Origin of the sequence: Lentzea sp. (genome assembly GCF_035525475.1) — a bacterium.
Classification (GTDB): domain Bacteria; phylum Actinomycetota; class Actinomycetes; order Mycobacteriales; family Pseudonocardiaceae; genus Lentzea.
Map to the genome: position 1 here is coordinate 1 of NZ_DATLEC010000060.1, position 57671 is coordinate 57671.

The window sequence follows — 57671 nt, forward strand, 5'->3', positions numbered from 1 at the left end:
GTTGAGCGAGGACGTCCAGGCGTTCAAGGTCGGGATCAACGAGCCGCGCTCCCGCGGCGACCGGGACGAGGTGTTCGGTGGCCGCGGCGCTTCCTGGCGGGGCGCGTTCGTGGGTGGGTCACTGCTGGTCCACGCCGTGACCGAGGGGCCTCCCGGTGAACGGCCGTACGGCAACTTCCCCTCCTACTCGCTCTACCCGCCCACATGACGTACCGGGCGGACCTGCTCCGCATCATCCAGAACGTGGTGGAGCCCTCCGCCGCCGATGTCGACCAGCACGCCAGGTTCCCCCGCGCAGCCCTGAAGGCCCTGGCCGCGAAGGGACTGCTCGGAATGACGATCTCGCGCTCGGTGGGCGGCGGAGGACAGGACCTCCGTTCGGCCGGCCGGGTGGTCGAGCACGTCGCCCAGGTCTGCGGCGCGACGGCGTCCGTGCTCCGCTCGCACTTCTCCGCCGCCGCCGTGCTGGACCGCTCCGGCCCGCACTGGCTGCGCGCGGAGATCGCGGCCGGACGCCACCTGGCGACGCTGGCTGCCTTCGGTTCCGGTGGTGAGGTGTCGGCGCACGGCGACGTCGTGCAGGTGCGGGCGCGCAAGAGCTGGGTGATCGCGGCGGGGGAGGCGGACAGCTACGTCTGGTCGTGCGGCCCCGAGCTGTGGCTCGTTCCCGCTCAGGCACCCGGCCTGCTGGTACCGGCCGACCACGCCGGGATGGGCCTGCGCGGCACGGTCGCCACCTGCGTGGAGGCGGACCCGGTGCGGGTGCCGGCGTCGAACAGGCTGTGGTCGGAGGAGCTCGCGTTCCCGTGGTTCCTGGTGCTGGGCGCCGCCGTGTCGCTGGGCCTGATGGAAGGCGCGCTGGCGGCGGCGCTGGGCCATCTCGGCGGCGGCGATCCGCGCACACGGGCCGACCTCGCGCGGATGCGGTTGCGGACCGACTCCGTGCGGGTGCTGTACAACGACACGCTGTCCGCCGTGCTGTGGCATCCGGAACGGTCGGGCGACCGCGTCCGGCTGCTGGCGGTCACGGCGACCGAGGCGGCCGTCGCGGTGACGGACCTGGCGATGAAGGTGTGCGGGGACGCGGCTTTCCGCCGTGACCTGGGGATCGAGCGCCGGTTCCGCGACGCCCGTGCGGCGGCCGCGATCGAGCCGACGGTGGACGTCCTGCTGGACTCGGTGCAGGTCTAGGCCGGGCCTAGCCGGCCAGCGGCAGGAAGTAGACGAGCGCGTCGTCCACGCCGTCGAGCCCGATGACGTCGTGGGCGAGGTCGTCGTAGAACCCGCCGACCAACCCGGTGCGGATGTTCTGGTGCGCCGCCGTGACGGTGAGGTTCTGGGCGAGGTGCCCGGCTTCGGTGAACGCGAACCTCAGCGCTCGCAGGCCGTAGCTCTCCCGCAGCATGCCGATCCTGACGTAGAGCGCGAGGACGGCGGGGGTGCCGGCGAGCTCGGTCGTGCCCTTGCCGAACCACATCGAGGTGGCTTCGAGGTCCTCGACCGACGGCGCGTCGCCGAGGCGGACCAGGGTCCGGGCCGTCTCGTCCACCTCGTAGCGGCCCGGTGCGAGGCCTGCGACGTCGAGGGCGATGAGCCTGACGCGGGCGCAGTAACGGGCACCGGCGCTCGGGTACGGCCTTCTGCCTTCGGTGGGCGACATCGCGGTCCACAGCAAGGTGCCCAGCTGGTCCGCGGTGAGCGTGCCGTCCAGTTCGCGGCTGGTCCTGCGAGCGCGGAACGCCGAGGCCAGCATCTCGTCCACTGTGGACTGCAAGGGTGTCGCCGGTAGCCAGGGGACGAACTGCGGGGTGGGGGACGACGTGCGCGGGAGCTGTTCGGTGAAGCCCGGCAGGAACTTGCTCGCTTCCAGGTAACGGCGGTCGGGGGCGGTGGCACCGTCGTCGTGGAAGTCGGTCAGGCCGGTGGGGGACAGGGCGGCGGCCGCGGTGGTCCAGCAGATCATGCGCTCCTCGTTGGGGCTGATGCCCAGGCGGTTGAGGAGCATGTGCAGCTGCGAGGCCCAGACGTGCGGGAGCCAAACGCCCAGTTTCCGCCGTGCGGCGCGGATCTCGTCCACCCAGTGGGCGATGACGCCGGTCGGCTCGCGGTGCCACCTGTCGGCCAGGTCCTGTCCGCGCCGGGCGAGGAGCTGGTGTGCCGCGATGTGGGAGCCGATGGTGGGGGCCGGGGCCCACTCGGTGACGGTGCGCCAGCCCGTGCCGAGGGTGCGCAGCCAGGACGCGGCCTGGGGCAGGTCCAGGTCGAGTGCGGTGGCGGTGGCCGTGGTGAGCTGGATGGCGGCGCTGAGGCGGGCGCTGTCCGTGCGGGCTGCCCTGAGGACGGCGACGGCTACTTCCGTGCTGCGGCAGAAGAGCTCCTCGGCGACGGGGAGGGCGTCCGGGCCGCCGTACCGCGCGGTCTCCGGGACGTACTCGACTTCGCGGACGTCGCCGTGCGGGAGCCAGCCCGGTTCGTCGTCGGTGGTGGCGAAGTCCTGGGCCGCGATGAGGTTCGCCAGCTCGGTCCGCAGGCCCTTCGGGTCGCCCTTGACCCGGACGCGCAGGTGCGGACCGGATTCCCAGTAGCGCAGGAAGAACCACTCGTGGTCCGCCATGGCCGGGGCGAGCGCGTCGGCGACGAACGTGTCGACGTCGCCTCGTTTCCAGTTCACCCTGCAGTGCAGGCCGGTCCAGGTCACAGCTGCTCCAACGGGATCAGGGGAACGGGTGGGGGTGCGGGTTGCGCAGCTCGGCGAGTCTGGGGAGGCCGTGCGTGCGGCGGTGGAGGTGGCCGAACGTCATGGGCAGCGTTCCCGGCACGACGACCTTGGCCGAGTGCAGGCCGAACCTGCTCGCCGTCACCGGGTCGGTCTGGTCGACCGCGATCAGCTCCAGCCGGCGGGCGTAGCGGTCCAGCAGCTCTTCGAGGCTGGTGTGGTCGCGTTCATCCGGGAGTTCGGTGGTCTCGTCGCTGACGAGGAAGTCGTGGCGTGCGGCGGCTTCCGGGAGGGTGTTGACCGCGACGTGGTCGTCCATGGTCCTCACCTGTGCCGGGTCTTCGAGGAGTCTGCGGAGGCGTTCTTCGGTGTAGTCGTCCGGGCGTGCGCGGACCCGGTCCGCGAACGACTCGACGTCCACGGCGACCTCGACCGCGGCCGAACGCATGGCCTGCACCGGGTCCGGGCTGGCGCCGGCGGCGAAGAACGCCGTCGGCAGCGTGATGTCCCCTGTCCTGGCCAGGGTGAGGACTGCGGGGATGCCGAGGTCGTTGGTGGCGTTGAGGAACAGCAGCTCGTAGCCCTGTTCCTCGAGCCGGTCCGCGAGGTGGTGCAGCAGCGGGTCGTCCGGGATCCTGAGCCTTTCGAGCGGAGTTCGCGCGTACCAGGCCATGAGGAACGCGTCGCGCTCAGCCACCTCGAACAGGCCGTGCAGCACGGCCTCGGTGAGGCTGTTGCCCAGGCCGCAACCGTTGGAAGTCTCGTACACGAACCGTTGCTCCGGCGGTGTGTCCGCGCCGTAGTACGCCACCTGCTCCGGGACGAGGATCGGCCTGTTCTGGCTGTAGGACCAGGCTTGCGCCCAGCGCATGCGGAGGTCCGGGGTGTAGCGCTGGTCGAAGTCGCACAGGCCCACCCGCGCGGGGTCCAGCGCCTCGTCGCCGAGTTCCGAGAAGGACGCCTCCACGGTGCTCCGGGTGCGGGGTCGCAGGCCGTTGAGACGCTCGACCGCCTCGAAGATCGCCACCCGCTCGGCTTCCTCGAACGTGCTCGTGCGGCCGTAGCCGGCTGTGTGGTGGTCCAACTCGGCGGTGGCCGTGGCGAGCGGCAGGTGACCGGTGCGGAACAGCGCCGGGATGGGGCCGTAGCGGAAGTCCACCAGGGTCTTGAGGTTGTCCACCGCGGCCAGGTCGTTGGCGGACCGGAGTGCGCTCGGCTCGATCGTCGTGTCCGGTGGTGATGTCTCGGTGGGGCAGCAGGTGAGCTCGTGCGTGGACACCATGGCCAGGTCGGTGCGGAGGGCGATCACGGTGTGGTCCTGTGGCCGCAACAGGTCGACGAGCGGTGCGAAGGCCGGCGCGACCAGTCCGTCCACAGTGGCCTGTGGTGGTGCGCCGCTGACCACCAGCCGTGCTTCCTCCGACCGCTTCGCGCACGCTTCGCCGGATGGGCCGACCAGGACGAGACCGCCGTCTGTTCTGATCATCGCTCGTCCACCGCGTACGCGACCAGACCGGCCGCGGACAGTTCGGGGTCCAGAGCCAGTGGGGTGATCTTCACGCCCGGAAGTCGTTCCAACGCGCGCTGGAGCTTCTCCTCGTCGGGACCGGCGCCGTTGACGTGCGCCGTGCCGTCGCGGCCGGCCTGGGCGTGGCCGGTGGCGGCCAGGGCGGCGATCGCCACCGCGTCCGCGGCCGTTGCCTCGACGGCCCAGGCCAGGACCCGTTGCCCTTGACGGACTTCCGCCCGGTAGGCGTCGGGGGCGAGCTTGCGGACGTCCACGACGGCGGGCTGCTCGAACCGCCGGGTCAGCGCCTTCCACCACCTGCGGGCGGTGCGGGCGGTGGTCCACTCCGCGGCGTCGGCGGGCTCGCCCGGCAGGTGGCGTGCGGCCAGCCTCAGTGCGGCGCCGCGGGCGTGGCGGTCGTCGATGCCGACCACACCGTCGACCTTGAGGGCGTGGAGCGCCGCGTCGAGCCTGGCGGCGTCGGCCGTGGTGCCGACGCCGAGAGCGTCGCCGGAGGTGGCGAGGTTGACCGGGATCTGGGGGAGCAGGCCGAACCGCGGGGTCTCGACCGGGCCCAGTTCGGGGTCGGTGAGGGCCTCCAGGGCCTTCCGCGCGTCGCGCGGGGGAGGGCCGGTGAGCACCGGGTGGTAGGTGGACCGCAGGGGAGTGGCGCGGGCGACCAGGGCCATCGGGAAGGCGGAGGCGGGAGCGGGGTCGTCCAGGCCGATCAGCGCGCAGGTCAGGCGGTGTACCGAGGCTGCTCCGACCAGGGCGGCGATGACCTCGGTGGGTACGTCCACGATGCCCAGCCTGGCAGCGATACGGCTGGTGACTTCAGTGTCGAACGAAGTAAGTGCTCCAGTGACGGGCAGGACGTACCCGACCTCCGCTCCACATCCCGCTCGGACGACGAGATCGCCGGCCGAGACGACGACCTCGTGGGCGGACCCGTCGATGCGGTGGACCGCGAGCTGCACGGCTTTCGCCGACCGCACCACCGCCTCGGCCAGCGGTCCGCTCCCGGCCACCGCGACCGCCTCGGACCGCAGCCGTCGCCACGCCTCGACCGGGTCCGGGGCCACCGACTCCAGCCAGGCCGCGACGTCCGGCGCCGGGCCGCCGGAGCCCCACGGTTCTGACAGCGAGACCAGCATGTCGTGTTCCCGCAACTGGTCCAGGATCAGCTCCACCGCCGCCCGCACCGACGGTGCCGTGCCTTCGGGCACGCCCAGCGAGTCCGGGGACAGACCGGCGGACAGCTGCGGGGCGAGGCGTTGCCACACCTTCCACAGGCCGGTGCCGCCCGTGATCGTGCAGCTCGACGCCCAGCCGCGCAGGTGCAGGCCGTCCGCCGTCCGGGTGGCCCGGACGACCGGGCGCAACCGCACCAGCACGGGCCTCACCCGGCCTTCGGCAGGGCGGCGAACTGCTCCTGCCAGGTGGTGCCGCACACCTGCTGAGCGGCGCGGCTCACCAGGTGCGCGGCGGCATAGCGCTCCATCGGCGTCACGTCGCAGATGGCGAGCAGTTGGTAGAGGACGTTGGTGCCCAGGCGGTAGACGGTCATGTTCCGCCTGATGCCCGGATCGGCGAGGTCGGCGTTCCACAGGGCGGTGTGGTAGTCGCTGAACGTCGTGCGTTCGCCGTAGTTGTAGCGGCGGACGGTCTCGGGATCGCCGATCTCGCGGGCGCGGTCGCCGTGGCGCGGGTTGACCTCGTCGAGCCGTCCGGCGTCGTAGGCGGCCTCGGAGCTGAGCCGCAGGGCGATCGTCCAGGTCTGCCAGGCGGCTTCCAGGTGCGAGGTGGGGTGGCCGAGCGCGACTCCGGACACCAGCGCGCAGGCGGCTTCGGAATGTGTCTCCCACAGGGAGTCGAGCTTCGCGCGCACGGAACCGGTGGGGTCGCTGGCCAGCAGGAAGTCCTCGACGTGGGAGAGGAACGAGTGGTAGCCGTACTGCAGGCCGCCGGGGTAACGGCTGGCGTGGACGGCCATCGCGGTCAGCGCCAGCGTCGCGCGCGGCACTGCCAACGACTCGCGCAGCACGGGCACGCCGAGGCGGAGTCCCTCGAAGCGCAGGGCGATCTGCGAGGCGGGGAGCAACTCCCGCAGGCGGTCGACCGACGTCGGCTCGATCCGCACGGAGTTGTTGGGGTGCAGGGGAGTGAACGGCGGCAGCAGCAGTTCGGCGACGGCGGCGGAACGGGCGTGCGAGAGCTGAGCGTCCTCCGAAAGTTCCACTGTGGACGGGTGGGCCGCCACGTAGGACCGGAGCAGGGTGGCGAGCAGCAGGGCGGCGCTCTCGGCGGACGGGCCGAACAGCCGCACCCGCACGTGGGGGCCGTGCAGCCAATGGCGTTCGACGTGGCCCACGACGTCGGGGAACGACGACGTGACCGCGGCCAGGGCGGGCAGGACGCCGTCGCGGAGCAGCGGGGCCTTGATCGGGTCGTGGTAGTGGCAGACGACGTCGGTCATCCGGCCCTCCGGTAGGTCTCCGCGATCACCTCGAGAACCTGGCCCGACGGCACCGGCAGCGCCTCGGTGAGCCGCACGCGGCCGGGGTAGCGGGACAGCAGGCGCGGCAGGCAGTGCAGGTGCAGGGCGTTGGTGAGATCGAGGTACTGCGGTTTCGGGCCGTTCACGCGGGCCTCGAAGTCCTCGCGGGAGGCGATCGTGCCGCCCGTGCCCGCGAACAGCTGGGCGGGCAGGCCGTGCCGGGCGCGGAACGCGGTCACGTCGGCCACTCCGGACAGCTCCAGCGCGGCGAAGTCCCACGACCGGCGGGCCAGCAGCACGTCCCGGTAGCGCAGACGGCCGGAGACGCGCACACCGGAGGACTCGACGACCGGTTGCAACGGCGTGAGGTCGGCGGCACCGCAGGCCAGGTCGGCGTGCAGAGCGGCGGCACGGTCGGGCAACGAGATCGGCATCAGGTAGCCGAGGTACATCACGTCCACGACGGCGCCGGAGTCGCGGCGCCGCAACCGCAGCTCGTCCTGGTCCTGGTCGTGGAAGAGCTCGAACGCGTCCGGGGTGTGGTCGGCCCAGCGCGGGTCGTCGCCGATCTCCGCGCGGCCGAGCAACGGGTGCAGGTTCGGGTTGAAGCCCTGCACCGGCCGGTACTCGGCGAACCCGCGCGGGAACACACCGTCCAAAGTGGCCCGGACCGTCGCGTAGGCCTCGGGTGGCAGCAGGTCGAGGAACCGGCCGGGGAAGCGTCCGAAGCCGTCGTAGACGTGGTTCACGACGAGGCCGTCGGGGATGGGCTGCGTGAAGAACGAGTAGGAGACCGGGCGCGTCTTCATCCACGCCGGCATCAGGTCCGCGGCGGCGCCGACGGCCTCGTCGGTGATCACGCCGTCCCGCACGAGGTCGGCCACCTGCGCGCGGCTGGCGCCGAGGCCACCGGTCGGCGCGCCGGACATCGCCTCGTGCAGCAGGGGCGCGCAGGCGGCGAGGCGGGCGGATCCCCCGCGGCCGAACTCCTGGACGAACTGGTCGCGCGAGTGCCGCCGGATCGCCAGGTGCCGGTCGAACAGCATCAGCAACGGCGTCAGCGGCGCCAGGGAACGGACGCCGTCGTACCCGTGCCTGCGGCCGAGGCGGACGGGCTGGGGCAGCACGACGTCCTCGCTCACCGGCGTCACGCCGCTCAGGTCGGCGCCGACGAGCGTTCCCAGCGACTCCCACGCGGCGAACAGAGCGGCCAGCGCCTCGGGACGGGCGGCGGCGTCGAGCTCGGCGAACGCCGTCGTGGCGCGGTGGACGGAGAGCACGCGGTCGGCGATCTCGCTCCGGCCGGTGTCGCGCAGCCACATGGCCAGCCCGAGGCAGGCGTACGGGTCCTGCGGGTCGACCGGCAGCACCGGGACCAGCAGCTTGATGTCGAGCAGCAGGGCGACGTAGCCCTGGGCCCGGTCGGCCTCGCCGTCCGGGAGCCGCGTCGCGAGCGCGCTGGCGAGCTCGGCGGGGCTGATCCCCTTGGGGTTGGCGGAGGTGAGGCCGACGAGGAACCGCAGCGGAGGGCTCGACGCCAGTTCGACGCTCTCCTCGATGCCGACGTACGCGCGCAACGGCCCGGACGCCGGGACGTCCCGCCGGAACCGCATCCGCGCCGACTCCTCGTGCACGTCCGGCGCGAGGCGGTGCGGGTGGTCGAAGAGCAATGCGCGGTCGGTGACCAGGGCGGCGACCAGACGGGTCAGCAGCACCTGGTTCACCCGCGTGACGGCGACGGGCGTGCCCCAGTCCGGGGCGGGGGCGTCGGGGGACCAGGTGGCCCAGCCGACCGAGGCGTACCAGGACAGGGGACTGGTCTTCGAGGTCGCGCGCAGGGCGTAGCGCAGCACGGACGGCTCGGCCTTGCGGGCCCGGCGGTCGCCGGATCCTGCCCGGTCGAGGCCCTGCCACAGGTCGCGCCCGCTCAGGACCGCCGCCCGCCGCAACGGCTCCTCGGCGCACAGCGAGGCGAGCACCTCGCGTTCGGCGGCCAGGGCGGAGGGCAGACAGCGGTCGGCCTCGACGGTCAGCTCCGCGCGCTCGTCCACCAGCTCGAACCACCTGCCGAGCAGGGGAATCCGCGCCGCCAGCTCCGAGGCGGCGGCGCGCAGGGCGGGACGGGGCGTCCGTCCGTTGTGGACGTCGCGGCGCAACGGCAGCACCACGCGCCGGTGGAACTCGGCGGTGTGCGCGACGGCGCTGTCGTGCAGCAGGTCACCCACCGGGCCGGCCAGCGCGAGCAGCTCGCTCTCCTTGTCCGCCAACGCCTCCACCACCCGCCGGAACGGCGCCGCACCGGCGGCGCCGTCCGGGTGCGGCAGGGCCGCCAGACGCACGAGGGCGTACGGCGCGGTCTCTCCCTGCACGCGATCGGTCATGCGGCCGGGAGCTGGGGCTGGACGCAGCTGCTGCACGACGAGCTGCCGCAGGAACAGGACGAGGGCGCGCCGGAGGCACCGGACTCCGGCAGAGCGACGGAGTCCCGCATCGAGGTGACCGCGAGGTCTCCGAGCTCCAAATCGTCGAGGTCGAACGAAAGGTCCTTCATGCCGTGTCCTTCGCATTCAGTTGTGTCGAACCGGCCAGGGGACAGGCCGTCCCGGCACGGTCGCAGGGCGCGATACGGCACGGATCGCGCCCTGCTTGATCGCCTCAAAGGCGGGAGCGGACCTCGTCGGCCTTCGGCTCGCCCAGCTCCTCGAACAGCGTCACGGACTCCAGCCAGCACTTCTCGGCGCCGCGGCGGTCGCCGAGCCCGTGGAGCGCCAGCCCCAGGTTGTCCAGCGACTCCGCCTGCCCGTACAGGTCGCCGATCGCCCTGAACGTCTCCAGAGCACGCTCCACGTACGACACCGCCGTGGGGAAGTCGAGCAGCCCCCGGTACACCTCGCCGATGTTGTTGAGCAGGATCGCCTCGCTGTACGGGTCCCTGATCTCCCGCCGGATCTCCAGCGCCCGCAGGTAGCGCGACAACGCGACGTCGAACCGGCCCGCGTCGGCGTGCAGCACGGCGATGTTGTTCAGCGTCACCGCTTCCGTGTGCAGGTTGCCCAGTTCCCTGGCGATCCCGGCGGCACGTTCGAAGCACGTCAGCGCGTCCTCGGGGCGTCCCTGCGTCATGTGGACGATGCCGAGGTTGTTCCACGTCGGCTCCTCGCGCGCCCTGTCGCCGGTCGCGCGGAAGATCGCCAGCGCCTGCCGGTAGCAGTCGATGGCCTCGTCGTGCCGCCGGACCTCGCGCAACGCGATGCCCAGGGTGATCAGCGTCAGGCCTTCGGCGCCGTGGTCACCGGCCGCCCGCGCGGCGGTCAGCGCGACGCCGTGCGTGTCGATCCAGTCGACCCAGTGCTTGCGGAGGTTGAAGAAGTCCCACAGGCATTGAGCCAGCATCCAGGAGTGCTCCGGCAGGTCGTGCTCGGCCGCGTCGCGGATGGCGGCCACCAGGTTCGCGCGCTCGGTGTCGCACCACAGCAGGGCCGCGTCGCGGTCGGCGAACGTCCGCGGGTGCACGGCCGGGTCCGCGGTGGCGATCTCCAGTTTGCGCTGCGGGTTGAGCTGCTGGGTGCTCTGCCACGACGTGTGCAGGTACCAGTCCAGCACACGCCGGCGCGCGAGCGCTCGCGCCGGCGGCGGTTCGGAGGCCATGGCCTGCTCCACGGCGTAGGCGCGCAACAGGTCGTGCAGGCCGTAGCGGCCGGGAGTGTGCTGTTGCAGCAGGTGTTCGTCGAGCAGCGTCTCCAGCAGGTCTCCCGCCTCGTACGCGGTCAGCCCGGCGAGTGCGGCGGCGGAGTCGGCGGTGACGTCCTCGCCGGGGTGGAGTCCGAGGAGGCGAAACAGGCGCCTCTGGTTCTCCGGCAACGCCTGGTACGAGAGGTCGAACACGCCCCGAACACCGAGACCGCCCCCTCTTTCCAGCTGCGACACGAGGTCCAGCACTGTCCACTGAGGACGACGGGCGAGCCGTTTCGCGGCCAGCGCCACGGCGATCGGCAGGTGCCCGCACAGCTCGGCGACCCGCTGCGCCGCCGCGCGGTCGGCGTCCACGCGGTCGGCACCGGCGATCCGGGAGAGCAGCGCGACGGCCTCGCCGGGCGTGAAGACGTCCAGGAAGAGCGACCGCGCCCCGTCCAGTCGCAGGAGCGTGCGGCGGCTGGTGATCAGCACCATGCAGTGGGAGCCGCCGGGCAGCAGCGGCCGCACCTGGTCCTCGCCCGCGGCGTTGTCCAGCAGCACCAACGCGCGCTTGCCGGACAGCCTGTCCCGGTAGAGGGCGGCCCGCGCCTCCAGCGACTCGGGGATCTGCCCGCCCGGCACGCCCAGCAGGCGCAGGAAGCCCTCCAGCACGGCGGACGGGTCGGCGGGCAGCTCGTCCGGGTCGAACCCGTGCAGGTCGGCCCACAGCTGCACGTCCGGGTACCGCCGCACGAGCCGGTGCGCCGCCCGCACGGCCAGCTTCGTCTTGCCGACACCGGCCATGCCCTCGATCGCGGAGATCACGACCGTGGTCTGCGGGCCCGGTTCGCACAGCTTGCGCAGCTCGGCCTCACGCCCGGTGAACTCGGCGATGTCCATCGGCAGCTGGCGGTGCGCGTTCAAAGCGGCGGGCGAGGGCACCCGGCTTTCGAGGATCACCTGCTGCAACTGGCGCAACCGCGCACCGGGCTCGACGCCGACCTGCTCGACCACGTGCTTGCGGGCCGCCGCGTAGGCCTCCAGTGCCTCGCCGCGACGGCCCGAGCGGTCCAGCGCCAGCATCAGCTGCGCCCAGAGCTCCTCGCGCAACGGGTGCAGCGCCGACTCCCGCCGCAACCGGTCGATCACGTCGTCGAACCGGCCGAGCTCCAGCGCCGCCTTGGCGTACCGCTCGACGGCCGTGAGCCTGCGTTCCTGGATCCGGGTGAACTCCGCGCGCAGCAACGGCCCCGCGTTCAGCTCCGCGGTCGGGCTGCCGTGCCACCGGGCCAGCGCCTGGGCGAACGCCTCGGCCGCGGCCTCGGTGTCGTTGTCCGCCAGCGCCTCCTCGCCGGCGCGCACCAGCTCGTCGAACGCGTCCAGGTCCAGCTCACCGGGCTCGACGGTGAGCTGGTAGCCGTGACCGGGTCTCGTGACCAGCCGGTCGCCGACGACCTTGCGCAACCCGGCGACGTACGTGCGGAGGTTGGACTCGGGTGACACCGGCGGGACGTCCCACACGGCCTCGGTCAGCTGTGCGACGCTCACCGCCTCGTTCGCGTGCAGCAGCAGCATCGTCAGCACCGCGCGCTGTCTCGGTCCTCCCAGCTCCAGCAGTGCGCCTTCCCGCCGTACCGCAAGCGAGCCGAGCAGCAGGAACTCCACAGGTATGTCTCTCCTCGATGATCCGGAACCGTCGGTGATCCCATCCTCGCGCACATCCGCGAGGTCTGTGCGCGGCCTGGGCGAAATCTGTGCACGGCTCCTGGCACCTTTGCACTCAGAGCCGGTACCTGCGCCGCCAGGCCCGAGAACACCGGGGATTGGGGGTCGGCACAGTTGCCGGATCCGGTTCCCCCAAGAACCCGGCCGACGTGTGAAAGTCACCGCGCACGTCGGCCACCTCTCCGCAAGACCGGTGGCCCGGACGGGTCCCCCAGACTGATTTCCGGGCCACCACCTTGCGGGACGACGTTCCTCCGCCGCGGCGTTCGAGCCGCGCCTCCGGCGCCTGGTCGCCGCGGAAGCCGGGGACCGCTCACCGTCACCTGACTTCGAAGCTACTCCACCGGGCCCGCAGCGCGGAGACGTAAGTCTCGAACTCGGACGCCATCGAGAGTTCCCCCGGTTGCAGCAACCACTGCTGCTGCAACCCGTCGATCACCGCGACCGTCGTGCGCACGATCGCCTCGACCGGTGCGTCCTGCCGGAACTCGCCGCGGTCGACGCCCGTGCGAACGGCCTCGCCCAGCCAGGTCCGAATGCCCGCGTAGTGCTGCTGCACCCAGGCGTGTGCGGGATGCGACGGTTCGATCGCTTCTGCCGCAAGCCGCACGAACAAGCCCACCATCCGCGGCCTCGCCGAGTTGCGTGCCACCAGCGCGGTCAGCGCGTCGAACGCCGCCCAGCCCAGCGGGGGAGACGTGCTGCCGGTGAGGAAAGCGCCGTCCTGCCTGTCGCGTTCCTCCAGCACGGCCGCGAGCAACGCCGCCTTGCTCGGGAAGTGGTGCAGCAGCCCCGACTGCGAGAGCCCGGTCCTCGCCGCGACGGCCGCGACCGACGTGCCCTTGTAGCCCGCCAGCGCGAACAGCTCGGTCGCGGCGGCCACCGCCTTCGCCCTGGACTCCTCACCGGAGGCGTCCACGCGCGACCTGGCCCGGTACCGGGGAGGGAACGACACGGCTCACCTCACCCCTGCTCGGCCCGCAGGGCGACGCGGACGTCACCGAGCCCGCGCGCGACGAGCACCTCGCCGCCGCGCAACGGCTGCCAGCCGTCGGACCACACCCGTTGCACCCGAGGCGAGCACGTCACCTCGACCTGCGCGGTCTCGCCGGCCGGTACGTCCACGACCGCCCAGCCGATCAGCCGGACCGGGTCGCCGTCCGGCCGGAGGTAGACCTGCACGACCTCGCGCCCATGCCGTGCGCCGGTGTTGGTGACCTGCACCGACACCGCGCCGACCACACCATCCACAGTGGACAGCGAGGCGGTGCCGTACTCCCAGGTCGTGTAGCCGAGGCCGTGGCCGAACCAGAACAGCGGGTCGGACGCGCCGCGGTAGCCGATCGCGGTGCCCTCGTCGTACCTCAGCTCGCCGCCGACCGGAACCAGGGGCAAGGCGTCGGAGTCGGCGCGGGGGAACGTCGTGACGAGCCGCCCGGCCGGTTCGACGTGCCCGAGCAGGGCGGCGGCCACGGCGTCACCGGCTTCCTGGCCCGGCAGCCCGGCCCACAGCACGGCGTCGACCTGTGCGAGCCACGGCATCAGCACCGGCGTCGCCGCGTTCACCACGACGACCGTGCGCTTCGCGGCAGCCGCCACCGCGGCCACCAGCGCGTCCTGCTCGCCCGGCAACGCCAGGGTGGTCTTGTCGAAGCCCTCGGTCTCCTGCTCGTCGGTGAGCCCGACGACCACGACCGCCACGTCGGCCTCGCGCGCGGCCCGCACCGCGGCACCGATCGCGTCGGCGGGAGGGCGGGGGACGGGCTGGGCGATGAGGCCGACCAGCGCGCTGGCCTCGCGGACGCGTGCCGTGATCCGGTCGCCGGGCGAGAGCAGCACCTCGGTCGTCCAGTGCGGCGGCTTCAGCAACGCCTCCTCGACGATGCCGTCCGCCCAGGCCAGCCGCGTCGCGTGCTGCTCGCCGCCCGCGTCCACCGTCCACCTGCCGAAGCCGCGCACGCCGACCAGCAACGTCGTGGGTTCCTCCAGCACGACCTCGCCGGACACCTCGATCGCCGCGGCACCCTGCGCCCACCCGCCGTACGCGGCGAGTTCGGCGATCTCCATCTCCCGCGACGCCAGCACCTCGCCGGAGGCGTCGTACGTCGTGGCCCGGATGTTCTCCAGGATCTTGGGCGCGGCGTACCGGAGCCTGACCTCGACACCGTCCACAACGGACACACCGGAGCTCGACTGCGAGGTCAGGCCATCGGCGATGCTGATCACGTGAGGTGGCCGCACCCCGGCCGAACCACCGCCCTGCGCGACGGTGTCGATCGCGTGCCGGCCGATCAACGCGACCCGTGAGGAGGCGTCGAGCGGCAGCACGCCGGAGTTCTTCAGCACGGTCATGCCACCCGCGGCGAACCTCCGCAGCTGCTCACGCCTGATCTCGCTGTCCGGCGCGGGAAGGCCGGTGGGCCAGGAGCGTTCTTCGCCGAACGCCCCGGTCCGCGCCGCCAGGAGCAGGAGGCGGCGCAGGTGGTCGTCGATGACGGCCTCCGCGACCTCGCCTGCCTCGACGGCGGCGACGAGCTCGTTCTCCCACGGGCCGCCGGGGCCGGGCATGGCCAGGTCGAGGCCGCCGTTGGCGCTCGCCGCCGTGGACTTGGTGGCGAACCAGTCGGACATGACCAGGCCGTCGAAGCCCCACTCGCCCTTCAGCACGCCCTCGACGAGTTCGGTGTGCTCGGTGGCGGGGACGCCGTTGACGTTGTTGTAGGCCGCCATGACCGCCCAGGGCGAGGAGTCCTCGACGACGATCTCGAACGGCAGCAGGTACAGCTCGCGCAACGTCTTCTCGTCGAGCACCATGCTGGCCGTGCGCCGCTCGGTCTCGGACTCGTTGGCCACGTAGTGCTTCGGCGTCGCCGCGATGCCCTTGTCCTGCAGGCCTCGCACGTACGCGGCGGCGAGCACGCCCGTGAGCAGCGGATCCTCGCTGTAGGCCTCGAAAAGCCGGCCGCCGAGCGGGGTGCGGTGGAGGTTGATCGTCGGGCCGAGCACGACGTGCACCTCCTGCGCCGCCGCCTCGTCCGCGAGCACCTCGCCGACCTCGCGGGCCAGTGCGGGGTCCCAGTGCTGGGCGAGCAGCGTGGCGTTCGGCAGCACGCAGGCGATCGTGCCGCCCCGCAGCTCCGCGCCGCGGACGCCGGTCGGGCCGTCGGACATCTTCAGCGACGCCAGCCCGATGCGCGGCTCGTCGTGCAACGCGAAGAGCGCGGAACCGGTCAGCAGCCGCACTTTGGCGGGCAGGTCGAGGCTTGCGATCGCCGTCTCGATGTCCATGCGCCGAGCCAACCACCGCGACCGACCGAGTGGTCGGTCGGTATGTCTTCCCGTGACCTCCCGGTTATCTCGCGGTGATGTGCCATCACGCAACGGACCGGCGATTTCCACCGGTTTCGGGTCAGTGCGGGAACATGGCGTACGACAGGTCGTCGGTGAGCGGGGTCGAGAGGTGGCCTTCGCCCTCGGTGTCCTCGAAGGACAACAGCGATCCCGCTCCGAACTCCCGCCTGTCGCCGTTCGAGACCGTGACGGCGGCCTTCCCGCTCAGCACGACCAGCCACTGCCTGCGCGGCGCCACGTGCGGCTCCCAGTCCGGTGTGCCGCCGGGCGGTTGCTCGACCACGAGCATCGACGACGCCGGGAACGGCCCGGACACCAGCAACGGCGGCACGCCCTCGACCGTGACGGCCAGCGCGCCCTCCACCTCGACGTCCTCGAAGGCCGACCTGCCGTTCTCGTCCGTGAAGACCCGCACGTACCGCATGATCGTGAGGCTACTGCGCCGCCAGCCTGGCGCACTGCAGCACGAACAGGTCCCACGGCCGGCGCGGGTCGCGTCCCGTCAGCGCGGTGATCCGGCGGAGGCGGTAGCGCACGGTCTGCGGGTGGACTCCCAGCCGTGCGGCGACCTCCTCGGCGTTGCCCGCCGCGAAGAGCGCGTCGAGCGTGTCCAGGAGGTGTTCCTGGCCGGTCGTGATTCCCGCCAGCGCCGTCGCCGCGGCGCGTTCCGGGTCGGCGTCCGCCCGGCCGGCCAGCAGCGCGAGCACTTCGGCGTCACCGCGGTCGAGGATCAGCCGGTCCGCGGGTGCTCGTTCCAGGCAGGCCTTCGCCAACCGGTACCAGCGCGGGGTCTCGTTGGCGCCGATGCCCGTGAGCACGCAGCACCGCACACCGCGGCGTTGCAGCACCGGGCGCAACGCCTTGACGTCGGCCTGCTCGGTGACGACGATCCCCGTCCCGTCGATGACGGCGTGCATCGCGGGTTCCGCCATGGCGGGTGACACGGCTTCGAGGTCGGCGCGTTCGGCCGTGTGGAGCACGACGACGGTGAACTGCCGCGGGAGCTGCACCCCGAGCTCCCTCAGCCGTGCGGCGAAGGCCCCTTCGTGGGCGTGCCGTCCGAGCACGAGGTCGCTGACCAACCGGCTGAGCGCGCGGTCCCGGTCGGTGCTGATCGACGTCTCAGCGGCCTGGTAACCCTCGTGCAGCGCGTCGGACAGCCTGTCGTCGGCGGCCAGCCAGACCTGGGCGAGGTCGGCCATGTCCTTCGCGGTGAGGGTTTCGCCGAAGTGGTCGGCCACGTACCCCATGAACGCGCTCGCGGCGACCCGGTACGAGCGGAGGATCACGGACAGGGGCCGTCCGTCCCTCGCGCGCACGGCTCCGACCCCGCGGAACCGGAGGGCGTCGGCGTCGGTCAGCGCGGTACCGGTCGTCCACAGGTCGAGCACCCGGCCGACGTTCCACCGGATGTTGCCCCGCACCTCCTCCAGTTGCAGCGCGTCGAGCACCTGGTAGCCGGGGATCTCGGACAGGATCACGCCCAGCAGGTGCTCGACGAGCACGGCGTCGTCGCCGGTGATCCGCCGGCGCACCTGGTCGCGGGAGTCGGGCACGAGACCTCCTTGTCAGAGGATGACAAACCTAGCTGTCGTCCGCTGACAAGTCGTCTGGTTCGCTGTGCGCGTGCCGGGGAGAGTGGCGCCGCAGGGTCAACGATGTGGAGAGTGCGCGTGGACACCGATGTGATCGTGGTCGGAGCCGGTCTGGCCGGGCTCACCGCCGCGGCGGAGATCGCCGACGCGGGCAAGAGGGTGCTGCTGCTGGACCAGGAGCCCGAGCAGTCGCTGGGCGGGCAGGCGTTCTGGTCGCTCGGCGGGCTGCTGTTCGTCGACAGCCCCGAGCAGCGCCGGATGGGGATCAAGGACTCCCACGAGCTCGCCTGGCAGGACTGGTTGGGCAGCGCGCAGTTCGACCGCGCAGAGGACGAGTGGCCGCGGCGCTGGGCCGAGGCGTACGTCGACTTCGCGGCCGGGGAGAAGCGAGGCTGGCTGCGCGGCATGGGCCTCAAGGTGTTCCCGGTCGTCGGATGGGCCGAGCGCGGGGACGGCCGGGCGAACGGGCACGGCAACTCCGTCCCGCGGTTCCACATCACCTGGGGCACCGGGCCCGGCGTCGTCGAGCTGTTCGAGCGGCGGGTGCGCGCCCACGCGGCGAACGGGAAGATCATCATGCGGTTCCGGCACCGCGTCGACGAGCTCGTGGTCGACAACGGGGTCGTGACCGGTGTCCGCGGGAACCTGCTCGCGCCGAGCACCGTCGAACGCGGCCGGGCGTCCTCGCGCGACGTGGCCGGCGACTTCGAGTACCGGGCGCAGGCGGTGGTCGTGTCGTCCGGTGGCATCGGCGGCAACCACGACCTCGTCCGCGCGGCATGGCCCGCCAGGCTGGGAACCCCGCCGAAGACCATGGTCGCGGGCGTGCCGGCCCACGTGGACGGGCGGATGATCGGCATCAGCCGCACCGCGGGCGCCCGTGTGATCAACGAGGACCGGATGTGGCACTACGTCGAGGGCCTGCGGAACTGGGACCCGATCTGGGAGAACCACGGCATCCGCATCCTGCCGGGACCGTCGAGCCTCTGGCTGGACGCGACGGGTGAACGCCTGCCCGCGCCGTACTTCCCCGGCTTCGACACCCTCGGGACGCTGCGCCACCTGCGCGGCACCGGCTACGACTACTCGTGGTTCGTGCTCACGCAGAAGGTGATCGAGAAGGAGTTCGCGCTCTCGGGGTCGGAGCAGAACCCCGACCTGACCGGCAGGGACCTCAAGCTGCTGCTCGCGAGGGCCCGCGGCAACAACCCGAACTCGCCGATCGAGATGTTCAAGAAGCACGGCGCCGACTTCGTGGTGGCGGACAACTTGACCGACCTCGTCGCGGGCATGAACAAGATCGGCGACTCCGAGCTGATCGACGAGACCTCGTTGCGCACGCTGCTCGAGGCGCGGGACCGCGAGCTGACCAACCCGTTCTCGAAGGACGCGCAGGTCACCTTCCTGCAGCAGCACCGCACCTACCGCGGCGACCGGCTGCTGCGCACCGCGAAGCCGCACCGGTTCCTGGACCCGGCGAACGGCCCGCTCATCGCGGTGCGGCTGAACGTGCTCACCCGCAAGACCCTGGGCGGTCTGGAGACCGATCTCTCCGGCCGGTGCCTGATCGACGGGACGACGCCCGTCCCCGGCCTGTACGCGGCAGGGGAGGCGAGCGGCTTCGGCGGTGGCGGGATGATGGGCTACAACGCGTTGGAGGGCACGTTCCTGGGCGGGTGCCTGTTCTCCGGCAGGACCGCCGGGCGTGCCGCGGCCGCCGCGATCGTGTGAGTCACCTGTCGCGGTCCTCGAGGTAGCGGGTGTGGTCGGCCTGGCGTTGCGCGTCCGCCGAGTGGAACCGCTCGGCGGTGCGCACCGCGTCGGCGTGCAGGAGGTCGAGCTGCCGCACCAGTTCCGCGCCGGAACCGCGTGCGGCGGCGTACCACCACGGCAGGTTCAGGTAGGTCTGCACGGACAACGGCAGGTCGGTGCCCACGAGCCGGGTGACGGCGTGCAGCGCGTCCGGGTCGGCGCGCAGCGCGCGGGGACGGTCCAGCATGCCCCGCAGGACCTCGGCGATCTCGGTCAGCCTCGGCGGGACCTCGTCCGGCACGCGGAGGTCTTTCACGCGCTGGACGAGCGCGTCCAGTTCTCCGCGCAGCTCGCCGGCCTCCTCCTCGGGGTCGGTCACCAGGGTGATCCGCTCGGGAGGGGCGGCGAGCGCGCCGACGCCGTACAGGCCGATGACGACCGCGACCCAGTAAGACCCGGCCAGACCCGCGACGTGCAGGAGCAGGCCGATCAACCCGGCGGTGCAGCCGGCGAGGTTCTTCCACGACGCCAGGTAGCGCACCACCGGGTCACTGGTAGCCACGGATCTCCTTGAAAGCGGCGGAAAGCGACCGGCTGCGGGCGTCGAACACCTTGCCGCCGCTCATCTTCGCGACCTGCTCCATCTCGGCCGTCGCGCTCTCGCCGAACAGCACCGGGAAGATCGGGACGCCCTTCAGGTCGGGCGGCAGGGTGGCGTGGAAGAGCTGGAAGTCGGTGACGTCCTCGCTGCCGGTGTTCTCGCCGTCGGTCATCAGCACGATCGACGTGAACCGGTCGGGGTCCGCGTCGATCTGCTGGCGCAGCACGTCGTACCCGCTGCGCAGGCTGCTGTAGATCGCGGTGCCACCGGACGCGTCGAGCGACGTGGCGGTGGTGCGGATCTGGTCGAGGACACCCCGCGGGTCGTTCTGCGGCACCTCGTACTTCATCGGGGACAGGGCGGTGCTGCTGAACGGCAGCAACGTCACCTGCTCCCGTCCGTGGAACCGGCTGAACTTGCCGGCGAGCGACTCGTCCGCACCCGTCAGCCCGGACAACGCCTGCCGCAGTCCGTCGATGCGGTCGCCCTCCATCGAGCCGGACGTGTCGAGCACGTAGAGCGTGCGGGACGGGCGGCGCAGCTGGTCGAAGTACGTCGTGACCAGACCGTCCACAGCGGACTGACTGCCGGGGAACGGGAGCTCGACGAGGTCCTTCACCGCGAACTTCGGATCCGGTTGCACCTGGGGGACGGCCGGGCGGCGGTGCGTGGTGTCCATGATCTGGCGCTGGACGTCGGGCGTCCTGAGGTGGTCGGACAGCTTCCGGTGCGCCTCGCGGGCGTCCGAGCTCGCGGACGTGAGCAGCGTGAGCGGGTAGTCCGCGGTCACCACGCCGTCGCCGGGGTAGACGAGAGTCAACGGCTCGGGCAGCGAGGCGTTGAGCGACAACAACACCGACTCGTAGTTGATCAGACCGTCCACTACGGCGCCGGGATCTTCTTTCCTGGCGCGGCGCTGGTAGGCCTCGGACAGCCAGCCGGACGAGCCGGCGGAGAGGGTCTGGGCGCTGAAGAACTGCTTGAGCTGCGGTGCGACGGCGGCGATCCTGTTCGCGTCGAGCGCCGACCCCTCACCGGACAACGCCGCCGCGACGCCGACCAGCGCCGAGAACCCGGAGTTGGAGGCGGACGGGTCGGTCATGCCATAGGTGAACTTCCGCGCCCCCGCGGCCTGGGCGATCTCGGCCCAGCCCACGCGTTTGCCGTCCCAGCCGAGTTCCTTCACCTTGCTCGCGGGCAGACCGAGGACGACGGGGGAGGACATCACCTTGGACGCGGTGCCGAGCCGTTTCTGGGCCTCTGGCACGAGTTCGAGGTAGCGGTTGGAGGAGAACCAGACGGCGTCGAAGCCCTGTTCGGCGCTGCCGCTCGCGACCTTGTCGGCGCCCTCGATGGTGCCGGTGAAGCTGAACTTGACGGTGACGCCGGTGGCCTTGGCGGCCTCGTCGAGGATCGGCTGCAGGTCGGCCAGCTCGCTGCCGGCGAGGACGCGGAGGGTGCCGGGGGCGGCGTCGCCGACCGGTCTGGCCGGGTCGGCCTCGTCGGAGCATCCCGCCAAAAGCGCCGCGGCGGCGACTACCGGGATGAGGCGGCGGATCATGACTGCTCCTGGGGGAGGTGCTGTGGGCGGGCTGATGTGTGGGGCCGGGATGGTGCGCGGGGGCCGGTGCTGTCGTCGGCTCGCCCGAGGCAGGTGGCTGCCCGGCGCCCGGCGAGGCCGGTCACGTCTGGTCCCCGGTCTCCCGCACCCGGCTCAGGTGGGCGTGGGCGCGCCTGATCTCGGCGTCCAGCGCGGTCACCGTGCTGGACATCGAGTCGGCCGCGCGGGCCTTGAACGTGTCGATCGCGTCGATCGCCGCGTAGATCCGGTCGAACGAGGTCCGCACCGCCTCGACGCCGACGGCCGGGGTCGCGGCGATGCGCTGGACGTCCTGGCCCTGCAACGACATCGCTGCCGCGTTCGAGCGCAGGATCGAGTCGGTGAGGCCGCGCACGGCGTCCACCTGGTCGACCACCTCGCGTTGCCCGGCCAGTGCCGCCGCCACCGCCACGCCGATCCGCAGCGCCGTCACGGTCGTGCCGACCGCTCGTTCGACGCCCTTGACCAGCTCGTCGTTGTTGCGGCGCACCACGTCCAGCGCCAGGTAGCCCTGGGCGCAGACGGCCAGCTGGGTCAGGAGGTCCTGGTGGCGTTGGCGCAGGCCGAAGAGCACGTCGGCGCGCAGCGCCTGGGCCCGTGCGGGGTCGGAGAGGTCGAGGATCGCCACCTGGCGTTCCACGGCCGCGTCCATCTCGGCGGCGAGGGCCGCGTCCTGCGACAGCCTGGTCATCAGGTCCCACAGGCGCTGCCGTTCGCCCTTGATGGCGGCGTTGTCGCGTTTCAGCGCGTCCTGGCCGGACCGCAGCCTCAGCACGATCCGGTTGACCGGCTCGTCGGCGGCGCGCAGGCGGGCGAGCAGGCCGCGTGCCGCGTTGCCGCCGGGGAGGAAGCCGAGGACCTTGCGGCCGGTCAGCTTCGACAGGTCGGACGGGTCCAGCTCGCGCACCGACCGGCGCAGCTCCACCAGGCTCGTCGACAGCCGCGCGCCGTGCGGTGACGCGACGGACGCGAGCGTGCGATCGAGCAGCCTGCCCGCGATCTGGGCCGCCACCCGCATCTCCGCCTCGCCGAGCACCAGTGCCTCGTCGACGATGCGGCTGAAGTCCGGTGACTGCGGGTCGACGGCGTTCAGCGCGTCGATGAACGCCTTGGCCTTGGCCGACAGTTCGGTCCGCACGCCGCTGTCGACGGGGATCAGCCCGGCGGCGCGGTCGACCGGCACGGGTTCGACGGGATCCGGTGGGGTGAGCACGAAGTCGGACATGTCAGTACTGCTTCGCGATCGCTTCGAGCATCCGCTCCAGCGTCTCGTGCGCGGGCGGTTCGACGACGTCCACGATCGTCTGCGGCACGGTCAGGTTCTTCTCCTTGACGATGTCGTTGAAGTAGCGGGGATCGGAGGTGCGGAACCCGAACGTCGCGGCGAGCCTGCCCAGCTCGGCGTCGCCCGAGAGCAGCTGCCCGACGCGGTCGCCGGCCTCGCGCAACGGCACCAGCGTGTGCTTCGACAGCACCGTCGGCGCCGGGTAGAGCAGCTTCATGTCCGGCCGGACCGTCGAGTCGCCGCGCACCACCCTGTCGACGAACTGCGCCTCGTAGGCCAGCACCAGCGGCGACTTGCTCATCCCCGCGGACAGGTAGTCCTCGAACGGGCCCTCGCTGCTGCTCTGCGTGTACCCCTGGTCCAGGAACAGCTTCGACACCGCGGGCAGCACCCTGCTCTCGGCGTCCTGCGACGAGACCACCCCGCCGTTCGCGACGAACGACGTGATCGCGAGGTACATCGCCGCGGAGTTCGAGTCACGCGGGTCGGTCGTCGTGACCAGGAGGTTCTTGCGCGCCGGGTAGGTGGTGTTGCCGGGCAGCTGGTCCCAGCGCGTGCCCTTGGCCGCGAGGTCCAGGTACGCCCGCACGTCGAACGTCTGATAGCCCGGCCCCGGCCTGACCACGCCCGCCTTCGTCAGCAGGTCGACGACCGGGTCGAACGTCGCGACCACCATCGGCGACGAGAAGGGCGCGTACGTGCGCGCCGCCTTGCGGTCCCGCTGGATCTTCTCGGCGGCGGGCGCGGACGACGGGAACGCGAAGTCGTACGAGCCCAGGTCGGTCGCCGTCGCGATCTGGCGTGACCCGGCGGGGTCCACCTCGACCTCGAGCCCGTGCTTCGCGAACACGTCCTTGACCCGCTGGTCGGCGAAGAAGGCGAGCTTCTCCGACCCGATCACGCCGCGCACGGTCTGGAGCGGGGCCTGACCGGCGTCGCCCTGCCCGAGGACGACGGCGGTCACCACACCCACCAGCAGCACGACGGCGAGGCCGATGCCGAGCGTTCTCTTCACTGTCCACCTCTGTTGAAACCCTGTCGGAGAACAGATCTTTCGTCACTTCGACGCTGCTTCCCGGTGGGTCGACGCATCCGTGAGGTGAACAGTCGATGAACGCACCGATGAGTTCTCGGCGCGACCAGGGTCGGTATGGCGAGAAGGCCGAGAGCAGAGGAGGTTCGCGATGAAGTTCGTGACGATCGGCTACGGCGACCGCGAGGGTTACGACCGAACGGACGCGAGGGTTCGCGACGCGGCACATGCGCACGACGACCGTCTGCGTGCGGTGGGAGTGGAGATGGGCATCGCCGGATCGCCCGTGCGGGTGCGCAACCACGACGACGCCGGGACGACCGTGGAGGACGGGGCGTTCCTCAGCGCCGCGCTCCCGGTGGCCGGGTTCGCGATCATCGAGGCGGAGTCGCTGGACGAGGCGGTCGAGCTCGTGGCGAAGACTCCGTGCGCGGTCGCGCACGGAGTGGTGGAGGTGTGGCCGCTAGACGCCGTTCAGCGGTGACCGGTCGCCCACAGACCACTTGTGGCCGAACGGGTCCGTGAAGCTGCCTTGCCGGTGAGTGCCCCACGGCATCTTGTGGCTCACCACCGTGGAACCGGCGGTGGCCCCGGCGGCCAGAGCGCGGGCGATGACGTCCGCGGGCTCGTCGGTCAACAGCTCGACCCTGACGCTGGTGACCTCACCGGGACTCGACTCCGCGGGGTTCTCGGGGTTGACCTCGTGGACGAAGAACGGCGCGCCGCCGACGTCCAGACCGGCGACGCCGCCGAGGTTCCACAGCTCTGTGGCGCCCAGCGCGGTCTTGTACCAGGCGACCGCGGCGTAGGCGTCCGGAACGATCAGCATCACCGAGATCACGGGAGGTTCGGCCATGCCGTACAGCCTGCCCGATCAGCTCACAGGTCGCCGATCAACCACGCGACGTCCCGCAGCAGCGCGTGCCGCCAGCCCACGCGGTCGTGCCCGGCGGGGGACCGGTTCACCCGCACGGTCGCGCCCGCGGCCGACGCCAGCTCCTCCACGGCCGAGCAGTGCCGGTGCATGCGCGGCTCGTGCTCGCCGGCGTCGAACGCGACGCGCAGCCCGGACAGGTCCAGGCCGGGCAGCCTGGCCGCGGTGTCGCCGCCGGCGGGACCGTCGAGCGAGATCCCGTTGCCCGGCAGGTCCCGCGCGTACCAGAACGACCCGGACTGGCAGGCGACCCGCGACACCAGCGACGGGAAGTCCAGCGCCGCCTGGAACGCGCTGAGCCCGCCCAGGCTCTGGCCCGCCACGACGAGCCGCGACGGGTCCACCGCCACGCCGTTCTCGGCGAGCAACGGCAGCAGCTCGTCCTGGACCGCCTGCCACAGCGCGGGAGAGCTGTACTCGGCGTCGCGATCACGAGGCGTGGGAAGGAAGACCAGCGTGGCGGCGGGCATGTCACCGGCCTTGACCGCCGACTCGAACGCCGCCATCAGCGGGTGCACGTACATCCAGTCGTCGCCGTCGAGCAGCAGCACCACGGGCTCACCGCCTTGGTGCACCCGGACGGTCCTGCGCCCCAGCGTTCCGTTCCACCGGATGCGCAGCGAGGGCACGTCCAGCACCTCGTCCGGCCCGACGACGGGCCAGTGCGGCTGCGGATCGAGGTCCGGTGTGCTGAACACCGACCGGTTCGGGCCCGCACCGGCGGGGTTCGACGGATCGGCGTGCTCCTCCCCGTCGGCGTCGGTGAAGTGGTACGTCACGCGCAGCCGGGCCGGCATCTCGACCTCGGCGGACCAGAGGTCGCCTTCCTCGTGCGTCAGCTCGACCGGCTCCAGCACGCTCTCGAACCTGAGCGTGGCAGGACCTCCGCGCCACTCGAACCTCGTCATCGGGCCACCGCCAGCTGGTAGGAGGAGTCACGGCCGAGCAGGTCGCGGTGCGTGCCCTCACCGGTCACGGTGCCGCCGTCGAGCACGATCACGCGGTCGGCCACGTCGAGCAACGCGGGGCTGCTGGTGATCACGATCGTCGTGCGGCCGCGGCGCAGCGCCGTGATGTTGTGGGCGATGAGCTGCTCGGTCACCGCGTCGACGGCGGTGGTCGGGTCGTGCAGCACCAGGATCTCCGGATCGGCGGCCAGGGCGCGGGCGAGCGACAACCGCTGGCGCTGGCCACCGGAGAGGTTCGCGCCGCGGTCGCGCACGGCGTAGTCGAGTCCCTCGGAGTGCAGCGCCACCACGTCGGTGAGCATCGCGGCCGACACGGCCTCGCCCACCAGCGTGCTGGAGCCGGCGGGATCGACGTTCTCCCGCAACGTTCCCGCGAACACCTCGTGGTGCGACGGGTTCACGAGCAGACACGTGCGCACGCTCTCGATCGTCAGCGACGCGATCTCCCGCTTGCCCACCCGGACGACACCCGAGTACGACGCCGGGGGCGTCTCGACGGACAGCAGCGACACCAGCTCTGCCGCCGCCTGGGGCTGGTAGGCCGCGATCGCCACGAACTCGCCCGCAGCCACCGAGAAGGTCAGGTCCCGCAACGCTCCGCTGGAGACACCGGAGACCTCGAGGCCGCTCTCCGGCACCGGCACCTCGGTACCCGGTGTCATGCGGGCGGGTGCGGCCAGGACGAGCGCCATCCGGTCGGCCGACGCCCGCGCGATCATCACGTACTTCGGCATCTCGGAGAACATCTTCAGCGGCTCGATCAGGAACTGCGCCAGGCCGACGACCATGACGAGCCGGCCGATCGAGATGGACCCCTGGAACGTCAGGTAGCCCGCCCACAGCGTCACCGCCGCCGCCAGCACCGAGTTCAGCGCCAGCGCCAGACCGGCGTAGACGCCGTTGGCCCTGGCCACCACGATCGACTGCTTCTTCGCCTCCGTGCTCACCCTGCGGTAGGCCTGGAACGCCGCGTAGCTGCCGCCGAAGCCGTGCAACGGCCGCAGGCCCGCGATCAGGTCCGACACCTTGGCGCCGGCCCGTGCGACCTTCGCCTGCTGCACCCGGGTGTTCGCGCCGATCCGGCGGGACATCACGCTCAGGACGGCCAGGATCGCCGCCGTGCCCGCGAACACCAGCACGCCCAGCGGCACGCTGATCACCGCCAGCACGACACCCGTGATCACCACCGACACGAGCGAGCTGATCAGCAGCGGCACCACCTCGATGATGTCCGCCGTCTGGTCGGCGTCCTCGGTGGCGACGGTGAGCACCTCGCCGGACTTCAGACCGACCTCGCGCGCCACCGGCCGCAGGCCGTGGTCCGCGACCGCGACCCGCCACCGGTGGGCCTCGGTGGTGTTGGCCTTCTGCAGGATCCGCATGCCGAAGCGCCACGAGTACGACACCGTCGCCATCACGAGCCCCAGCGCCAGCAGCGCGAGACCCAGCGCGCTGAGCTCACCGCCGCGCAGCGCGTACTCGACGATCACGCCGAGCAGGATCGGCACGGCGGTCTCGGCCGCCTGGTAGGACCCCATCAGCAGGGTCCCCGAGGTCATCGCGCCGAGGTTGCGGCGCAGGGCGATCCCCAGGATCTCCCTGCCGGTGCGGATGTCGGGGCGGACTTCAGTGTTCGTCAACGTGGCGCGCAATCGCTTCGGGGGTGGAGAGGGACAGCAGGTCGCGGATCGTGACGACGGGGCCGAACTCGCGGCGGAGCAGGCCGACCAGCCTCACCGCGAGCATCGAGTGCCCGCCCAGGTCGGTGAAGCCGCTCGCCATGCCCACCTCGTCCTCGTCGAGGTCGAGCGCCTCGGCGAACATCTCGCGGACGACGACCTCCGTCTCGGTCAGTTCCCTGACCTCCTGCCGCACCAGCGTGCCGAGCGGCCGGGCCTCGGGCAAGGCCGTGGTGTCCGCCTTGCCGTTGACCGTCAACGGGATCGCGTCCACGGCGGCGAAGTGCGTGGGCCGCAGGTAGTCCGGCATGCCGGCGCCGACCTCGGCCGCGACGGACGGGATGTCGGCTCCGGCGGCGAGAACCAGGTAGGCCGCGAGCCGGTAGGCGCCGTCGACCTGCGGGTCGGCCTGCGCGACGGCGGCGACGAACCGCACGCCCGGATGCGCCGCGAACCGCGCCTCGACCTCGCCCAGCTCCACGCGGTGACCGCGGATCTTGACCTGCTTGTCGGTGCGGCCCAGGTAGAGCAGGTTGCCGTCGGGGCGCCGGATCACCAGGTCGCCCGTCCGGTACATCCGCTCACCGGGCACCCACGGGCACGCCACGAACCGTTCGGCCGACTGCCCCGGCTGCCCGAGGTAGCCGCGCGCGATGCCCACGCCCGACACGTACAGCTCGCCGGGAACACCGTCCGGCACGTGCCGCAGCCACGGGTCGAGCACGTACACGTCGGTGTTGTCGATCGCCACGCCCACCACCGGGTCGACGCAGTCGAACGTGCCGACGCCGAGCGTGTTGATCGTGTACTCCGTCGGCCCGTAGAGGTTGTAGCCGACCACACCAGGGGTGTCGGCGAGCAGCTGCCACAACGTGGGCGTCACGGCCTCACCGCCCAGCAGCACCAGCGCCGGCTTGTGCTCGGCGCCGAGCAGCCCTTCGGCCACCAGTTGCTGCGCGTAGGTCGGCGTCACGTTGATGACGTCGATCTCGTGCTCCAGGCAGTACTCGACGAGCCCGGTCGCGTCGCGGCGCAGCTCCTCGTCGCAGATGTGCACCTCGTGGCCGTCGGCGAGCCAGAGCAGCTCCTCCCACGACATGTCGAAGGCGAACGACACGGTGTGCGCGATCCGGAACGTCCGGTGCCCGTGCTCGGCCAGCACCGGCTCGAAGATCCGCCGCTGGTGGTTGACCAGCATGTTGGTCAGCCCGGCGTACTCCGTCACGACGCCCTTGGGCTTGCCGGTCGAGCCGGATGTGTAGATCGTGTAAGCGGCGTGCTTGAGGCGGTTCGGGTCGTCGGCCGCGAACGTGACCACGGGGTCGGCGTCCGGCCACGGCTCGTCGAGCCGGAACACCTCACCGGAGATCCGCGGCGCCACCGCACTCGTCGTGATGACCAACGACGGCTGGGCGTCGTCGATGATCGCGGCGATCCGCTCGTCCGGGTGGTCCAGCTCCAGCGGCACGTACGCCGCACCGCAGCGCAGGATTCCGAACAACGCGACGACCCAGTCCAACGACCGCGGCACCGCGATCGCGACCGACGTCTCCACGCCGATGCCCCGGTCCGACAACACTCCCGCCAGGTGACGGCTGCGGTCGCGCAGCTGCCCGAACGTCATGGTGTCGCCGTGGGCGACCAACGCGATCCGGTCAGGATCGCGATCGGCCGCCTCGTCGAACAGGTCGACGACCGTCTTGTTGCCGAAGTCGTTGGCGGGGTTGAGTTCTGGCGACGACCCGGTGCCGCGGATCGCGCCGACCGGGCCCTCCGCCGTGGTGAGGTCGCCGAGCACGCGCAGGTACTCGTCGAAGAGCCGCTGCGCCACCGCGGGGTCGGTGACCTCCGGCCGGTACTCGAGCTTGACCGTGAGCTGCCTGCCCGGCGTCACGACCCAGGTGAACGGGTAGTGCGTCGAGTCCTCCGACTCGTGGGCGATGATGCCGTTCGCCGCGTTGAGCTCGTCGAACGTGTCGTCACCCAGGAAGTTCTGCAGCACGAACAGGTTGTCGAACAGCTGGTCGTGCCCGCTCGCGCGCTGGATCTCGCCGAGGCCGAGGTGCTCGTGCTCCATCGCGTCGACCCGCGAGGCCTGCACGGAGGCGAGGAACTCTGCCGCGGTGTCGCCCGGCCGTGCCGACACCCGCATCGGCACCGTGTTGAGCAGCACGCCGACGACGTCCTCGGTGCCCTCCTCCTCACGCCCGGAGACCGTGACGCCGAAGACGGCGTCGCCGCGGCCGGTCTCGCTGCCCAGCAGCAACCCGAGCGCGCCGGTGACGACCGAGTTCAGCGTCACGCCGTTCCTGGCGGCCGCTTCCCGGACGCGCGCGGAGTCGTCCTCGCCGAGGGTGCGCACGATCTTGGCGGGCAGTGTGTCCGAAGTGGACCCGTCGCCCAGGAGCGTCGGGCCGGGCAGGTCCGCGAGGTAGCCGGCCCAGAACCGTTCCGCGGCCTGGACGTCCTTCGCCGCGAGAGCACGGCAGTAGCTCTCGAAGCTCGGCGAGGCGGGGGAGGAGTCGACCGGTTCGCCCGCGAGGAACGCCCGGTACGCCCCGAACAGGTCGCGCAGCACGATCTCGCGCGACCAGCCGTCCCACAGCAGCAGGTGGTAGCTGAACAGCAACGCGTCCCGGCCGTCCGGCGACCTCAGCACGGTGAGCCGCACCAGCGGAGGCTTCCGCGGGTCGAACCCGGTGGCGCGGTCCTCGGTCCTGATGGCGTCGACGGTCTCCTGGTTCAGCACGTCGACCGTGCGGACCTCGGCCTCGCCGCCGGCCGTGAGGACCTGGACCGGGGTGCCGTCCTCGTCCTCGAAGCCGGCGCCGACAACCGGGTGCCGGGCGATGACGTGCGCGACGGCCTTGCGCAGCGCGCCGGTGTCGAGCCGCCGGTCGAACGCGAAGTAGCTCTGCGCCACGTAGTGTCCGGCGGCGCTGAGCTCGGCCTGGAAGTACAGGCCGCGCTGCAGCGGCGAGAGCGGCGCGGTGCGGCGCGCGGTCACGGAGGCGTCCGCGATCCGTTCGAGTGCGAGCAGCCACCGTGCCGCGATCTCGTCGGACACGTCCTCGGCCAGCGCGAACGTCGCCCGCAGGCTGCCGGACCTGGTGTCGGCCCAGCAGTTGACCTCGACCGCGTACGGGCTCGGCTGGTGACCGGCGTCGACGTGCAGCGCGTGCGACTCGCTGCCCCGCCCCAGGTAGTTGAACAGCACCTGCGGCTTCGGCAGGGCGGCCAGGACCGGCGCGGTCTGCGGGTTGAGGTACCGCAGCTGGCCGTAGCCGACGTGCTCCCGCTCGTCCGGCTGGCGCTCGGTGAGCTCGCGGGCGGCCGCGATTGGGTCGGTGTGCGGACCGAGCCGCACCGGCGCGATCGAGGTGAACCAGCCGACCGTGCGGGTGTAGTCGTGGTGTTCCCGGACCGGAACGCGCCCGTGCCGCTCCAGTTCGACCACGAGATCGGTGGGCGTGCCCTGGATCTCGGTCAGCGCGGTGCGCAGCGCCCCGCAGAGCAGCTCGGTCAGGCCGAGTCCGAGCGCGGTCGGCGCGGTCTGCACCACGCGGGTGGTGATGTCGGCGGACAGCGTGACGGTCACCTCGCGCCGGTCGCCGACCTGCGGGGTGAGGCTCGGGGTGTCCAGGACCTCGATCCACCGGCGCAGGCCGGTGGTGGACTGGGCGTCCAGGGTGAGCGCGCTCGCGTAGGCGCCGAACGGGGTGGTGGCCGGGGCGAGCGGTTCGCCGCGCATGGCTGTCGCGATGTCGTCGAGGAGGATCAACCAGGAGACGGCGTCCACGGCCAGGTGGTGCACGACCACGACGAGGGTCTGGCTGCTTTCCAGCCAGGTGAACGCGGCCATGACGCCGGCTTCAGGGTCGAGGCGGTGGGCTGCCTCGTCGGCGGCGGCCTGGGGGTCGTCGGTGGTGGCTCGGACGACTGCGCCCGCACCGGCTCGCGGACCGCCGGAACTGTCAGACCCGCCTGAGACGATAGGAGTGGGGGCCTGCCGCCCCCTGGGGGCCCGCGAGTCGGGATCGATTCCGAACGACCACACGCCGTGCTCGACCGTCAGCCGCATGCGCAGGGCGGGGTGCGCCTCCACCACGGCCCTGGCGGCGCGTTCCGCCGCCTCCGGGCTCGCGCACCCCACCTGCCGCGCCTGGGCGAACCGCCGAAGCTTGCCACCCAGCTCCCGCTGCCGCAGCACGATCGGCGTCGGCACGACCGGTCCGTCGACGACCTCGGCCGCGACCGGCGCCGCCACCGGAGCCGTCGCGAACTTCGACACCAGCGAGCGCGGCGTCTTGTGCAGGAACAGGTCGCGTGGCGCGATCCGCAGCCCCAGGCCGCGGGCCCGGTTCACCACCGAGATCGCGATGATGCTGTCCCCGCCCGCCGCGAAGAAGTCCGTGTCGGCGTCCACGGTGGACCCCGGAAGCACCTCCGCGAAGAGGGCGACCAGCGAGTCCAAAGCAGGCGAATCCGGAGAGTCCACACCAGGCGACTCGGCTCGCGCCCGCTCCTCCAGCGCCTTGCGGTCCAGCTTGCCGTTCACCGTCAGCGGCAGCGCGTCCAGGCTGAGGATCCGCTGCGGAACCATGTGCACCGGCAGCTTCGAGCCGAGAACGGACGAGATGTCGGCGGCGGGCGTGCCGACGACGTGGGCTACGAGGTGGTCGGCGGTGTCCGCCACCGTCACGGCCACGTCGACCACGCCGGAGACCGAGCGGATCGCCGACTCCACCTCGCCCAGCTCGATGCGGAAGCCCTTGAGCTGCACCTGGTCGTCGGCCCTGCCGACGAACTCCAGCGAGCCGTCGAGGGTGCGGCGGGCCAGGTCGCCCGAGTCGTACATGCGCGAGCCGTCGCCGGCGAACGGGTCCGCGACGAAGCGGCTGGAGGTCAAGCCAGGCCTGTTGTGGTAGCCCAGGGCGAGCTGGGTGCCGGACACGTAGATCGCGCCGACCTCGCCCACCCCGACCGGCCGCAGCGAGGAGTCCAGCAGGTACGTGCGCAGGCCGGGGATCGGGCCGCCGATCGGGCTCACCTCGCGGTCCGAGGCGAAGTCGGAGGAGTCGAGGACCCGGTGCGTCACGTGGACCGTGGTCTCGGTGATGCCGTACATGTTGACGAGCTCGGGGCGGCCGGTGCCGTAACGCTCGACCCAGCCGCGCAGCCGCGACAGCTCCAGCGCCTCGCCGCCGAAGATCACGCGGCGCAGCGCGGGCAGCGGCTCGCCGTGCCGGTCCGCCTCGATGAACTGGTAGAACGCCGACGGCGTCTGGTTCAGCACGGTCACGCCGCGGGCGCGGACCAGCTCGTGAAAGTCGACCGGCGAGCGGGTCAGGCCGTGGTCCGGGACGAGCAGCTCGCCGCCGTGCGCCAGGGCGCCCCACAGCTCCCAGACCGCGAAGTCGAACGAGTACGAGTGGAACTGCGTCCAGACGTCGTCCTGGCCGAAGCCCATGTCCGGCTGGGTGTTCGCGAGCAGGGCCACCACGCCGGCGTGCGACACGACGACGCCCTTGGGCTCGCCGGTCGACCCGGACGTGTAGATCACGTACGCCGGGTCGCGCCAGTCGAACTCCGGAAGCTCTGCCTCGCCGGGCACCTCCTCGCCGTGCACCAGCACCCGTGCCGGCACTCCGGCGCGAGCGAGCAGGCGCTCGAAGCGCTCGCGGTGCTCACGTTCGACGAGGACGACCTCGGGGGCCGAGTCGGCGAGGACGTACTGGAGCCGCTCGTCCGGGTAGGCGAGGTCCAGCGGCACGTAGGCGCCACCGGCCGACACGATCGCGACCAGGGCGACGACCTGGTCCAGCGACCGGGGGATCGCGACCGCGACCCGCTTGTGCGGCCCGACGCCGGCGTTCACCAGGGTCCGGGCCAGGCTGTCCTTGGCGTCGGCCAGCATCCCGTAAGTCAGGCTCTCGGAGCTGCCGTCGAGGTGGCACATCGTCACGGCCCGCGCCGACGGGTCACGCCGGGCGGCGGTGTCGAACAGCCAGGACAGCGTCACCGGCGTGATCTCGGCCGCGGGCCGCGCGGACGACAGCTCCGGTGCGGGGACGCTTTCCAGGCGCAGCAACGAGTCCAGCGTGTCGGCGAACGCCCGCAGGATCGTGCGGGCACCGGCCTCCCGCACGACCGTGGTGTCGTAGATGAGGTTGAACCGCAACGCGCCGTCGTCGCCCCGCTCGACCACCAGCGTCAACGGGTAGTGCGGCGCGCCCTCGTTGACGACCTCGGCGATCGTGAACGGGCCGCGCAGCGCCGTCACGTCGGTGGCGACGTCGAAGACGACCAGCGTGTCGAACGCCGAACCGTGCGGCGCCTGCCGCCCGATGCGGGTCAGCGAGACGTGCTGGTGCGGCAACACCGCCGTCTGGTGCGCGCGCACCGACTCCAGCAGCTCCCGCGCCGACGTGGACCACTTGGCGCGCACGGGAATGGTGTTGATGAACAGCCCGACCATCTCGGCGATGCCCGGCACGTCGGCGTCACGCCCGGACACAGTCGACCCGAACACGACGTCCTGCCTGCCCAGCAGGCCGCCCAGGGTCACGCCCCACGCGCTGTGCACGGCGACGCTCAACGGCACACCGGCCGCGCGCGTCCGGTCGTCGAGGTCGGGCGCCGCGTCGACCACCGCGTCGGCGAACAGCTCGGACGGCGTGTGCCCCTCGGCGACCAAGGACGGACCCGGCAACCCGGCCAGCTCGGCCGTCCAGACGCGGTCGCTCTCCGCGGCGTCCGCGTTCACCAGCCAGCGCACGTAATCCGCGTAGGAACCGCGCACGTGCACCGAACCTGGCTTGTCGTACTCGGCCAGCAACGCGCGCAACATGGGCGGTACCGACCAGCCGTCCGCGATGATGTGGTGCACGGTCTGCACCAGCACGTACCGCTGGGGTGCCGTGCGGATCAGCGTGTAGCGCATCAAAGGTCCACGCGCGAGGTCGAACCCGGCGACGCGGTCCTGCTCGGCGTACGCCCGGATCTCCTCGTCGGTCATGCCCTGACCGTCCACGGTGGAGAACTCCGGTCGCACGCCGGACTCCAGCACCGAGACGACCCGTCCGTCGGCCAGCGAGACGAACCGCGCCGCGAGGTTCGGGAACAGCTCCAGCACGCGCGCGGCGGCGGCTTCGAGCCTGCGGGCGTCGACCGATCCGGTCAGCGTCAGCAACTGCTGCTCGACGTACCGGTGCGCCGACTCGTCGTCGAAGACGGAGTGGAAGTACAGGCCCTCCTGCAACGGCGTCAGCGGCAGAACGTCCCGCAACGCCGGGGAGTCCAGGGAGTCGACGTCCTCCTGGGTGAGCGGCAGCAGGTCGAAGTCGCTGGGGGAATGGCCACCCCGCGTCACCGCGGCCAACGCTTCCAGCGCCTCGACGAAGTACTCGCCGATCTTCGCGATGTCCTCGCCGGCGAACACGCCCGACGGCCACGAGAGGACGGTGACGAGCTCCAGTTCGCCGTCCGCACCGGGTTCGGCGGAGGCGTTGAACTCCAGCGCCCGCGGCAGCCGCATCGCCGGGTCGCGCTTCTCGCCGAGCTGGCCCGCGTTCTCCGCGAGCTGCCAGTCGCCGGTGGCGCCGCCGCCGAACCGGCCGAGGTAGTTGAACAGCACCTGCGGCCGCGGGCCGTCGAACTCGTGGCCTCCCAGGTACTTCAGCGCGCCGTACGAGACGCCGTTGCTCGGCACCCCGGCCAGGTCTTCCTTGACCCGCTTCAACGCCGACGGCAGGTCGTCGACGTCGACGGGGTCCACGGTCACCGGGAAGAGCGTCGTGAACCAGCCGACCGTGCGGGACAGGTCGGGGTCGAGCGGCACGAACCGGCCCTCGCGGCCGTGACCCTCCAGCTCGACGTGCGCGAACGTCTGGTCCTGCCCGTTGTCACGCCTCCAGCGAGCCAGCGCGACCGCGAGACCGGTCAGCAGCACGTCGTTGACCTTGGCGTGGAACGACGCGGGCACGTCGCCCAGCAACGCCGCGGTGGCCGCGGAGCCGACCGTGACCGTGTGGACCTGCTCGTTCGCGACGACATCGGTCTCGTGCAGCTCCCGCCGGCCGAGCAGCTGGTCGGCACCCAGCAGCGGACGCCGGTAGTGAGCGAGATCCGCCGCGAAGTCCGCCTTCTCCAGCAGCTGCGTCCACCGCCGGAACGACGTGCCGGCAGGGCGCAGCTCCACGGCCTCACCGGACGAGACCTGCTGCCAGGCCTGGGCGAGGTCGTCGAACAGGATCCGCCACGACACACCGTCGATCACCACGTGGTGGATCACGATGACGAGCTGCCGGGCCTCGGACCGCCACACCGCGCGCAGCATGACGCCCGCGTCCGGGTCGAGCCCCGCGGTCGCCGCCGCGACGCACTCGTCGACCGGCGCGTTGCTCTCCTCCCACAGCGCTTCGCCATCCGCGGGAATGTCGAACGACCAGCGCTCGCCCCGGACCAGCTTGGCGCGCAACATGTCGTGGCGCTCAACAACGGCGTTCAGGATCCGCGTCAAAGCGCCGGCGGTCAGCGCGGCGGGAGTGTTGAGCACGACCGACTGCACGAACCCGTCGATCGCGTCCGTGGTCTCGCCGAGCCACTGCACGATCGGCAGACCCGCCACCGGTCCGGTCGGCACGTCGTCGTGGTCCACGGTCGAAGCGCCGTCACGAGAGGCGACAGCGGCCAGCGCGCGGGGCGTGCGGTTGACGAAGATCTGCGTGGCCGTGACGAAGACGCCCTCGGCGCGCAACGCGGACAGCAGCGAGATCGCGAGGATGCTGTCGCCGCCCAGCTCGAAGAAGTCCTGGTCCACGCCGACCTGCTCGAGACCCAGCACCGACGCCACCGCGGCGCAGATCGTGGCCTCGTCGTCGTTCTCGGCGGCCGTGACCGGCCCGGTGTCGACGGCCGGCTCCGGCAGTGCGCGGCGGTCGAGCTTTCCGTTGGGGGTCAACGGGAACTCGCTCATCACCACGACGTGCGCGGGCACCATGTACTCGACCAGGTTCTCGGTCGCCCACTGCTTCACGTCGTCCGGGGTCAGGCCGTCGTCGGAGGGGACGACGTAGCCGACGAGGTAGTTGCCGCCGGCGGAGTTCTTCCTCACCACGACACAGGTGTGGCGCACCCGCGGGTGCTCGGCGAGCGCGACCTCGACGTCCTCCAGCTCCAGCCGCATGCCGCGGATCTTGACCTGGTTGTCGACGCGGCCGAGGAAGTCGAGCGACCCGTCGGGCGCGAACCGCGCCAGGTCACCGGTCCGGTAGAGGCGCGAGCCGTCGGACGCGAACGGGTTCGCCACGAACCGCGACGCCGTCAGGCCCGGCGCGCTCACGTAACCGCGGCCCAGCAGGAAACCGCCGATGTACAGCTCGCCGCCGACACCGGCCGGGCACGGCCGCAGCTGGTCGTCGAGCACGTACAGGTCGGTGTTCGGGTTGGCCTTGCCGATCGACGTCGACAGCCGCTCGGCCTCGCCGCGGTAGATCACGTGCGAGACGCCGATCGTGGCCTCTGCCGGGCCGTAACCGTGGTACATCGGGATGTCGAGCCGCGTGCGGAACCGGTCGTACAGCTCGGGCGTGAGCACCTCGCCGCCGCACCACACATGCCGCAGGCTGGTCAGCTCGCCCTCGCCCGCGATGGTCAGCAGCACGTCCAGCATCGACGACACCAGGTACACGAACGTCACGCGGTGGCGGTCGATCGTGTGCAGCAGGTGGTGCGGGTCGCGCTCGCCGCCGGACCGCACGACGACGGTCCGCCCGCCGCACACCAGCGGCAGGAAGATCTCGTTGATCGAGATGTCGAACGACAGCGGCGCCTTGAACAGCGACGCGTCGGAGTGTCCGAAGTGGAGGATCTGGTGCACCTGCCACAGCAGGCGTTCGCTGATCGCCTCGTGCCGGATCATCGCGCCCTTGGGGCGGCCGGTCGAGCCGGACGTGAACATCACGTACGCCAGCTGCGCGCCCCGGATCGCGACGTCGGTGGGATCAGCCGGACACCCGTTGAAATCCCAGGAGTCCAGGTCGACGGCGATGGCTTCTGGCTCGTCCTCCCCGCCGGAACCGAGGAGCAGGACGACGCGGGCGTCGGTGATCACGGACTCGCGGCGCGACGCCGGCCACTGCGGGTCGAGCGGCACGAACGCGCCCCCGGCCTGCAGCACGGCGAGCAGGCCGACCACCATCTCCGCCGACCGGTCGAGCGAGATGCCCACGACCTGCTCGGTGCCCAGGCCGCGGTCGAGCAGGTGGCGGGCCAGCTGGTTGGAACGGGCCAGCACCTCGCCGTAGGTGAACGCGCGGTCGCCGTCGTTGATCGCGACGGCGTCCGGGCGCTGCCGGGCCTGCTCGCGGAACAGCTCGACGATGCTCGGCCGTTCGCGCGGGAACTCGTTGTCGTTCCACCGCGCCAGGTCCGCGAGCCGCTCCTCGACCGTCTGGGAGGTGAGCGTGCCGAGGGCGCGGTGGGGGAACTCGGCCAGGTCGTCCAGCACCCGTTGCGCTTCCACGACGTCGACGCCGTCCGGGACCGGGATCGTCCAGCCCTCGGGGGTTTCCGCGACGTCCCAGCGCTGGCCCTTGTCCGCCCAGACGAGCAGGTCGCCGAACGGCGTGGCGGGTGTCAGCTCGACGCCGTCGACCCGCAGACCGGGGTTCGCCCAGCGGGTCAGTGCGACGGCACTCGCGACGGCGATGGTCCGCCGCGGGTACTCACCGGCACGGCGCCGGACGGAGTCGATCCGGGCGGTCGAAAGAAGTACGTCACGGTCGGCCATCTGTTCCATCGACGACTCAGCCATCCCTTCACGATCGGTGAAGGTAGCCTAACCTAACTATTTGCGGTTCCGAATCGCCAAGCGGCCCAAAGTGCCGCGTAACGCCCGTCACGCGCGACAAGTTCTTCGTGCGTGCCCAGTTCCAGCACGCGACCCGCGTCGAGCAGGGCGACCCGGTCCGCGGCGAGGGCCTGGGTCAGGCGGTGCGCGACCAGGAGTGTGGTGCGGCCGCGGCAGGCCGCGAGCGCGGCTCGTTCCAGCGCGGCGGCACCCTGACTGCCCGCCTCGGCCGTCGACTCGTCGAGCACGACGACGGGGGAGCGGCCGAGCACGAGCCGTGCCAGCGCGATCTGGGCGACCTTGGTCACGTCGAGGCGTTCGCCACCTTCGCCGACGTCGGTCTGCAGGCCGTGGGGCAGCGCCTGGACCCACGTGTCGGCGCCGACGGTTCGCAGGGCGTCCACCAGCTCGTCGTCGGTGGCGTCCGGGGCCGCGAGCCTCAGGTCCTCCGCCAGCGGACCGGCGAAGACGTGGGCCTCCTGGGTGAGGATGCTGACCAACGCGCGGGCGCCCGCCTCGTCCACGTCGGCGAGGTTCGTGGGTCCGATGTGGACGGATCCGGCCAGTGGGGTGCCGGTGCCGGCGACCAGTGCCGCCAGGGTCGTCTTGCCCGCACCGGTCGCGCCGACCAGCGCGAGCGACGTGCCGGCGGGGATCTCCAGGTCGACGTCGCGCAGGACGTCGTGCTCGGAATCGGGGTAGCGGAAGGAAAGGCCGCGCACCGACACCGGGAGCGGCCGTGCGTCGGCCTCGACGGCGACCGCGCTGCGCACGAGCGAGTCGCCGTCGGACTCGGTGAGCACGCCCACCAGCCGCGTCAGCCCGGCGCCGGACTTCTGCGCCTCGTCGAAGAACGCCATGATCAGCCCGAGCGGCACGAAGAGCTTGTGGAACAGCAGTGCCGCGACGGAGACCTGGCCGAGCGACGACTGCCCGTTCGTCACCAGCAGGTAGCCGACGACGATGATCAGCCCGAGCCCGATGAACTCGGCGCGGTTCTCACGGCCGATGAACCGGCCGAAGAAGCGGAAGACCTCGATGCCGATGTCGCGCACACGCCAGGACTCGGCGGTCACCTTGTCCCGGAAGGCGTTCTCGAGGCGGTAGGCGCGGACCGTGGCGATGCCGTCGAGCCCGCTGATCAACGCCTGCGCGCGGTCGGCCTGCGCCTCGGAGCGGGCGCGGTAGAGCGGCTGCGAGCGGGGCAGGTACCAGCGCAGGGCCAGCCAGTAGGCGGGGAGCGCGCAGGCGCCGGCGAGACCGAGCCGCCAGTCGAGCCCGAACATGCCGGCGGTCGCGATGACGACCAGCACGACCGCCGAGAAGATCGTCGGGATGGCCGTGCGGAAACCCTTGGAGATCACGGCGACGTCGTCACCGACGCGCGACAGCACGTCGCCGCGGCCGACCTGCTCGATCCGCGCGCTCGGCATCCCGAGCACCGCGCGGACCGCGCCTTCCCTCAGCCGCGCCAGCATCTCCGCGCCGACCCGGCCGACGAGGTAGGTCGACACCGCGGTCATGACCGCGCCGAGCAGCGCGGCCACGACCGTGGCGGTGCCGATGGTCCACAGGACGGACGGGTCGCGCCCCGCGGAGATCCCGTCCACCACGGTGCCCAGCAGGAACACCGGGACGATCTGCAGCGCCGCCCCCGCCACCGTCGCCACGACGGTGGCGATCGGCAGGCCGGGGGCGGAGCGGCAGTGGCCGAGCACCCAGCGAAGGGCCTCCCGTCCGGTCGCGGTGCGCAGGATGGGCGCGGCGGAGACGCTCGTGGTCACGGAGGGAAGGCCTTTCGCAGGGGTTGAACGTCAGGCAGCCGACTTGGCGGCCTTCACCAGTTCGTCGACCGCGTACGGCATGGACGCCAGCGTGGCCTGCGAGATCGCGGCGCCGATGGCGGGACCCTCGCTGTCGAGCAGCCAGTGGACCTTGCCGGCCTTGACCGCGGGCAGGTTGGTGAACAGCTCGAAGCCCTTGAGCGACTTCTGGTCCGCCTCGTCCGCGATCACGAAGACGCGGTCGACGTTCATCACGTCGATGCGCTCGGGGGACAGCGTCACGAAGAACTTGCCGGCCGCCAGCTCGTCGACCTTGGTGTTGCCCTTGAAGCCGATGCCCGTGATGACCTGGCCGCGCACGTCGGTGGTGCTGAACGGCGCGACGGCGTCCTTGTACCAGGACGTGACGACCGCGGTCTCGTTCGCCCAGGCCGGGTTCGCCTTCTTGGCCTCGGCCATCTTGTCGTCGACGGCCTTGATCATCTTGGCGCCCTCTGCCTCCTTGCCGAGCGCCTTCGCGATCTGCAGGGCGTTGTCCTGCCACTTCGCGGAGAACGGCTCGGTCTCGGCCTTGGTGCGGCCGACCACGGGGGCGATCTTGGTCAGCTTGTCGTACCAGGCCTGGTCGGCCTCGGAGTAGACGGCGATGATCAGGTCGGGGCGCAGCTGCGCGATCTTCTCGTAGTTCGGCTCGGTGTCGCCGTTCTTCATGACGACCTCGGGCTTGGTCGAACCCCACTTGTCCTTCACCCAGGCCCACTGGGTGTTGATGTCGGGCGACTTGCCCTCGGGGTTCGGGTACTGGTCGACCATGCCGACCGGGACCGTGCCCAGCGCGAGCATCGTCTGGTCGTCGGTGTAGCCGAGGGAGACGACCCGCTTGGGCGCCTCCTTGATCTCCGTCGTGCCGAAGAAGTGCTCGACCTTGGCCGGGAACGTGCCACCGGAGGCGTTGCCCGAGTCAGGGGTCGTGGCAGGCGTGGAGGAACCGCACCCGGCGAGGACGCTGGCACCGACCACCACGGCTGCTGCCACAGCGGTCAATCGCTTCCAGGTCATGGTCGTTCGCTGGCCCATTCGGCACCTCGTTCTTCGCTGCCCACGCGGCGGGGAAATTAGGACAGGCGAACCTTATCACCCAGTTAGGTCAGCCTAACCTAGCGCTTGGTCACTCTTCGGCACCACGTGCGTCCGCCCGATCGGCACGATCAACGGCCGCTCGCTGACCGGGTCGTCGATGACCTTCGCCTGCAGGCCGAACGTGTCCAGCAGCAGCTCGCTGGTGATCACCTGGCTCGGGTGCCCCTGCGCGACGATCGACCCCGACTTCATCACGATGAGGTTGTCGCTGTAGCGAACCGCGAGGTTGAGGTCGTGCAGCACCATCACGATCGTGCAGCCGCCCTCGTGCAGGTCGTCGACGAGGTCGATCACGTCGATCGCGTGCGCGAGGTCCAGGTAGGTCGTCGGCTCGTCGAGCAGCAGCAGGTCCGTGCCCTGCGCGAGCGTCATCGAGATCCACACGCGCTGCCGCTGCCCGCCCGACAACGAGTCGACGGGCCGGTGTGCGAGATCGGCGACCCCGGTCATCCGCAACGCCTCGGCCACCACGTCCGCGTCGTCGCTGGACCACTGGCGCACCCAGCTCTGGTGCGGGTGCCTGCCCCTCGCGACCAGGTCCGCGACGGTGAGCCCCTCCGGCGCGATCGGCGTCTGCGGCAGCAGCCCCATCCGCTTGGCGACGTCCTTGGTCTTCAGCCGCGCGATGTCGGCGCCGTCGAGCAGCACCGTGCCCTGGCGCGGTTTGAGCAGGCGGGACAACGTGCGCAGCAGCGTCGACTTGCCGCAGCCGTTCGGCCCGATGACCGTGGTGATCACCCCGGCGGGGATGGTGACGTCGAGGTTGTCGAGCACGACGCGGTCGGCGTACCCGACCGTGACGCCCTCGGCGCCCAATCGGGCGGCATCGTTGCGCAACGCGGTCATAGGTCAACCTTACTTTGGTGAGCCTGACCTCAGGTCGCGCGTTTCAGGTTCGCGCGCACCAGCAGGTAGACCAGGAACGGCCCGCCGATGATCGCCGTGACGATCCCGACCGGCAGGTCGCCGGGCAGCACCACCCGCGCGACGAGGTCGGACCCGACCAGCAGCAAAGCCCCGAACAGCCCGGACGCGATCAGCGGCGGCACCGGCGAGCGCAGCAGCCGCATGGCGATCTGGGGTCCGACCAGCGCGACGAACGGCACGGGGCCCGCCGCGCTCACCGCGACGCCGGCCAGCAGCACCGCGCACAGCAGCAGCACCGCACGCACGGTCCCGTAGCGGACGCCCAGGCCGGCGGCCACGTCGTCGCCGAAGTGCATCGGGCGCAGCTGGAACGCCACGAACAGCACGACCACGACCAGGGCGATCGTCAGCCACAGCGACGTCCACACCTCGGCCCACGACCGCGCGTTCAGCGCGCCTACCAGCCATGACTGGGCGCGCGCCACGTCTCGGATGTCCGCCAGCACGAGCAACCACGTCGTGAGCGCCTGCATGGCCGCGTTCACCGAGACGCCGATCAGGATCAGGCGGAACCCGTCGATGCCCTTCTTCCACGCCAGGAAGTAGACGAGCAACCCGGTCAGCAAACCGCCCAGCAGGGCGGCGGCGGGCAGGCCCAGCGTGCTGCCCAGGGCCGCGCCGCCGCTCGCCGTCACGACGAAGACCGCGGTGGCGCTGGCGCCGGAGGTGATGCCGAGGACGTCGGGGCTCGCCAGCGGGTTGCGGGCGACCGACTGCGTCAGCGCGCCCGAGATGCCGAGCGCGACGCCCGCGATCAGGCCGACGAGCGCGCGGGGCATCCGCAGGTCCATGATGACGAACTCGTCGACCCGCTCGCCCTGGCCGACCAGGGTTCTGAGCACCGCGCCGAGCTCGATGGTGAAGTCGCCCACCGAGATCGACACGCAGAAGACCAGGAAGGTCGCCGCGGCCAGCAGCAGGGTGACCAGGGCTGTCCACGGCCGCCAGACCCAGGACCAGCGGCCCACGCGGACACCGGGGTGCATGTCGGCGGTGTTCCTGTCGGTGCTCATGCCTGCCTGAACTTCCCGAGCCAGACCAGCGCCGCGAAGAACGGTGCGCCGATGAGGGCGATGACGATGCCGGCCTGCAGTTCGGCTGGGCGCACCACGAGCCGTCCCGCCATGTCGCCGACGAGCAGCACGAGCGCGCCGAGCAGTCCCGCGTACGGGACCAGGAAGCGGTAGTCCGGGCCGGTCAGCCATCGCGCGATGTGCGCGACCATCAGGCCCAGGAACGCGATCGGCCCGCACGCCGCCGTGGCCGCGCCCGCGAGCAGCGTCACGGCCAGGACGCCGATCGTCCTGCCCAGCGCGATGTTCACGCCGAGGCCGCGCGCCACGTCGTCGCCGAGGTTCAGCAGGTTGATCGCGGGCAGGTTGAGCACGGCGAGCAGCAACCCGACCGCGATGAACAGCGCCGCGACGGCGATCACGTCCCAGCCGACGCCCTGCACGGACCCCGCGTTGAAGAACCGCAGCACGTCCAGGGCCTGCTTGTCGGCCAGCGCGATCGCGCCGGTCATCGCCGTGAGGAAGATCGTGACGCCCTGACCGGCCAGCACCAGCGTGAGCGGGTTGCCCGCGCCCCGGCCGAGGCTCGACAGCCCGAACACGACCACGCCGGACGCCGCCGCGCCCAGGAACGCGAACCACATGTACTGCACCGGGTTCTGCAGCCCGAACAGGTGGACCGCGAGCACCACGGCGAACGACGCGCCGGAGTTGACGCCGAGCAGGCCGGTGTCGGCGATGGGGTTGCGGGTGTGGCCCTGGATCAGCGCGCCCGCGACGCCGAGCGCGACGCCCGCCACGATCGCGAGCACCGTCCGCGGCACGCGCAGCGTCTGCACGATGAGCGTGATCTCGACGAGCCGCTGGTCCGCGCCGGGATCGCCGAACAGCCCCTGCCACACCTCGGCGGGGGAGAGCGCCCGCGCACCGATGACCAGCGACAGCACCGCCCCGGCGGCGAGCAGCACGACCAGGCACACCAGCCCGGTCAGCCGCCTCCGGCGCGGGTTCGCCCCCGCCGGTGCGGGGTCCGGTCCGCGTCGCTCCACCACCATGCTCACGACCGGGTACGTTAGCTCCCGATCGCCCCGCCTACCCAGGGCACCCTTACCTAACCGCGGTTCTCGATGGCCTTGACCGTCCTGGCGAGCGCGCCTCCCAGCACCTTCCTGCCGAGCAGGCCCAGGGACAGACCGAGCAGGCGGCCTCTGAGGTTCTTGCCCTCGCGCACCACCTCGGCGCGCACGAGCGTCGTCCCGTCGACCTGCCTCGTGAACGTGTAGGTGTGGCCAGACCGCCCGCCCCACACGTTGGAGTCGACGGTCCTGAGGACGACGTGGCTCAGGTCGGACCAGTCGTAGTGCAGGCGTTCCCAGACACCGCCCGAGCCCTCGGTGACGTCGGCGAACGCGTCGCCCCTGTCGTGCACCCGCAGGAAGTCGTCGGCGCTGTTGGGGAAGAGCTCCGCGCGGCCGGGGCCGAAGTCGGTGAGTCCCGCGACGAACTGCTCGGGCGTCGCGGTGGTCGCTTGCGTCAGGGTGATGGTGGGCATGTCCTCGGCTCCTCGAAGTCCTGTGTGCCGGACCCAGAGTCGTCGGCCGGGGTACTTGTTCGCGCCAGGGGGAAACCCTGGTCGATCACTCCCTGGCGACCGCCGCGAGCTGCTCGCGCAGGCGGCCGGCCTCGTCCTCGCGCCCCTGCAGCTCGAGCATCCCCAGCGCCTCCCGCCACACCTGCGCGGCTCGGTCGGGGTGCCCCAGCGCCAGGTGCGGGTGGCCGAGGCTCGTGAGCACGGTGGCGGTGGTGTAGTCGTCGTCCTCTGCCCGGTACAGCGCGAGCGCCTGCTCGTAGAGCGTGATCGCCCGGGCGTGGTCGCCGTCCTGGTGCTCGATGAGGGCGAGCGTGTCCAACGCCGCCGCCTCGCCCTGCCGGTCACCGAGGTCGTGCAGCAGCCGCAACGCCTTCGTGGACGACTCGCGGCCGGCGGCGGTGTCGCCCGCTTCGGCAGCGCAGGACCCGATGTTGTTGTGCGCCAACGCGATCTGCACCTGGTTGCCGGTCTGCTCGTAGTACGGCAACGCGGCCCTGGCGTGGAAGAACGCCTTGCCGAACTCCGACCGGCTGGCCCACAGCCAGGTCAGCGCCCCGTGCGCGTCGGCGATCTGCCTCGCCTCACCTGTCTGCTCGGCGAGCGCGAGCGCCAGGACGAGGTGGTGCCGCGCCTCGTCGTAGCGCTGGACCTGGGCGAGGCTGCTGCCCATGATCCGGTGCGCGACGACCCGTTCCACCGGGTCCTCCGCCGCGTCGAGGGCGGTCTGCCACATGGCCAGCTCGTCGTCGAGATGCCCCCGCAGCTGGTGGTAGGCGTGCGACACCCTGGCCAGCAGCACGACCCTGTCGTTCCAGCCGTGCGCGGCGGCGGCCTGCTGGACGGCCCGGCACGTGTCCCGTTCCGCGTCGAACCACGCCAGCGCACCGGCTCGGCCGGCAGCGGGGGTGATCCGCGTGCCGGGGGCCGCGTCGCCGAGGCCGATCAACGGGCGGTGCGGGTCGATCAGCCGGTCGTGGGCGTGGGCGGTGTGCACGTGGTGGTCGACGAGCCGGAGCAGCGCCCCGTCGCGATCGGCGACGTCCTGGCCGGCCGCGTAAGCCCGGACCAGGTCGTGCATCCTGACGCGGAACCCGCTGCCGACGGACACGAGCGACGCCTGTTCCAGTGCGCGCAACGCGACCCGTGCGTCCTGAATGGACAGACCGGCGAGGCTGGCCGCCGCGTCCAGGCCCGCGTCCTCGCCCGGTGCGCTGCCGAGCAGTGAGAACATCTCCTTCTGCCCGGCGGTCAGCGCGCGGTACGACCACGAGAGCACGACCGGCACGCTGACGCTCGGGTCCGCGTCGAGCGCCCCGAGCCCGAGCTCTTCGAGCTGCCGCGCGATGGCGGCCAGGGACAGGTCCGGTTCGGTCAGAATGCGCGCGCCGACGATGCTCAACGCCAGCGGCAACCCGCCGCACAGGTCGATGAGCCTCGCCACGGCGAGGGGTTCGGCGTTGAGCCGCGTCGCGCCGATCCGGCCGGCCAGCAGCGTGCTCGCGTCGGCGTCGGCCAGCACCTCCAGTCCGATCGCCCTGGCGCCGTGCGCGGTGACGAGGTCCGGCAACCGGTTGCGGCTGGTCACGAGCACCCGGCAGGTGTCTCCGCCGGGCAGGACCGGCACGACCTGCGCGGCGTCGGCGGCGTTGTCGACGACCAGGAGCAGGCGCCGTTTGGCTGTGACGCTGTGAAACAGCGCGACCCTGGCGTGCGGATCGGGCGGAACGCTGTGCGCGTCGAGGCCGAGCGCGTGCAGGAAGCCGCGGATCGCGACGTCCGGTTCCATCGGGGTCTCGTCGGGGCTGAAGCCGCGCAGGTCCACGAACAGCTGGCCGTCGGGGAACCGGTGCGCGTTGTCGTGCGCCCACCGCAGCGCGAGCCACGTCTTGCCCATGCCGCCCGCACCCGTGATCGTCGCGATCCCGGCCGTGCGCATCGCGTCGTCCAGCTCGGCCAGGTCCTGGTGGCGGCCGGCGAACTGCGCCGGCGCGGACGGCAGCTGCCGGGGCACGGCGGCAGTGGGCTGGTCGCCGAGCAGCAGCTCCTCGTGCAGTGCCCGGAGCTGCGCGCCCGGTTCCGTGCCGAGTTCCCTGACGAGCAGGGTGCGGGTCGCGCGGAACCGGTCGAGCGCATCGGCGATCCGCCCGGCTTGCGCCAGTGCCCGCATGTGCTGGGCTGCAAGGCGTTCGTCGAAGGGCGACGTCGTGGCGCGGGCGGAGGTCTGCGCGACCAGCTCGGGACCGTGGCCGAGCCGCAGGCGCACGTCGACGAGGTCCAGTTCCGCGGCGGTGCGCTCCGCGGCGAGGCGGTCGCGGGTGAGGTCGGCCCACTCACCCCCGATGCCGGTCAGCGGTTCGCCCCGCCACAACCGCAGCGCCTCGGTGAGGGTGCGGGCGACAGCCTCGTCGTCGGAGAGCGCCCGCGCCTCCTCGTGGAGCTTCCGGAACCGTTGCAGATCCACAGAGAACTCATCTGCCTCGAGTGCGTAACCGTTGCGGCGGTGGGCAAGGGTGACCGCGCCGCCGAACGCCTGCCGCAGGCGCGACAGGTAGCTGTGCAGCGTGGACCGCGACGTCGGCGGCGGCTCGCTGCCCCAGACGCGCTCGGTCAGCCGCGACACCGGCACGGTCCTGTTGACCTCGACCGCCAGCGCCGCGAGCACGCACCGCTGCCGCCCAGGCCCCAGTTCGAGCGTGTGACCGTCGACCCGCGCGCTCACCTCACCGAGCAGTGCGATCTCGACCGCCACCCGCGGAACCCCCTAGCCGTCCTTCTTCGCCGCGACGAGCGACACCACGGCCAGCCCGGTGTTGACGGCGGAGATGATCGTGGTGAGCTTCGCCGCCTTGGCGGGCAGCTCGCCGCGCTTCCCAGCGTAGAGAGCGGCGGCCGTGTCCGTGGCGTGGATGAGCACGGCCTGGCGCAGCACCCGGCGGGCGTTCGGCGCGTCCGGCCGCAGCGTCAGCAGGTCGACGCCGAGGACGAGCGTGCGGATGCCGAACATGCGCGCCGGGTAGACGAACCGCCTGTCGTCCTCCAGGTCGTCGCCGAGGCTGCTCGCCATCCTGTTCGCGGCGAACAGGCCCAGGGCGCCGTTGAAGATCCGGACGCAGGCCAGTGCGGTCCGCGTGAATTCGCCGAGCTTCATGCCGCCACCCTCGTGTTGATCTCTGGTGTGCGAAGTCTAGGAGAGGCGATCCTTCAACCAGTTCTCGATGTCCTGCCGTGCCGCGCGAGCCATCGCGGTGTCGCGGTGGGTGAAGCCGTGCTGCGACTCCGGGTAGACCTTCAGCTCGACCTCGCCCACCGCGGCCACCCGCGCCGCCATCGCGAGGTTGTCCTCCAGCAGGACGTCCAGGGCCCCGACGACCATCAGCAGCGGAGGCAGATCGCGCAGGTCGCCGTAGACGGGGGAGATGTCCGGGATGGTGCGGTCGGGCGCGTGCCCCGCGTAGGCCTGGATGAAGTACTCGTCGGCGATCAGCCTGCCCGCGGGCGTCCGGCCGCTCAGGTCGTAGGTGCCGAACTGGAGCGCGGCCCCGGCGAAGCCCCTGGCGCGGTCTCCGAGCCTGAGCAGGGCGGCCATGGCGAGCGTGGCTCCCGCCGAGAAGCCGCCGATGGCCAGCCTGGTCGTGCCGAACCGCTCCCCGGCGTGGTCGAGCAGCCAGAGCGCCGCGGTCTCGGCGTCGTCGGGCGCGGCGGGCCAGGGGTGCTCGGGGGCGAGGCGGTAGTCGACGCTCACGACGGCCACGCCGAGCGCGTTCGCCCGCTGCCTGTTGCGGTCGTCGTCCTGCGCCGCCGAGCCCATGTAGAAGCCGCCGCCGTGGAAGTCCAGGTAGACGCCCTGCGGGGTGCTTTCGGGGAGGTGGATGCGTACGTTGACCTGTCTTCCGCCGACTTCGACCGGCGTGGAGTCGTCGGGTGGGGCGGTGCGTGCGGCCAGCACCTCGTCGTGGTTGCCGGGGCCTCTTCTGGTTCCCCTTCTGGCGTTCTCCGCTCGCATCTCGGCGGCGTGCCGGGCGAGCTTCGGGTCGATGAAGCTGTTCAGGTCGAGGTGCACTGAGCATCCCTGCTGTAAGGCGTCTGGCGGTGGATCACCCTATGTTGCACCGTTCGCGTCGCCGAGTGTTGATCTCGTGGCGCGGTTTCCGTGGCGCTAGTGTGCGGGGCGCGGCGAACCTTGATCACGTGTCAGGCATGGGGCCAATAGCTGCGGGCCGAGGTCGCCAAGTACGGCACCGCCCACGTCAAGCGGGCCTACGGCGACTGGACCGGCACCAGCCTCAAGGGCTGGAAGGACCACCTGCTCGCGCAGTCGATCCAGCCGATCCAGCAGTTCGCCTGCACGACCGGCAAGAACGCCACCGACGCGGCGATGGTCATCGACGCGATGGACCTGCTGTACTCCGGGCGTTTCGACGGCTTCTGCATCGTCTCCAGCGACAGCGGCTTCACCCGGCTGGCCGCCCGCCTGCGCGAGTCCGGCCTCACGGTCTACGGCTTCGGCGAACGCAAGACGCCCCAGCCGTTCGTCGCCGCCTGCGACAAGTTCATCTACATCGAGAACCTCATCGGCTCGTCGGCCCCCGTGGAGGCCGCGCCCAAGCCGAAGACCACCGCCTCGGCCGCTGACCAGCTCGAAGCGGACTCCGCCCTGGTCAAGCAGTTGCGCAACGCGGTCGAAGCGGCATCGGACGACGACGGCTGGGCGGCGCTCTCGTCCGTGGGCAACATCATCACCAAGCAGCGCCCGGACTTCGACTCGCGCACCTACGGCTACTCCAAGCTCAGCGACCTGATCACCGCGACCACCCTGTTCGAGTTCGACCGCCGCAGCCCCGGCGACGGCAAGTCGGCGATCATCTACACCCGCGACAAGCGCCGCCGGCCCGTCGGGTAGTTCACAGCGCGTCCAGCAGTTCCTCCGGTGTCTCCAGTCGGGGCAGGCGCCCGCACCGGCCCGGCCGCGTGGTCACCAGCCGCGCAGGCGCGTCCACGTCGTCGGCGGGGCGCTTGCACTGACGACCTCGTAGCGGTCGTGCTGGGCGGCGGTCGCGCAGGCGTGGTTGGGCAGGACGCGCAGCCGGGTGCCGATGGGCAGGTCGGGCACCGGCCCGCCGTCCCGCGTGCCGAGGATGCCGTGCTCCTGGCTCGCCCCGGTCATGAGCAGGCCGGGGATCAGGTGGCCGTCGAGGTCGGCGACGAGTCCGTACCCCTGGTCGACGGCCTGCGCCTGCGTGCCCCGGTCCCGCGAGGTGGCCATCCAGCCGCCGTCGGTGATGACCCAGTTCTTGTCGTGCTGGTGGCCGATCACGGTGACGACGACGGACAGCGCCAGGTCGTCGGTCGAGCAGACGCCGATGCCGGCCATGACGAGGTCGAAGAAGACGTAGTTGCCCGCGCGGACCTCGGTGACTCCGGACAGGTCGGTCGCCGCGTGCGCGGTGGGGGTCGACCCGACGCTGACGATCGCGCACGGCAGGCCGGCGTCGCGCAACGCGGCGGCGGCTTCCACGGCGACGTCCCGCTCGTTCTGGGCGGCCTTGTGCAGTGCGTCCTGCGTGTGGGCGAAGTAGGACTCGCCCGCGTGGGTGAGGACGCCGGCGAGGTTGCCGCCGAGCGCCCGGCCGATCGGGACCAGGGCCGGGTCGGCGGGGACGACGCCTCCCCGGTGGCCGTCGCAGTCGATCTCGATCAGGGCCGGCACGCGGAGACCTTCTTCTTCGGCGAACCGGGCGACCGCTTCGGCCTGCACGAGCGTGTCGAGCAGGACGGTGAGCGTCACGCCGCGGCGCACCAACGCGGCGACGCGCGGCAGTTTGTGCGGGGCGATGCCGACGGCGTAGAGAACGTCCCGGTAGCCCGCGTCGGCGAAGTGCTCGGCCTCCGCGAGCGTGGACACCGTGATCGGACCGCCGTCGTGGACCCGGTTGGCGACCTCGACGGACTTCGACGTCTTGACGTGCAGGCGCAGCGGCACACCGAGCGCCTGCAGGTGGTCGCGCAACCGTGCCGCGTTGCGGTCCAGGCGGTCGGCGTCGACCAGTGCGTACGGGGTGTCCAATGTGGTCACTGAACGTCTCCTCTGGAACGGTGCAGCAGAGCGGCGGCCAGGGTGAGGTCCTGCAGGGCGAAACCGGAGCTGTCGAACACCGTCACGTCCTCGTCCGACGTCCGGCCCGCGGCGGTTCCGGCCAGCACCGAACCGAGTGCGACGGGCACGGCGGACGTGTGCTGGAACTCGCCGATGGTGCTCGACTGGTCCGGCAGGTCGCAGAACAGCGACGCGCGCTCGTACAGCGCGACGGGCAGTTCCTGCTTGCCCGGACCGTCCGCGCCCATGGCGGAGATGTGCGTGCCCGGCCTGACCCAGCTCGCGTCGAACAGGGGCTCGCGGGCGGTCGTGGCCGTGACGAGCACGTCCGCGGCGGAGACTCCGGCCTGCGCGTCGGCCGGGTCGGCGGCCAGGCCGGTCCGCGCGGTCACCTCCGCGGCGAACTCCCGTGCGGCGTCGGCCCGCCTGCCGACGACGAGGACCCGTTCGATCGGCCGCACCCGGCTCACGGCGCGGACCTCGTGCAAGGCCTGGTGGCCGGTGCCGATCACGGTCAACGTACGAGAGTCGTTGCGCGCCAACGTGTCGACGGCGAGCGCGTCGGCCGCGGCGGTGCGGTAGGCGTTGGCCGCGGCGGCCTCGACCACGGCGCGCAGCCTGCCGGTCGCCGGGTCGAGGAGCACGATCGTGGAGCTGTGGCGCGGCAGGCCGGTGTTGCCCGGCCAGAAGCTGCCCACCTTCACGCCGACGAGGTCGCCCGCGGAGCCGGACTTGAGGGTGAACCTGTTGTGCGGCGACGACGAATGCCCGATCACGACCGGGAACGTCGAACCCGTCGCGGTGGCGAGGAACGCCTCCCGCGCGGCGGTCAGCGCGAGCGCGTCGTCGACGAGTGCCGCCGACTCGGACTCGTTGAGGAACACAGGGGTCACGGCTTGTCCTTCTTCAGTTCGGCGAGGTCGTTGTACAGACCCGTGCGGGAGATCCCCAGGCGCTTCGCGATCCGCCCCGGCGCGCCGCGCAGGCCGAACACGCCGGCCTCGTTCAGCGACCGGACGAGCGCCAGCCGCTCCTCGCGCCCCAGCGCCGTCACGGGAACGGCGTGCGCCCGCTCGGCGCGTTCGACCAGCGAGTCGACCACCTGGTCCAGGTCGCCGGAGAAGTTCGTCGTCGTGTCCGGTTCCTCCACGGAGGACAGCCCGAGCAGGTCCGAGAGCACGCCCGTGGCGCGGTTGATGGCCGAGAGGTCGATGTTGACGCACAACGCGCCGATCACCGTCCCGTCCACGTCGCGCAACGGCAGCGTCGTGCACTTGAGCAGCCGCCCGTCCTGCGCGCGGGTGACGTACCCGACCTCGTTGCGGGCGTCGTCCCCGGCGGCGAGGACGCGCAGGCCGATCTCGCTCATCGCGTCGCCGGGCTCCCGGCCCGTGACCGACCCCGCGACCGCGACGACCGACCGCTCCTGGTCGCGGTAGTCGTGCAGCACGACTTCACAGCTGCGCCCGAACGTCGCCGCGATGCCCTCCAGGACGGGGGACAGCGCGGCGAACACGGCGTCGGCGGTACTGCTGCCGGGCACGGCACCTCCAGGGTCTGAACACAATGTCAGAAGCTGGACAAAGTGTCGCACACGATGTCAGGGACGTGCCACACCCCGCATCAGGCCCTCCAGGTCGCGCTCGCCCTCGGGCGTCTGAGCGCCGGCGACGAGTGCGTCCTCCATGAGCTGCCGGGCGGCAGGGCGGCCGACCAGTGACGCCCAGGCGTCGTTCTCGACGACGAGCCCGGAGCCGAAGTCCGTCGGCGGCAACGCGCGCTTCGCGGCGGCGACCACCCCGTCGGCGAGCGAGGCGATGCCGCGCGCGACCCGGCGGACGTGCTCGTCGAGCTCGGCCGCGGGCACCGCGCGGTTGATCCAGCCGTAGGCCGCGGCGCTGCGCGCGTCGACCAGGTCGCCGGTGAGGACGAGTTCCAGCGCGCGGTTCCGGCCGACCCGGTCCCGCAGGTACTGGGTGGCGCCGCCGCCGGGCGTGATGCCCATGAGCGCCTCGATCTGGCCGAGCCCGGCGGTCTCCTCGGCGGCGAACGCCATGTCGGCCGCCGCCACGAGCTCCGCGCCCCCACCGCGGGCCTTGCCGGCGAGCTTCACGATCGTCACCTGCGGCTGGTGCCGGATCAGCTCCCCGACGGCCTGGAACACGTTCACGCCCTCGGGTGCGGAGGCGGCCAGCTCCTCCAGGACGTCGCGCTGGTCGAGGATGGTGATGTCCACGTGGGCGAGGAAGAACTCGGGGTTCGCGCTCTCGAACACGATCACCTTCACCGGGCCGTCGTCTTCCAGTCCCTTCAGCAGGTCCCGCAGCTCGCGCATCGTCGTGGCGCCGAGCGCGTTCACCGGAGGGTTGTCGAAGACGACCGTCAGCACGCCGTCGTCGGTGCTCGTGTGCAGTGTGGAGGGAGTCATGGAGATCCGTTCAGCTAGGTATTCGTTGGATACCTAGGGTCGGATCTGCTGCTAGTCTCGCGCAAGAACGCACTTGTGGAACACCTGGGATGCCGGAGGACACCACCGTGATGGGAACCGAACGCGCGGACCTCGTCTTCAGCCCCGACTGCCCGAGCAGGCCGATCCTCGACCAGATCGCCGACAAGTGGTCGATGATGGCCATGGCCGTGCTGGAGGAACCGACCCGCTTCAACGAGCTGAAGCGACGGCTCGGCGGTGTGACACAACGGGTTCTCACGCAGACGCTGCGCCGGCTGGAGCGCAACGGCATGGTCCGGCGCACCGTGCTGCCGACCTCGCCGGTCGGGGTCGTGTACTCGCTGACGCCGATGGGGGAGTCGTTGCGCGTGCCGTTCGGCCACCTCTACGCCTGGACCGTCGAGCACAGCGAGCAGATCCAGCGGTGTCAGCGCGAGTACGACGAGAACCTGGACGCGGTAGCGGCGTCGGAGGTCTGAGCTTCCAGCCGTCATCGGCCACGCCGAGGCGTGGCCGATGACCGGCCTCAGTTGGCGACCAGGCGCCAGCGGTTGTCCGCGCTGCCGTTGTCCGAGTCCTGCACGACCTGCGCGCCGGCGGTGGCGGAGCCGTTGAGAACGCCGAGCAGCTTGCCGCTGTGGGCGTTGCGGACCTTGTGGGTGCCGTCGCCGTTGGAGATCAGCGTCCACCGGTGGTCGGCGGTGCCGGTGTCGCTCCACTGCAGGACGCGGGCGTTGTCCGCGGTCGACATGTTCTCGACGCCCAGCACCTTGCCGCTGTGGACGTTGCGCAGCCGCACGTCGGAGCCGTCGGTGATCAGCTGCCAGCTGTGGTCGGCGGTGCCGCTGTCGTGCCACTGCACGGCCAGCCCACCGTCCGAAGTGGACATGTTCTGGACTCCCAGGACCATGCCCGTGCCGGCGTTGACGAGCCGGTAGCTGGTCGTACCGCCACCGCCGGTGTTCCAGTAGACGGTGTAGTTGAAGCCGTGCGCGTCGTGGAACGGGCCGAGGTTCACGCGCGTGCCGTTCGCCGTCGCGGTGAACGCCAGCGACGACGTGCTGGTGCGGGTGACGGAGCTGACGTCCAGCGAGGGCAACGACGACAGGGTCGTGTTGCCGTAGTTGCCCGCCAGCACGGCCGGGCCGTAGGTGAGAGCGACGACGTTGGCGTTGTCGTTGGCGGGTTGGGCGACCACGCGCATCGGCAGTCGCAGGGTCACGACGTCGCCGGACGTCCACGACCTCGTCAGCGAGGCATAGGTGCCGGGTGTGGTGGTCACGTTCTGCGCGACGCCGTTGACGCTGATCGTCGCGTCCGTGGTCCAGGCCGGGATGCGGAACCTCGTCGTCCACGTCCCGCCCGCGTTGCCGGTGACGGTGAACGTCGTGGTGTCGCTCGCCGGGTAGCTCGTGCTCTGGGTGACGGTGATGCCGCGGGACGACCACGTCAGCACCGACGGCGCGTACAGGTTCACCGTGAGCGTGGTGCCGCTGAAGAAGTAGATCGAGTCGGCCAGCTTCGTGTTGGTCTCCAGTCCGGTGCCCTGGCAGCACCAGAACGTGGTGTAGTCCGTGCTCCAGTTGCCGCCGCCCCACGCCGGGCCGGTGTTGCCCCGCCGGTGACCGGGGTTGAGGCCGGTGAAGTAGCAGATGTGGCCGTGCGCGTCCGACGGGTTCTGCTGGCCGATCAGGTGGTTGAGCAGGGCGCGCTCGTAGTAGTCGAAGTAGGCGGCCCTGCCGGGGTCCGTCAGCCACAGCTCCCTGGTCAGCTTCAGCATGTTGTAGGTGTTGCACGCTTCGCACGTGTCGGTGTTGAGGTAGGAGGCGACGGCGTTGGGGGCGCGGAAGTGCTCGGCCTGGCTGTTGCCGCCGATGACGTAGGTGTGCGCGCCGACGGTGATGTTCCAGGCGTTGAGGGCGATGTCGCGGTACCGGGTGGTGCCCGTCGCCTTGTACTCGCGGGCGGCGCCGATCCACTTGGGCACCTGCGTGTTGGCGTGCAGGCCGTTGAGGCGGTCCTGGTTGGACGCGAGCGGGTCGAACACGGCGGCGTGGTCGAACCGCTGGGCCGTCGTCAGCCAGCGGGTGTCGCCCGTCTGCTGGTAGAGGTCGGCGAGCACCGCGTTCATGCCGCCGAACTCGGTGCCCAGGACGCTCTGCATCCGGCTGTAGGACAGCCTCGCCGTGCGCCAGTCGACCCAGCCCGCCAGGCGCAGCAGCACGTCCCGCGCCTGGGTGTTGCCGATGTACCGCCAGGCGTCCAGCAAGCCGGCGAGGGTCTTGTGCAGCGAGTAGTACGAGACGGCCTTGGGCGAGCCCGCCTCCAGCGCGTCGAAGTCCGACTCGGGGAAGCCCGCCAGGTAACCGGTGGTGAACCCGGCCGCGGCGTTGTTCGCCTGGCACTTGGCCAGTTCGGCGACCATGTAGTTGGCCTTGTCCCGGCACGTCGTGTCGCCCAGTACCGCCCACGCCTGCGCCCAGGCCGTGAGGAAGTGCCCCTGGCTGTGCGTGCGGAACGGGAAGTTCGGGGCCTCCCACCCGCCCAGCGCCGCGGCACCGCCCGTCGAGAGCCGGTGGTTGGCGCGGAAGTTGTAGAGCAGGCGGTCGACGTCGACGAACCGCAGGTAGGACAGCGTCCGGTTCTGGTTGTCCAGCCACCGGCCGGACGTCAGCCGGACCTCGGACAGGTCGAACGCGGAGGCCGACACGCCCGCGTCACCGCGCACCGGCGGCACCGAGGCCGCCTGTGCCGGACCCGCGGTCAGCGCGGGCGCCGCGGTGGCCAAGGCGGCCACCCCCGCGGCCTGCAGAAGCCTGCGTCGACTCAACGATGAGGACATGGGGTGCTCCAGCCGCTCGGCAACGCTGCTGGGTTCAGGTGTAGTCAGGCCGCCACGCGCAGTCAACGCTAAATGTGAGCGTTAACTTTAGCGCTGGAGTGGCAGGGGCCGTTGCGGATGTTATCGCTCACACGATCACGGCGAGTCGGTGCTGAAGGTCTGGGCGCCCAGCACGTTCAGCAACGCCAGCGCCTCGGCGTCGCGGGATCCGGGTGTCGCGCTGTAGAGCACCAGGGTCTGGTCGCGGTCCGTGAGGTCGAGTGAGTCGCAGTCGACGGTGATCTTCCCGACGAGCGGGTGGTCGAACGACTTCGTGAGCACGGTCGCCGCCTGGACGTCGTGCCGTTCCCAGAGCCGCGCGAACTCGGGGCTGCCGGCGAGCAGTTCGTCGAGGAGACCGGTCACGGCGGGGTCGGCCGGGTAGCGGACGTGCGCCGACCGGAGCCGCATGACGGCGTGGTGCCGGAACTCCGTGGCGTCGGAGACGCCGTACAGCGACCGGTTCGGGTCGAGGAACGCGCGGCGCGCGAGGTTGCGGTCGCGCGGGGCGAGCTCGCGGAAGTCCTCCATGAGCGCGGCCATGAGGTCGTTGCACGCCAGCACTTCGAACATCGCGGACACGACGAACCCCGCCGTCTGCGGTAGCCGGTCGAGCAGCGCGAGGATGCTCGGGCGGACGTCGCGGCGGTGCAGCCCGCCGCGGTTCGGGGCCGTGCCCGCGAGGACGTGGAGGTGGCCGGACTCGGCGTCGGTGAGCAGCAGCGCGCTCGCGATCCCCGCGAGGACCTCCGCCGACGGGCGCGGCGCGCGGCCCTGTTCGAGGCGCACGTAGTACTCGGTGGAGATGTGGGCGAGGACCGCCACCTCCTCGCGCCGCAGACCGGGTGTGCGGCGGCGTGGGCCCGAGGACAGGCCGACGTCCTCCGGCCGCAACCGTTCGCGACGGCTGCGCAGGAACTCCGCGAGCTGCTGCTTGTCCATGACACGAGTATGGCCGTCCCGTGGTGGCGGAGCCTGGTACCGCTTGTACCTGTATCCGGTTCCGGATCGGATCGACGCTGGTGGCATGACGAACAACAACGACACCCACCCGATCGGCCTGCTCACCGGCAAGGTCGTGCTCATCACCGGCGCCAGCCGCGGCATCGGCGAGGCCGCCGCCAAGCTCTTCGCCCAGGAGGGTGCCTCCGTCGTGCTCGCCGCCCGCGGCACCGACGCCCTGGACGGCATCGTCAAGCAGATCCGGGCCGACGGCGGCACCGCCGACGCGGTCGCCGTGGACCTCGCCGACCCCGCGAGCATCCGCGCCGCGGTCGACAGGGCGGAGGAGCTGCACGGCCGCCTCGACGGCGCCTTCAACAACGGCGCCGCGATCCAGCAGCCCGGCCCGCTCGACGAGACGAGCGACGAGGACATCGACCGGCAGTTCGCGGTGAACTTCCGCGGGCACTGGACCGCGATGACCGCGGAAGCGGCTCTGATGCGCCGCGGCGGAGGTGGCGCCATCGTGAACACCTCCAGCATCGGCAGCCGCCGCGCGAACCCCGTGCTCCCCGCGTACGGGGCGATGAAGCGGGCGCTCAACAGCCTCACCGAGAGCGCGGCCGTGACGTGGGGCAGGGAGGGGATCCGCGTGAACGGCATCACCCCCGGCGGCACCGACACGGCCATGATCGAGGAGTGGGAGGCGGCCACCCCCGGCATCGTCGAGCAGATCACCAAGACGATCCCGCTCGGACGGATGGCGGAACCGCGCGAGGTCGCCGAGGTGGCGGCGTGGCTGCTCAGCGACCGCGCGTCCATGGTGACCGGCGCGATCGTGCCGGTCGACGGCGGCGCGGGCGCCTGACCAGGGGGAGCGGCGGCTCGGTCCGAGCCGCCGCCCCTGTCACCCCTGCTGCAGCTTCGCGAGGGTGAGGACCTCGCCGCGGATGCCCCAGCCGCCGTCGGCGACCTCGTCGACGAGGACCATCGTGTTGTCGCGCACGGCGTCGCCGAACGTCTCGGCGTAGAGGTCGGTGACCTTCTCGACGAGGGTCTGCTTCTGCCCGGCGGACAGCG

Annotated in this window: 41 protein-coding genes and 1 pseudogene (1 of these 42 running past the window's edge); 7 read left to right on the forward strand and 35 right to left on the reverse strand. The window is 71.6% G+C overall.

Annotated features, from left to right (window positions below; all coding sequences use genetic code 11):
• Positions 1 to 208: pseudogene (locus VM306_RS10240) on the forward strand (aldehyde dehydrogenase); the annotation flags it as partial.
• Positions 205 to 1191: an acyl-CoA dehydrogenase family protein gene (locus VM306_RS10245; RefSeq protein ID WP_325513426.1), complete on the forward strand. Its 987-nt coding sequence runs from the start codon at positions 205 to 207 to the stop codon at positions 1189 to 1191. The pseudogene VM306_RS10240 and the gene VM306_RS10245, both read left to right, overlap by 4 nt.
• A 7-nt stretch (positions 1192 to 1198) precedes the next feature.
• On the opposite strand, the gene VM306_RS10250 is transcribed toward VM306_RS10245, so the two are convergent.
• From VM306_RS10250 to VM306_RS10300, 11 genes are all read right to left on the reverse strand, one after another.
• On the reverse strand, positions 1199 to 2698 hold the full coding sequence (locus tag VM306_RS10250) for a thiopeptide-type bacteriocin biosynthesis protein (RefSeq protein ID WP_325513428.1): 1500 nt from the start codon (positions 2696 to 2698) through the stop codon (positions 1199 to 1201).
• 16 nt (positions 2699 to 2714) lie between these two features.
• Entirely contained in the window at positions 2715 to 4202 is a 1488-nt protein-coding gene (locus VM306_RS10255; RefSeq protein ID WP_325513430.1) for a YcaO-like family protein, read from the reverse strand.
• Positions 4199 to 5626 (reverse strand): hypothetical protein, encoded by a 1428-nt coding sequence (locus tag VM306_RS10260; RefSeq protein ID WP_325513432.1) that lies wholly within the window; start codon positions 5624 to 5626, stop codon positions 4199 to 4201. Before VM306_RS10260 ends, VM306_RS10255 begins: the two co-directional genes overlap by 4 nt.
• Positions 5623 to 6699: a hypothetical protein gene (locus VM306_RS10265; RefSeq protein WP_325513434.1), complete on the reverse strand. Its 1077-nt coding sequence runs from the start codon at positions 6697 to 6699 to the stop codon at positions 5623 to 5625. The genes VM306_RS10260 and VM306_RS10265 overlap by 4 nt, the downstream gene beginning before the upstream one ends.
• Positions 6696 to 9101, reverse strand: a complete 2406-nt coding sequence (locus VM306_RS10270) for a lantibiotic dehydratase (protein WP_325513436.1) — start codon at positions 9099 to 9101, stop codon at positions 6696 to 6698. Before VM306_RS10270 ends, VM306_RS10265 begins: the two co-directional genes overlap by 4 nt.
• Positions 9098 to 9271, reverse strand: a complete 174-nt coding sequence (locus VM306_RS10275) for a thiazolylpeptide-type bacteriocin (protein ID WP_325513439.1) — start codon at positions 9269 to 9271, stop codon at positions 9098 to 9100. The genes VM306_RS10270 and VM306_RS10275 overlap by 4 nt, the downstream gene beginning before the upstream one ends.
• Positions 9272 to 9375: 104 nt before the next feature.
• Positions 9376 to 12060, reverse strand: a complete 2685-nt coding sequence (locus VM306_RS10280) for an AfsR/SARP family transcriptional regulator (protein WP_325513441.1) — start codon at positions 12058 to 12060, stop codon at positions 9376 to 9378.
• 379 nt (positions 12061 to 12439) lie between these two features.
• On the reverse strand, positions 12440 to 13075 hold the full coding sequence (locus VM306_RS10285; RefSeq protein ID WP_325513443.1) for a TetR/AcrR family transcriptional regulator: 636 nt from the start codon (positions 13073 to 13075) through the stop codon (positions 12440 to 12442).
• A gap of 8 nt (positions 13076 to 13083) precedes the next feature.
• A complete protein-coding gene (locus VM306_RS10290; protein ID WP_325513447.1) occupies positions 13084 to 15408 on the reverse strand; it encodes a glycoside hydrolase family 3 protein in 2325 nt (774 codons plus the stop codon).
• Between the two features lie 121 nt (positions 15409 to 15529).
• Entirely contained in the window at positions 15530 to 15895 is a 366-nt protein-coding gene (locus VM306_RS10295; protein WP_325513449.1) for a hypothetical protein, read from the reverse strand.
• Positions 15896 to 15905: 10 nt separating this feature from the next.
• Entirely contained in the window at positions 15906 to 17027 is a 1122-nt protein-coding gene (locus VM306_RS10300) for a helix-turn-helix domain-containing protein (RefSeq protein WP_325513451.1), read from the reverse strand.
• Between the two features lie 102 nt (positions 17028 to 17129).
• Between VM306_RS10300 and VM306_RS10305 the strand changes: the two genes are divergently transcribed.
• Positions 17130 to 18797: an FAD-binding dehydrogenase gene (locus VM306_RS10305; RefSeq protein ID WP_325513453.1), complete on the forward strand. Its 1668-nt coding sequence runs from the start codon at positions 17130 to 17132 to the stop codon at positions 18795 to 18797.
• A 1-nt stretch (position 18798) separates the two neighbouring features.
• Here VM306_RS10305 and VM306_RS10310 read toward each other — a convergent pair whose 3' ends face one another.
• From VM306_RS10310 to VM306_RS10325, 4 genes are all read right to left on the reverse strand, one after another.
• Positions 18799 to 19380, reverse strand: a complete 582-nt coding sequence (locus VM306_RS10310) for a hypothetical protein (protein ID WP_325513455.1) — start codon at positions 19378 to 19380, stop codon at positions 18799 to 18801.
• Positions 19367 to 20980 (reverse strand): VWA domain-containing protein, encoded by a 1614-nt coding sequence (locus VM306_RS10315; RefSeq protein WP_325513457.1) that lies wholly within the window; start codon positions 20978 to 20980, stop codon positions 19367 to 19369. The genes VM306_RS10310 and VM306_RS10315 overlap by 14 nt, the downstream gene beginning before the upstream one ends.
• Before the next feature lie 121 nt (positions 20981 to 21101).
• Positions 21102 to 22244 carry a toxic anion resistance protein gene (locus VM306_RS10320; RefSeq protein WP_325513459.1) on the reverse strand — a complete coding sequence of 381 codons (1143 nt, stop codon included), beginning with the start codon at positions 22242 to 22244 and terminating at the stop codon, positions 21102 to 21104.
• A 1-nt stretch (position 22245) separates the two neighbouring features.
• On the reverse strand, positions 22246 to 23319 hold the full coding sequence (locus VM306_RS10325) for a hypothetical protein (protein WP_325513461.1): 1074 nt from the start codon (positions 23317 to 23319) through the stop codon (positions 22246 to 22248).
• Between the two features lie 169 nt (positions 23320 to 23488).
• On the opposite strand from VM306_RS10325, the gene VM306_RS10330 reads away from it, so the two are divergent.
• Entirely contained in the window at positions 23489 to 23821 is a 333-nt protein-coding gene (locus VM306_RS10330; protein ID WP_325513463.1) for a YciI family protein, read from the forward strand.
• On the opposite strand, the gene VM306_RS10335 is transcribed toward VM306_RS10330, so the two are convergent.
• The 13 genes from VM306_RS10335 to VM306_RS10395 all read right to left on the reverse strand — a co-directional run bounded on the left by VM306_RS10335 (position 23801) and on the right by VM306_RS10395 (position 48285).
• A complete protein-coding gene (locus VM306_RS10335; RefSeq protein WP_325513465.1) occupies positions 23801 to 24193 on the reverse strand; it encodes a VOC family protein in 393 nt (130 codons plus the stop codon). The genes VM306_RS10330 and VM306_RS10335 overlap by 21 nt on opposite strands.
• 23 nt (positions 24194 to 24216) lie before the next feature.
• Positions 24217 to 25179 (reverse strand): alpha/beta hydrolase-fold protein, encoded by a 963-nt coding sequence (locus VM306_RS10340; protein WP_325513467.1) that lies wholly within the window; start codon positions 25177 to 25179, stop codon positions 24217 to 24219.
• On the reverse strand, positions 25176 to 26879 hold the full coding sequence (locus VM306_RS10345) for an ABC transporter ATP-binding protein (protein ID WP_325513469.1): 1704 nt from the start codon (positions 26877 to 26879) through the stop codon (positions 25176 to 25178). Before VM306_RS10345 ends, VM306_RS10340 begins: the two co-directional genes overlap by 4 nt.
• Entirely contained in the window at positions 26866 to 37734 is a 10869-nt protein-coding gene (locus tag VM306_RS10350) for a non-ribosomal peptide synthetase (RefSeq protein ID WP_325513471.1), read from the reverse strand. The genes VM306_RS10345 and VM306_RS10350 overlap by 14 nt, the downstream gene beginning before the upstream one ends.
• A 29-nt stretch (positions 37735 to 37763) precedes the next feature.
• The gene (locus tag VM306_RS10355; RefSeq protein ID WP_325513473.1) at positions 37764 to 39554 is read right to left on the reverse strand and encodes an ABC transporter ATP-binding protein; all 1791 of its coding nucleotides are present in this window, start codon (positions 39552 to 39554) and stop codon (positions 37764 to 37766) included.
• A 30-nt stretch (positions 39555 to 39584) separates the two neighbouring features.
• Positions 39585 to 40613: an iron-siderophore ABC transporter substrate-binding protein gene (locus VM306_RS10360; RefSeq protein ID WP_325513475.1), complete on the reverse strand. Its 1029-nt coding sequence runs from the start codon at positions 40611 to 40613 to the stop codon at positions 39585 to 39587.
• A gap of 93 nt (positions 40614 to 40706) precedes the next feature.
• A complete protein-coding gene (locus tag VM306_RS10365) occupies positions 40707 to 41540 on the reverse strand; it encodes an ABC transporter ATP-binding protein (protein WP_325513477.1) in 834 nt (277 codons plus the stop codon).
• A 29-nt stretch (positions 41541 to 41569) separates the two neighbouring features.
• Complete coding sequence (locus tag VM306_RS10370) at positions 41570 to 42634, reverse strand: iron ABC transporter permease (RefSeq protein ID WP_325513479.1); 1065 nt, start codon at positions 42632 to 42634, stop codon at positions 41570 to 41572.
• Positions 42631 to 43689, reverse strand: coding sequence for an iron ABC transporter permease (locus tag VM306_RS10375; RefSeq protein ID WP_325513537.1), 1059 nt, complete (start codon positions 43687 to 43689; stop codon positions 42631 to 42633). Before VM306_RS10375 ends, VM306_RS10370 begins: the two co-directional genes overlap by 4 nt.
• Positions 43690 to 43745: 56 nt before the next feature.
• On the reverse strand, positions 43746 to 44186 hold the full coding sequence (locus tag VM306_RS10380) for a hypothetical protein (RefSeq protein WP_325513481.1): 441 nt from the start codon (positions 44184 to 44186) through the stop codon (positions 43746 to 43748).
• An 85-nt stretch (positions 44187 to 44271) separates the two neighbouring features.
• Complete coding sequence (locus VM306_RS10385) at positions 44272 to 46974, reverse strand: AfsR/SARP family transcriptional regulator (protein WP_325513483.1); 2703 nt, start codon at positions 46972 to 46974, stop codon at positions 44272 to 44274.
• 12 nt (positions 46975 to 46986) lie between these two features.
• On the reverse strand, positions 46987 to 47373 hold the full coding sequence (locus VM306_RS10390; protein WP_325513485.1) for a hypothetical protein: 387 nt from the start codon (positions 47371 to 47373) through the stop codon (positions 46987 to 46989).
• Between the two features lie 36 nt (positions 47374 to 47409).
• The gene (locus VM306_RS10395) at positions 47410 to 48285 is read right to left on the reverse strand and encodes an alpha/beta hydrolase (protein WP_325513487.1); all 876 of its coding nucleotides are present in this window, start codon (positions 48283 to 48285) and stop codon (positions 47410 to 47412) included.
• 150 nt (positions 48286 to 48435) lie between these two features.
• Between VM306_RS10395 and VM306_RS10400 the strand changes: the two genes are divergently transcribed.
• Positions 48436 to 49125 (forward strand): NYN domain-containing protein, encoded by a 690-nt coding sequence (locus VM306_RS10400; protein WP_325513539.1) that lies wholly within the window; start codon positions 48436 to 48438, stop codon positions 49123 to 49125.
• A 72-nt stretch (positions 49126 to 49197) separates the two neighbouring features.
• Here the strand turns inward: VM306_RS10400 and VM306_RS10405 are convergent, their stop codons facing one another.
• From VM306_RS10405 to VM306_RS10420, 4 genes are read right to left on the reverse strand one after another with little or no spacing between them, the layout of a single operon-like run.
• Positions 49198 to 50298: an alanine racemase gene (locus tag VM306_RS10405; RefSeq protein ID WP_325513489.1), complete on the reverse strand. Its 1101-nt coding sequence runs from the start codon at positions 50296 to 50298 to the stop codon at positions 49198 to 49200.
• Positions 50295 to 51212 carry an ornithine cyclodeaminase family protein gene (locus VM306_RS10410; RefSeq protein WP_325513491.1) on the reverse strand — a complete coding sequence of 306 codons (918 nt, stop codon included), beginning with the start codon at positions 51210 to 51212 and terminating at the stop codon, positions 50295 to 50297. Before VM306_RS10410 ends, VM306_RS10405 begins: the two co-directional genes overlap by 4 nt.
• A complete protein-coding gene (locus tag VM306_RS10415) occupies positions 51209 to 51862 on the reverse strand; it encodes a helix-turn-helix transcriptional regulator (RefSeq protein ID WP_325513493.1) in 654 nt (217 codons plus the stop codon). Before VM306_RS10415 ends, VM306_RS10410 begins: the two co-directional genes overlap by 4 nt.
• 57 nt (positions 51863 to 51919) lie before the next feature.
• On the reverse strand, positions 51920 to 52747 hold the full coding sequence (locus VM306_RS10420) for an enoyl-CoA hydratase/isomerase family protein (protein ID WP_325513495.1): 828 nt from the start codon (positions 52745 to 52747) through the stop codon (positions 51920 to 51922).
• 110 nt (positions 52748 to 52857) lie between these two features.
• Between VM306_RS10420 and VM306_RS10425 the strand changes: the two genes are divergently transcribed.
• Positions 52858 to 53247 carry a helix-turn-helix domain-containing protein gene (locus VM306_RS10425; protein WP_325513497.1) on the forward strand — a complete coding sequence of 130 codons (390 nt, stop codon included), beginning with the start codon at positions 52858 to 52860 and terminating at the stop codon, positions 53245 to 53247.
• Between the two features lie 47 nt (positions 53248 to 53294).
• Here VM306_RS10425 and VM306_RS10430 read toward each other — a convergent pair whose 3' ends face one another.
• Positions 53295 to 55610, reverse strand: coding sequence for a beta-L-arabinofuranosidase domain-containing protein (locus VM306_RS10430; RefSeq protein ID WP_325513499.1), 2316 nt, complete (start codon positions 55608 to 55610; stop codon positions 53295 to 53297).
• A 135-nt stretch (positions 55611 to 55745) separates the two neighbouring features.
• A complete protein-coding gene (locus VM306_RS10435) occupies positions 55746 to 56591 on the reverse strand; it encodes a helix-turn-helix transcriptional regulator (protein WP_325513501.1) in 846 nt (281 codons plus the stop codon).
• A gap of 85 nt (positions 56592 to 56676) precedes the next feature.
• On the opposite strand from VM306_RS10435, the gene VM306_RS10440 reads away from it, so the two are divergent.
• On the forward strand, positions 56677 to 57459 hold the full coding sequence (locus VM306_RS10440; protein WP_325513503.1) for an SDR family oxidoreductase: 783 nt from the start codon (positions 56677 to 56679) through the stop codon (positions 57457 to 57459).
• 39 nt (positions 57460 to 57498) lie between these two features.
• Here the strand turns inward: VM306_RS10440 and VM306_RS10445 are convergent, their stop codons facing one another.
• A protein-coding gene (locus tag VM306_RS10445) for a 4-oxalocrotonate tautomerase family protein (RefSeq protein WP_325513505.1) crosses the window boundary here: on the reverse strand, positions 57499 to 57671 show its 3' portion. 34 nt of this gene lie beyond the right edge of the window; the window shows 173 of its 207 coding nt (coding positions 35–207); its start codon lies beyond the right edge, outside the window — the gene reads right to left on this strand; its stop codon occupies positions 57499 to 57501.

Coding starts and splice junctions, on each gene's coding strand:
- VM306_RS10245 (WP_325513426.1), top strand. CDS start 205: ATGACGTACCGGGCGGACCTGCTCCGCATCATCCAGAACGTGGTGGAG.
- VM306_RS10255 (WP_325513430.1), bottom strand. CDS start 4,202: ATGATCAGAACAGACGGCGGTCTCGTCCTGGTCGGCCCATCCGGCGAA.
- VM306_RS10265 (WP_325513434.1), bottom strand. CDS start 6,699: ATGACCGACGTCGTCTGCCACTACCACGACCCGATCAAGGCCCCGCTG.
- VM306_RS10270 (WP_325513436.1), bottom strand. CDS start 9,101: ATGACCGATCGCGTGCAGGGAGAGACCGCGCCGTACGCCCTCGTGCGT.
- VM306_RS10275 (WP_325513439.1), bottom strand. CDS start 9,271: ATGAAGGACCTTTCGTTCGACCTCGACGATTTGGAGCTCGGAGACCTC.
- VM306_RS10290 (WP_325513447.1), bottom strand. CDS start 15,408: ATGGACATCGAGACGGCGATCGCAAGCCTCGACCTGCCCGCCAAAGTG.
- VM306_RS10295 (WP_325513449.1), bottom strand. CDS start 15,895: ATGCGGTACGTGCGGGTCTTCACGGACGAGAACGGCAGGTCGGCCTTC.
- VM306_RS10305 (WP_325513453.1), top strand. CDS start 17,130: ATGTGGAGAGTGCGCGTGGACACCGATGTGATCGTGGTCGGAGCCGGT.
- VM306_RS10315 (WP_325513457.1), bottom strand. CDS start 20,980: ATGATCCGCCGCCTCATCCCGGTAGTCGCCGCCGCGGCGCTTTTGGCG.
- VM306_RS10320 (WP_325513459.1), bottom strand. CDS start 22,244: ATGTCCGACTTCGTGCTCACCCCACCGGATCCCGTCGAACCCGTGCCG.
- VM306_RS10330 (WP_325513463.1), top strand. CDS start 23,489: ATGAAGTTCGTGACGATCGGCTACGGCGACCGCGAGGGTTACGACCGA.
- VM306_RS10335 (WP_325513465.1), bottom strand. CDS start 24,193: ATGGCCGAACCTCCCGTGATCTCGGTGATGCTGATCGTTCCGGACGCC.
- VM306_RS10340 (WP_325513467.1), bottom strand. CDS start 25,179: ATGACGAGGTTCGAGTGGCGCGGAGGTCCTGCCACGCTCAGGTTCGAG.
- VM306_RS10350 (WP_325513471.1), bottom strand. CDS start 37,734: ATGGCTGAGTCGTCGATGGAACAGATGGCCGACCGTGACGTACTTCTT.
- VM306_RS10360 (WP_325513475.1), bottom strand. CDS start 40,613: ATGACCTGGAAGCGATTGACCGCTGTGGCAGCAGCCGTGGTGGTCGGT.
- VM306_RS10365 (WP_325513477.1), bottom strand. CDS start 41,540: ATGACCGCGTTGCGCAACGATGCCGCCCGATTGGGCGCCGAGGGCGTC.
- VM306_RS10370 (WP_325513479.1), bottom strand. CDS start 42,634: ATGAGCACCGACAGGAACACCGCCGACATGCACCCCGGTGTCCGCGTG.
- VM306_RS10375 (WP_325513537.1), bottom strand. CDS start 43,689: ATGGTGGTGGAGCGACGCGGACCGGACCCCGCACCGGCGGGGGCGAAC.
- VM306_RS10380 (WP_325513481.1), bottom strand. CDS start 44,186: ATGCCCACCATCACCCTGACGCAAGCGACCACCGCGACGCCCGAGCAG.
- VM306_RS10390 (WP_325513485.1), bottom strand. CDS start 47,373: ATGAAGCTCGGCGAATTCACGCGGACCGCACTGGCCTGCGTCCGGATC.
- VM306_RS10420 (WP_325513495.1), bottom strand. CDS start 52,747: ATGACTCCCTCCACACTGCACACGAGCACCGACGACGGCGTGCTGACG.
- VM306_RS10425 (WP_325513497.1), top strand. CDS start 52,858: ATGGGAACCGAACGCGCGGACCTCGTCTTCAGCCCCGACTGCCCGAGC.
- VM306_RS10430 (WP_325513499.1), bottom strand. CDS start 55,610: ATGTCCTCATCGTTGAGTCGACGCAGGCTTCTGCAGGCCGCGGGGGTG.
- VM306_RS10435 (WP_325513501.1), bottom strand. CDS start 56,591: ATGGACAAGCAGCAGCTCGCGGAGTTCCTGCGCAGCCGTCGCGAACGG.
- VM306_RS10440 (WP_325513503.1), top strand. CDS start 56,677: ATGACGAACAACAACGACACCCACCCGATCGGCCTGCTCACCGGCAAG.